Genomic DNA, 56,944 nt, shown 5'->3' on the forward strand with positions numbered 1-56,944 from the left:
CACCGAGATACCGGCCTCCAATGCCGTTGAGCGCCTGACCGATCCGCAGAACCGGGTGGGCAAGCTGGTAATCCCCGAGGGTCGTCAGCTCGACGACGTGCGCGACGTCAAGACCAACGCGGTCACCGACGGCATCCTGTCGCTGATCTCGCGTGCCACGTGCGTGGATCTCGACGGGGAACGTCGCTGCGTATCGGCAGAGGATCTGAAGAACATCGCGACCGCCGCCCCGCCTGCGGCGCTGTCGGTGCCGGACTGGGCAACCGATGCCGTCACCGCGCTGGGCCCGGACCACCGCCGGCTGGAGGGGCTGATCGCGCCCGGCATGTGGAACATCGACCCGTCGGCGTCCCCGGAAGGAATTTTGTCGACGCTGATCGCGGCCAGCGCAAACCAGTACGCCCAGGGCGGGCTGCTCGACACCGCGATGGCGATGAACATGTCGCCCTATCAGGTGCTCACCGTCGGGTCGTTGGTGCAACGCGAAGCCACCCCCGAGGACTTCGGCAAGGTCGCCCGCGTCATCTACAACCGGCTGGCCGTGAACCGCACGCTGGAGTTCGACTCGACGGTGAACTATCCGCTCGACCGCATCGAGGTGGCCACCACAGACGCCGACCGCGCCCAGCACACCGACTGGAACACCTATGTGCGGCCCGGTCTTCCGGCCACGCCTATCTGCTCACCGGGGCAGCCGGCGCTGACCGCTGCCGAGCGGCCCGAGGCGGGGGACTGGCTGTACTTCGTCACCATCGACATGCAGGGCACCACCCTGTTCACCCGCGACTACGAGCAGCACCTGGCGAACATCGAGCTGGCCATGGGCAATGGCGTCCTCGACTCCGCGAGGTAAGCGATTTGTGTGCGTTTAAGCGCGCTGAGCGCAACAAATCGCACACAAATCGCCGGAAAGCCGGCGTGCTGGGGTCGCCGATCAGCCATTCGCGGTCCCCGCAGCTGCACCTGGCCGCCTACCACGCGCTGGGGTTGGTCGGCTGGACGTATGAGCGTATCGAGTGCACGGCCGAGCAATTGCCTTCTGTGGTAGGCGGTTTCGGGCCGGAATGGGTCGGCGTGTCGGTGACGATGCCGGGCAAGTTCGCGGCGCTGCGCTTCGCCGACGAACGGACCCCGCGCGCCGAACTGGTCGGCTCGGCCAACACCTTGGTGCGGACTGCCGACGGCTGGCGCGCCGACAACACCGACGTCGAAGGTGTCGCCGGGGCGCTGGGCGCGGCGTCGGGCCGGGCGGCGGTGCTGGGCTCAGGGGGCACCGCACCGGCCGTCGTCGCCGGTCTGGCCAAACTCGGCGTGCAGGACATCACGATCGTGGCACGCAACCCCGACAAGGCCCGCCCATTGGTCGATTTGGGCACCCGGCTGGGCCTCGAGACCCGCTGGGCCGTACTGGGCACACAACTGACCGGGATCGATGTGGTGGTCAACACCATCCCCGCCGATGTCGCCGCGCGATACGCGGACACAGTCGCCGGTGTTGCCGTGCTGCTCGACGCGATCTATGACCCCTGGCCGACGCCGCTGGCCGCCGCGGTCTCCGCCGCCGGCGGCCGGGTGATCAGCGGTCTGGAGATGCTGCTGCATCAGGCGTTCGCTCAGGTCGAGCAGTTCACCGGAATGCCCGCGCCCAGGGAAGCGATGCGGGCCGCGCTCGACTCGCATTAGTGCGCCCATTTCTGCCGGAAGGCTGTGGCACGGGGCTAATCCACGACCCTGACGCAGAAATCGGCGCATAGGGTTACCCGCTGACCGCGTTAGCCTTCGCACGTGGGGGCGGTAACGTGCGTGGCGGTGCTGGCGTGGCTGGCGGCGCTGTGCATCTTCGACATCACCGAACGCCGGCTACCGAACTGGTTGACGGTGCCGGGCGCGGTAGCGATTCTCACGGGGGCGACACTGGCGGGACGGGGCCTTCCGGCGGCGACGGGCGCCGTCACGTTGTTCGCGCTGTATCTGACCGTGCACCTGCTGGCGCCGACGGCGACGGGCGCTGGAGATGTGAAGCTTGCGACCGGTGTCGGGGCGCTGACCGGAGCGTTCGGCGTCGATGTCTGGGCGCTGGCGGCACTGGGGGCACCGCTGCTGACCGCCGGATTGGCGATCGTCACGGCGGTTCGCTGTGGTGAAACCACTGTGCCGCACGGCCCTTCGATGTGCCTGGCCGCCGCGGCGGCGGTATCGCTCGCGGTGCTCTAGACCGCAGTTACCTACCCATGGTAGGTTAATACCTACTTAAAGTATGTAACTAAAGGAAACGGAGCCACCGTGGATCCCAAGGCCATCTCTGAGCGCTACTTCGCCGCATGGGCGGCACGCGACCCCGACGCGATCGTCGCGCTGCACACCGCCGACACCCGGTTCTGGACGCACATGGGCGGCGAGCCCGTCGTCGGACGCGAAAACGCCCGGACCGCCTTCGCTGAACTCTTCGAGCAGTTTCCGCAGTTCTCGTTCGAGGTCTACCGCGTCCTCTACGGCCAAGACCACTGGGTGCTGGACTGGGCGCTGATCTCCGGCGACATCCGGTTCGACTGCCTCGATATCGTCAACGTGTCATCCGATGGCCTGGTGGCCCGCAAGGACACCTTCATCGACGCGACGCAACTTCATGCGGCGCTGGAGAAGACGGCATGACCGCCGCGACGCCGGTCGAGCAGCTGCCGATGCTGACCGCGCTACCGGTGGAACACCTCTTCGACATGGGAGTCAATCTACAACCGGCACAGGCGATCCCGACACCGTTGGGCACCCGGTTGACCTTCGTCACCACCGGCGGCGTCATCGACGGCCCCCGGTTGCGCGGCGAGATCCTGCCCGGCGGCGGTGACTGGCTGATGGTCGGCAGCGACGGCGTCGGGCGGGTCGACGTGCGCGCGACGCTGCGCAGCCACGACGGCGCGCTCATCCACTACCGCGCCGGCGGTGTCATCAAGATCCCGGCGGACGGGATGGCCCGGCTGGCCGCGGGCGAGGTGCTCGGGTTCGACGAGACCTACGTGCGGACCACCCCGAGCTTCGAGACCGCCGACGAACGCTACGCCTGGCTCAGCGCGGTGGTGGCCGTCGGCTACAACATCTTGTCGCCCGACCATATCGACTACCGCGTCTACCGGGTGCGCTGACCACGATGCCCGACCACCAACGCCTTGCCCGCCAATCCAATCGGGTGGTGCGCCGGTGGCCGCGCGCCCAGCGCGCCATGTCGCGAATGCACGCCCACCTGTACCGGATCAGCGGGGGCCGCTTCCTGCCCCGCTGGTTCGCGGGCGCTCCGGTGCTGGTGCTGCAGACCGTCGGGCGCCGCACCGGTGCAAACCGAAGCACACCGGTGCTTTATCTGCGCGACGGCGACGCGCTGGTGGTGATGGCCGCCAACGCCGGCGCCGCGCGTACACCCGCGTGGTGGCTCAACCTCAAGGCGGCCGGCAGCGGCGAGGTGATCGTCGGCCGCCAGCGGCGCACGGTGCGGCCCCGCGAACTAAAGGGCGCCGAGTACGACCGGCTGCTGCGACGATTCGTGCAGATGTACCCGCAGGCCGAGCACTATGCCGCGTTCACCGACCGGCCGCTGCCGCTGATCGCCTTGGAACCGAATACGGGATGAGCCCGGGCTATCGTCATGCTGTGGCGACGAACACGGCACGACGCACCCAGGCGCAGCGCACCGAGGCGACCACCGCCGCGCTGGTCGACGCCGCACGCGCACTGTTCGCCCGGGACGGCTACGACGCGACGTCGCTGGACGCGGTCGCCGCCCGCGCCGAGGTGACCAAGGGCGCGGTTTATCACCACTTCAAAGGTAAGCGGCAGCTGTTCGAGGCCGTGTTCGCCCGTCAGGTCGAGCAGATCATGACGCCGGTGGCGACCGCCTACGGCCGCAAGAAGGATCCGTGGGACGCGTTCGCGGCCGGCTGCCGCGCATTTCTCGACGAGTGCCTCGATCCCGGGCTGCAGCGGATCATGCTGCTCGACGCGTCCGCGGCGATCGGCTGGGAACAGGTCCGCCGCCTGGAGGCTCCGCTGCTGCAGATGATGGAGCGCGGCATCGCCAACGCGATCGACGCCGGCCGCATCGCCCGGCGACCGACGGGTCCGCTGGCCAACTTCCTCTACGGCGCGCTGTGTGAGACCGCGATGATCGTCGCCCGCGCCGACGACCAGAAGGCCGCCCACCGCCAGGCCCTCGCCGAGATCGACCGCGTGCTGGCCGCGCTGGCGCTGCACTAGTGGCATGGGAAGCCCAGCAGATGCCTTGCATCGTGCACGAATTCGTGGATGACGGTGCTGGACCCGAACACTGACGTCGCACCCTGATCGAGCCCGACGAAATACAGCACCAACAACGCGACGAACGTGGTCGCGGTCAGCCAGCCGGCCGCGGCCAGACCGGCGATGCCGATCGACGTGCGGGCCAAGGGTGTGGTCTCAGCCATGGTCGTCTCCGTGGGCTCTCGCGGGCGCCGTCAGCAGTCGGTGATCGTCGATCACCTTCTCCAACGCGGCCACCCAGTGGTCGTAGTACTCCCAGTCGCCTCGGTCGGTCTCCGGCGCGTTCTCCCACCGGCCGATCGTCTCGATCAGGCTCTGCTGAAAGTCACTCCAGTCGAAGTGGCGGAACTCCGAGAGCGCCAACGCCAACCCGAACGCCCGGCGCTGCCACTCGTGATCGAACTGCGGCGCGGCCTGGTCGGTCCGGCAGGTCTCGTGCAGCATCACGCGGCCTTGCCCGCCAGCGCGACGCCCATCATGGACTCCGTCGTCACCAGCTCCATCAGCTCTTCGTCGGTGAAATTCTCGGTGCCCGAAGGACGCTCGGGGATGACAAACCAGCGTGAATGTCCGCTGCTGTCCCACACCTTGATCTCGGTATCAGCGGGCAGCTCCACCCCGATTTCGCTGAGCACCTTGCGCGGCTCGCGTGCCGCCCGTGACCGGAAGACCGGATCCTTGTACCAGTACGGCGGCAGGCCCAGCACCGGCCACGGAAAACACGAGCACAGCGTGCAGATGATCAGGTTGTGCACCCCGGGTGTGTTGGCGACGGCCTGCAGATGCTCACCCTCCGCGCCCGCCATGCCGTCGGGGAGATCGAGTTCGGCGATCGCCGCGGGCGTGTCGAGGACCACGCGGGCGGCGAACTCGGGGTCCGTCCACGCCTTGACCACGATCTTGCGTCCGTTCAGCGGTGTCATCTCCGACTCGAAGTAGGACAGCACCTTGTCCACGGTCTGGCCGGTGATCACCCCCTTCTCGATCAGAAGTGACTCAAGTGCAGCGACTTTAGCGGCGCTGGAGGATTCCCGGTCGTCCGGATAGTGGAACTGGTCGCTCATCGAACTCCTTCCAGATATGCCTCGAACAGTTCGGCGTAGATCGTCAGCGGGCCGTCTTCGGCGCGTTCTCCGAACAACTCCTCGGGCCCGAACGCGACGATGTAGATCGGCATCGGATCACCGATCCCGTCGCCGGTGTGGACGAAATAGCCGTAGTCGCCTTCGAAGATCCGCTCGATCGTGCCCTCGCGTGTGCGGAGGTAGCCGGGCAGCCGGGTGTGCGCTGCCGCGGGCACGTTGGTGACTCGGACCCGGTCGCCGACACTGAATTTCGGATGGGCGATATCGCGGCGTGGGCTGTCACCCTTGCGCAAATAGTCGATGACCTGATCATCGATGGCAGGGGCGGGGTCCGGCGACGATGGCACGCCCTCTGCGGCCAACTGCTCTTGGCGCGAATATAATTCGCCCTCGGTGACGTAGCCCTGGTCGATGAAGAACTGGGTGATTCCGCCCAACCACTTCTCGTAGTAACGAAACTTGAAGTAGTCGAACGGGTTCATCGCCTCGGCGCCGGTGCGCAGGCTGGCCCAGGTCCATTCGTCCTTGAACGCCGTCGGCACCTCGTCGATCGGATACTGCGCCAACGCCGAGCCGAGATGGTTGGACAATCCCATCATCGCGACGTGGATGCCGAAGATCCGCTTCTCCCACGGTTCGACGAACACCCGCTTCTCGAAGTTCAACGGCTCCGGCAGGCCCTCGAGGCCTCCGAGATAATGCTGCAGTTTCATTACGCCGGGCTGCCTTCCGCCGCGGGCTCACGAGTCAGTGCGTTGGCCACGAATTCGGACAGCAGCCCGAACGACGCGCCCAGCAGGCACGCCGTCGCGGCGACCAGCCCGGGATGCGACACCGACGTCACCGTGATGGTGTTGCCGGTGCCTGCCACCGTGGACACCGTGCTGGCGAACCCGACCACCACCGCCGGCGTCGTCGACAACAGCGGCACCCGGGACACCGCCACCATCAGCGCGCTGCCGACACCCACGGCGAACGCCGTCGCCCACAGGCTTGCGCCCATCAACTCCGCGGCATACAGGCTGGCCGAGGCGATCAGCACGCCGGCGAGGTTGCAGGACAGCGAGCGCACCCAGCCGGTGACCGCGCCACCGACGAAGAAGAACGACGCCCACGCCAAGAACACCACCCAGATCGGCACCGTGATGACCTCCGCGGTGACTACCACCGCCAGGCCACCGAGGACGCCGATGCTCAACGTCAATGCGGTTCGGGATTCCATGCGCAACACTGTGACGCGTACCTGTTTCGCTCGCGTGACGCCCGTGTTGCGATTTCGGCGCGCCAACGCCCCCTCAGCGACCGGAAACGCGCCGAAATCGCCATGAGAGAATGGCTGCGTGTTGCGATGGACCACTGCTGGTGAATCCCACGGCCGCGCGCTGGTGGCCGTGGTCGAAGGCATGGTTGCCGGGGTCGAGCTGACCACCGCGGACATCGCCGCGCAGCTGGCCCGCCGCCGGCTGGGCTACGGCCGCGGCGCCCGGATGAAGTTCGAGCAGGACCAGGTCACCATGCTGGCCGGGCTGCGACACGGCGTCACGCTGGGCGGCCCGATCGCGATCCAGATCGGCAACACCGAATGGCCGAAGTGGGAGACGGTGATGGCGCCCGACCCCGTCGACGCGGCCGAGCTGGAAGACTCCGCGCGCAACGCGCCGCTGACCCGGCCGCGGCCCGGGCACGCCGACTACGCCGGCATGCTCAAGTACGGCTTCGACGACGCTCGCCCGGTGCTCGAACGCGCCAGCGCCCGCGAGACGGCGGCCCGCGTCGCCGCAGGCACCGTCGCCAAGCAGTTCCTCAAGCAGGCCCTCGGCATCGACGTGCTGTCCCACATCATCTCCATCGGAGCATCGGACCCCTACGACGGTCCGCCGCCGCAGATGTCGGATCTGGCCGCCATCGACGCCAGCCCGGTGCGCGCGTATGCCGAGGAGGCGGAAAAGTCCATGATCGCCGAGATCGAGGCCGCCAAGCGCGACGGCGACACGCTCGGGGGCGTCGTCGAGGTGGTGGCGCACGGCCTACCGGTCGGTCTGGGCTCGTTCACCAGCGGCGACAGCCGGCTCGACAGCCAGTTGGCGGGCGCGGTGATGGGCATCCAGGCGATCAAGGGTGTCGAGATCGGCGACGGCTTCGAGACCGCGCGCCGCCGCGGCAGCGCCGCCCACGACGAGATCTATCCCGGCGCCGACGGCATCGTGCGCTCCACCAACCGGGCCGGCGGCCTGGAGGGCGGCATGACCAACGGCCAGCCACTGCGGGTGCGCGCGGCGATGAAGCCGATCTCCACCGTGCCGCGCGCGCTGGCGACCGTCGACATGGCCACCGGCGGCGAGGCCGTCGCCATCCACCAGCGTTCGGACGTTTGCGCGGTACCGGCCGCCGGGGTGGTCGTCGAGACCATGGTGGCCCTGGTGCTGGCGCGAGCGGCGCTGCAGAAGTTCGGCGGCGACTCGCTGACCGAGACGCGGGCCAACATCGACAACTACCTGCGCACGGTGCGGGACCGCGAACCGTCCGCGCCGCCGGTGCAGGCGTCGGGCTGATGGCTCCCAAAGCGGTGTTGGTCGGCCTGCCCGGCTCGGGTAAGTCGACCATCGGACGCCGGCTCGCCAAGGCGCTGGACCTCACGATGCTCGACACCGACGTCGCGATCGAGCAGAAGACCGGACGCACCATCGCCGACATCTTCGCCACTAACGGCGAGCAGGAATTCCGCCGCATCGAGGAAGAGGTCATCCGCGACGCGCTGCAGACCCACGACGGCATCCTGTCGCTGGGCGGCGGCGCGATCACCACCGCAGGGGTGCGCGACGCGCTCAACGGCCACATGGTCATCTACCTGGAGATCAGCGCCGCCGAGGGGGTGCGCCGCACCGGCGGCAGCACGGTGCGTCCGCTGCTGGCCGGCGGTGACCGCAGCGAGAAATTCAAAGCGCTGATGGCCCAACGTGTTCCGCTCTACCGGCGGGTGGCCACCATGCGCGTCAACACCAACCGGCGCAATCCCGGCGCGGTCGTGCGCTACATCGTGACCCGGCTGGAGGATCCCGACGCACCCCCTCCGCCGCGCCGACGGCGCCGCCCGCCGTGGCGACGCGGACCGTCGTCGCTGACCGCCGAACCGAGCACCGCCGCGCCGCCGTCGCCCGCGACGCTCGCCGCTCGCAACCCGAAGGCCAACCGTGACTGAACCCGTGACCGTAGATGTGCACGTCGATCCGCCGTATCCGGTGATCATCGGGACCGGTCTGCTCAACGAACTCGAGCAGACGATGCAGGGCAGGCACAAGGTTGCCATCCTGCACCAGCCGGTGCTGGCGCAGACCGCAGAGGCGATCCGAAGCATGCTGGCCGACAAGGGAATCGACGCGCACCGTATCGAAATCCCCGACGCCGAGAAGGGCAAGGACCTGCCGGTAGTCGGGTTCATCTGGGAAGTGCTCGGCCGCATCGGCATCGGCCGCAAGGACGCGATCGTCAGCCTCGGCGGGGGAGCGGCCACCGACGTCGCCGGGTTCGCCGCGGCCACCTGGCTGCGCGGCATCGACATCGTGCACGTGCCCACCACGCTGCTGGGCATGGTCGACGCCGCGGTCGGCGGCAAGGCCGGCATCAACACCGACGCCGGAAAAAACCTGGTGGGGGCGTTCCACCAGCCTGCCGCGGTGCTCGTCGACCTGGCCACCCTGGAAACGTTGCCGCGCAACGAGTTGGTGGCGGGCATGGCCGAGATCGTCAAGGCCGGTTTCATCGCCGACCCGGTGATTCTCGACTTGATCGAGGCCGATCCCGAGGCCGCGTTGGACCCGAAGGGCGCGGTGCTGGCGGAACTGGTCCGGCGGGCGATCGCGGTCAAGGCCGAGGTGGTGGCCGCCGACGAGAAAGAATCGCAACTGCGCGAGATCCTCAACTACGGCCACACGCTGGCGCATGCCATCGAACGCCGCGAGCGCTACCAGTGGCGCCACGGTGCCGCGGTATCGGTTGGGTTGGTGTTCGCCGCCGAACTGGGCCGGCTCGCCGGGCGTCTCGACGACGACACCGCCGATCGGCACCGGTCGATCCTGACCGCGTTGGGGCTGCCGGTCAGCTATGACCCCGATGCGCTGCCGCAGCTGTTGGAGCACATGGCCGGAGACAAGAAGACCCGCGCGGGTGTGTTGCGGTTCGTCGTGCTCGACGGGCTCGCAAAGCCGGGCCGCCTGGAGGGCCCGGATCCGTCGCTGCTGGCCGCGGCGTACTCGGAGATCGCGGAGGGAGCACGCCCATGACCACGGTCCTGGTCCTCAACGGACCCAACCTCGGCCGGCTGGGCCGTCGCGAACCCGACGTCTACGGCAGCACCACCTACCAGGATCTGGTGGCGCTGATCGAACGCGAGGCCGCGGAGCTCAATCTCAAAGCCGTTGTGCGGCAAAGCGACAGCGAGGCCGAGCTGCTGAACTTCATCCATGCCGCCGCCGACGCCGGTGATCCGGTGATCCTGAACGCCGGGGCGCTCACCCACACCTCGGTGGCGTTGCGCGACGCCTGCGCCGAGCTGCGCGCGCCGCTTATCGAGGTGCACATCTCCAATGTGCACAAACGCGAAGAGTTTCGGCACCACTCCTACCTCAGCGCGGTCGCGACCGGTGTGATCGTCGGCTTGGGCGTGCAGGGCTACGCGCTCGCCCTGCGGTACCTGGCCAGCCTGGATGCCGAAGGACCTTCGGCGGTGCTGGGCACCGAATAGCAGATCGCGGTCGAGATGATCGTCGGCAGCGCCAGCGTGAGCAGAAGCACGCACACGACGATCACGAAGCGTGGGGCCGTCAGCCAGTCGTCGGGAATGCGCGCCAAGCTGACCGCCAACCACGACCCGCCGATCGCGAGCACGACGGTCCCGACCGTCGCGAACTTGATCGAACGCAACTCGAGCAGCGTGGGTTCGGCGATGTTGGACAACGACTTCCGCAAGGCCCGGGTGCGCAGCGACACCAGCGCGAAATCGGCCACGATGAACACCGCGCACGCGACGATGATGGTGCCCTCGATCCACGGCGCGGGTCGGTGGCCCAACATGAACCGCAGATAGTCGATCGACGTTTCCGACACGATCAACGTCGCCGTCATCGCGGCCGCGAACGTCAGCCAACCGCCGAGTTCGGCCATGAAGCAATACGCGCGGACGTCGTCGGCGTCCTGGTCGGTGACCTTGTTGACGGCGTGGCTGGCCAGCATCCAGCCCAGTCCGCCGAACAACGCCACCGCGCCTGCGGCCAGCATCCCCGTCGACACCGCGCCCTGCGTCCATGCGATCGCACACGTGGCGCGTCGGGCGCCGTCGGGCACCTGGGTTCCGGTGATCAGGCTGAACAGGAAGCTGTCCAGCATCAACACCAGCACGGCGGAGGAGAACAACGCCAGCGTGTGCACGCCTTCGCGGGTGTTCTTGTCGAACAGCAGGGCGATGGCGGTGATCAGAAACCCGCCGAGCACCCCGGCGAGTTGGGAATTCGAGGCCGCCGACGACAGCACGCTCCACTGGTCGGACGTGCAGAACTCGTCCGGGTTCACAGCGGGCGGCGATCAGCCTCGCTCAGGGTTGGTCCTCACGGCGCACTTCGCTGGTCTGGACCCCGGAGGTGTCGTCGGCGCGGACGGCGGCGAACACGTCGGTGTCCGCGCGGTCGTCATCGCCGTGGCGCAGGTGCGGGGTCTGGTCGGCCTTGCGGTCGACGAGCCAACGCCCGAGCGCGACGCCGGCGATGGCCAGTACGAACACCAGCAGCGCGGTGAACGCCGCGAACGTGGTGACCTCGTTGATCAACGCTTCGACGTAGAGCGCCTGGTAGAAGAGCGAGATGAACCACGCCACCACCCCGCTCACCACGCCCGCGAACAGGCCGGCCAGCAGCCACGTCATCGCCAGGTCGCCGCGGCGGTCCGGATCGGGGTTGGCCTTCGCGTCGGCGCGGCCGTCGGCCACCCCCCACACGAACACCGCGATGGCGTACAGCACGACCAGCACGACGCTGATCAAACCGGCCTTGGTTTCCCACGCGTTGATCATCGCTCCCTGCAGCAATCGCACGATCACCATCAGGGCCGCGAACACCAGTCCGCGCAGCAACCACTTACTCATGGGGGTTCACCTTAGCGAGTAGCTTCATCAGCTGTGACTATTTCACAGCGCAGGGCCCGGTTGCGTGACCGGCTCGCCGCCGCAGACCTCGACGCCATGCTGATATCGAACCTGGTCAACGTGCGTTACCTGGCCGGCTTCACCGGATCCAACGCGGCGCTGCTGGTCCGGGTGGACAAAGAAGCGCCGGTGCTGGCCACCGACGGGCGCTACCGCACCCAAGCCGCCCAGCAGGTCCCCGACGCCGAAATCGTCATCGACCGGGCATGCGGACCGCACCTGGCGCGCCGCGCCGCCGCCGACGGGGTGCGCCGGCTGGGCTTCGAAAGCCACGTGGTGACCGTGGACGCGCACACCGCGCTGGCCGACGCGGCAGGCGACGACGTCGAACTGGTGCGGGCGGCGGGCACGGTGGAAGGGCTGCGCGAGGTGAAGGATGCCGGTGAGGTCGCGTTGTTGCGGCTGGCATGCGAGGCAGCCGACGCCGCACTGGCCGACCTCGTCGAGCGCGGCGGGCTGCGGCCGGGCCGCACGGAAAAGGAGGTGCGCCGCGAGCTGGAATCGCTGATGCTGGACCACGGCGCCGACGGCCCCTCGTTCGAGACCATCGTGGCTGCCGGGGCAAACTCGGCGATCCCGCATCACCGGCCCACCGACGCGGTGCTGGCGGCCGGCGACTTCGTCAAGATCGACTTCGGTGCCCTGGTCAGCGGCTACCACTCCGATATGACGCGCACCTTCGTGCTGGGGCCGATCGCGGACTGGCAGCGCGAGATCTACGACCTGGTCGCCGCGGCGCAGCGCGCCGGGCGCGAGGCCCTGGTCCCTGGCACGTCGCTGCGCGAGGTGGACGCGGCGTCGCGGCAGGTCATCGCCGACGCCGGCTATGCGGACAACTTCAGCCACGGCCTCGGCCACGGCGTCGGGTTGCAGATCCACGAAGCGCCGGGAATCGGTGCGGCGTCCGCCGGTACACTGCTTGCTGGTTCCGCGGTGACCGTGGAGCCCGGTGTCTATCTGCCCGACCGTGGCGGCGTCCGCATCGAGGACACGCTCGTCGTTGGCGAATCGGGCACACCCGACTTGCTCACCCGGTTCCCCAAGGAACTGGCCATCCTCTGAACAGGAGTACAACCGACTGTGGCAACGACCGCCGACTTCAAGAACGGCCTCGTCCTGGTGATCGACGGCCAACTGTGGCAGATCGTCGAGTTCCAGCACGTCAAGCCCGGCAAGGGCCCGGCTTTCGTGCGGACCAAGCTCAAGAACGTGGTGTCCGGTAAGACCGTCGACAAGACCTACAACGCCGGCGTCAAGGTCGAGACCGCGACCGTGGACCGCCGTGATGCGACCTACCTCTACCGCGACGGCTCCGACTTCGTGTTCATGGATTCCGAGGACTACGAACAGAATCCGCTGCCCGAGTCGATGGTCGGCGACGCCGCCGACTACCTGCTGGAAAGCATGCCGGTGCAGATCGCCTTCCACAACGGCACGCCGCTGTACCTGGAGATGCCGGTCTCGGTGGAACTCGAGGTCACCCACACCGAACCCGGGCTGCAGGGCGACCGCTCCAGCGCGGGCACCAAGCCGGCCACCGTCGAAACCGGCGCCGAGATCCAGGTGCCGTTGTTCATCAACACCGGCGACAAACTCAAGATCGACACCCGCGATGGCAGCTACCTCGGCAGGGTGAATGCCTGATCGGCCCGACGCCGGCCAGATTGGTCGGCCCGACTCCGGCCAGATTGGTCGACCCGACCGTGGGCGGCATCAGGCCCGCAAACGCGCCGTCGACCTGCTCTTCGAAGCCGAAGCGCGCAACATCACCCCGGCCGAGGCCGCCGATGCGCGCAATGCCTTGGCGGACAAGCAATCCGACGTCGCACCGCTGAACCCGTACACGGTGACGGTGACCCGCGGCGTCACCGAGCACGCCGCGCACATCGACGACCTGATCTCGGCGCACCTGCAGGGCTGGACCCTGGACCGGCTGCCCGCCGTCGACCGCGCGATCCTGCGGGTTGCGGTGTGGGAACTGCTCCACGCCGACGACGTGCCCGAACCGGTGGCCGTCGACGAAGCCGTCGAGCTCGCCAAACACCTGTCCACCGATGACTCACCGGGTTTCGTCAACGGCGTGCTGGGTCAGGTGATGCTCGTGACGCCGCAGATCCGGGCCGCCGCCCGAGCCGTGCGGGGCGACCGCGAGTAGCGCCCATCCGGCCTAGTGCCCATGGCCGTGGTCGGACGGTTGCTCGGGTGCGGGCAGGTTCAAGGTCGTGGTGGGTGCGGACGCCGGCGCGGGTGGTCGTGGCGAATAGCTGATGCCGTTGGGCTCGTGGCCGACCGGGATGGTCGCCGTCACCGACGCCTCGTCCAGGTCGATGGCCGACACCGTGTCGTCGAACGTGTTGGTCACCCAGGCCCGCGTCGCCGTGTCTTCGATGACGACACCGTGCGGCCCTGATCCGGCCTCGACGACCGCCCGCGGTGTCATGGTCTCGGTGTCGATCACCGAAACGGTACGGCCGGGCGTTTCGGCGGTTCCCTGGTTGGCGCTCAGCACCGCGTCTTCCTCGCCGCTCAAGTACACCTGCACCGGCGGTGTCGGAACGTCCGTGCTGCCGACCACCTTCTGCGTGGTCAGGTCGACCTTCACCACCTTCGGGGGCTCGCTGACGCTGCTGTAGACGTAGCGGCCGTCGGCGGAGACGCCGACCTGTGCCGGTTCGGTGCCCACCGGCACGGAGCCGGTGTGCGAATGGGTCGTCGGGTCGATCAGATCGAGCCGGCCTTCCATATTGGCGACGACGATCACCGAACCGTCGGCCGCCGCCCGAAGTCCGTGCGGCATACCGCCCACGTCGATGGTGGCCACGGGCGTCAACTCCGCACCCCGATAGACCGACACCGTGCCGTCTCCGGCGTTGGTCACATACACGTTGCCGTTCGGGGCCTCGATCACATGCGCGGGCGCAGGCCCGGTCGGGGCCACGGCCTTGACCGCATACGCCGCGGCGTCGATCGCGACCACCGTGTTGGTACTGCCGCTCACCGCATAGGCGATGTCCCCACCGGAACCCAGTTGAACGTTGTGGGGTGCCTTGACGCCCTCGATCGTCATCACGACCGCATCGGTGGCGGCGTCGACGACCGAGAGGCTGTCGGCGCCCTCGTTGGCGACCCACACCGAGCCGGACACCGCGGGCTGCGGTTGGCCCTGCTCGTTGGGTTCACCGGTCTGCTCGGCGCACGCCGCGAGCATTCCTGCGACCAGGAGGACAACCGACACGATGGCGACGCGAAACCGCACTGACATCATCTCCTTCAGCCAATGCCCAGCATGGCCCGCCGCGCGGCGCAACGCCAGTGGCCGCCGTTGCCGCGGTCGGCCCGGCAAGGTCGTTAGGCTCAGGTGCGCATGTCGAAACGGAGCTCGACACCGACGCAGCCGGAATCGGGTGTGCGCAAGGCCGTACGGACCTTGCACCCCGGCTATTTCGCGCTGGTCATGGCAACCGGGATCGTGTCGATCGCCATGCAGTACAAGGCCGCAGACGCCGTCTCGGTCGCCCTGCTGTGGCTCACCTGCATCGCCTACGCGATTCTCGTCGTATTGAGCTTGGCGCGCGTTCTGGCCTTCCGCACCGAGTTCAGCGCCGACCTCGCCGACCCGCGCCGCGGGTTCGGCATGTTCACGTTCGTCGCGGCCACCAACGTGCTCGGCGCCCGGCTGGCCCTCGACGCCCACTACCGGACCGCGCTGACGCTGTTAGTCGTCGCGGTGGTGGCTTGGGTGGTCCTCGGCTACGTCGTGCCGTGGACCGCGGTCCTCGGGCACCGGTTGCGCCCGACGTTGCACGTCGCCAACGGTGCGTGGTTCATCTGGGTGGTCGCCAGCCAGTCCGTCGCGGTGCTGGCCGCGGTGCTACAGCCCCAACTCGGTTCTGGCCAGCGGGAATTGGCGTTGATCGCCGTGTTCTCCTGGTCGGTGGGGGTGTTCCTGTACGCGGTGGTTGCCGTGCTCGTCATCGTCCGGGTGATGCTGTACCCGTTCCTGCCCGAAGATCTGACCCCGCCGTACTGGGTGGCCATGGGCGCCACCGCGATCACCGTGCTCGCCGGGGCTCGAATCGTCGAGATGGCCGATGCCCCAATGGTTGCTGCCACCCGCGGCCTCATCGCTGGCGCGTCGGTGACCTTCTGGGCCTTCGGCAGCTGGCTGATCCCGCCGCTGATCGCGGGGGGCATTTGGCGGCACTTCATCCACAAGATCCCGTTGCGCTACGACGCGACGATGTGGAGCGTCATCTTCCCGCTGGGCATGTACGGCGTGGGCTCGCTCTACCTCGGGCAGGCCGATCAGCTGCCGGTGGTGGCAGCGATCGGTGGTGTCGAGATCTGGATCGCGCTGGCAGCATGGGCTTGCACGTTCGCGGCGATGATGTACCACCTGCTCACCACCGTCCGGGTCCATGCGGTACGCGATAGCTAGGCGATCTTCTGATTCCTAGGGCCACATCGGTTTACGCCAAAACGGTACTGAGTTCAGCATTCGATGGTTGTCTGGGATGGTGAACACGGCGACCACGCCGAACGCCGGCGCACAACGCATCGTCAACCTGGCGTTGGCAACGTGGGTCTCCGCCATCAACTTCTGGGCCTGGAACATGATCGGCCCGCTGTCGACGTCATATGCCGGGGAGCTGTCGTTGAGCAGCACCGAGGCGTCCATGCTCGTGGCGACACCGATCCTGGTCGGATCGTTGGGCCGGATCGTCATCGGCTCGCTCACCGACCGGTTCGGCGGTCGCGTGATGTTCATCGCGATTTCGCTGGCGTCCATCGTTCCGGTGCTTGCGGTGGGCGCGGCGGGGGCCACCGGTTCCTACCCGGCGTTGCTGGTGTGCGGTTTCTTCCTCGGCATCGCCGGCACGATCTTCGCCGTCGGCATCCCGTTCGCCAACAACTGGTACGAGGCGTCGCGGCGCGGCTTCGCGACGGGCGTGTTCGGCATGGGCATGGTCGGCACCGCGCTATCGGCATTCTTCACTCCGCGGTTCGTCGGCTGGTTCGGGCTGTTTCCCACCCACGTCATCATCGCGGTGGCGTTGGCGCTGACCGCGGTGCTGTGCCTGGTGGCCATGCACGACTCGCCGACGTTCGTGCCGAACACCGACAAGGTGCTGCCGAAGCTGACGGCGGCCGCGAAGCTACGCGTCACGTGGGAGATGTCGTTCTTGTATGCGGTGGTTTTCGGCGGCTTCGTCGCGTTCAGCAATTACCTGCCCACGTATATCAAGACCATCTACGGTTTCTCGGCTGTCGACGCGGGCGCGCGCACGGCCGGCTTTGCGCTCGCCGCGGTGCTGGCCCGCCCCGTCGGCGGCGTGCTCGCCGACCGGTTCGGACCGAAATACGTGGTGCTGACGTCGTTCGCGGGGACCGCACTGCTGGCGTTCATCGCGATGTTCCAGCCGCCGCCGGACGTGTGGTCGGCGGCGACCTTCATCACGTTGGCGGTCTTCCTCGGTATCGGCACCGGCGGCGTGTTCGCCTGGGTCGCCCTGCGGGCGCCTGCGAAGTCGGTGGGCTCGGTCACCGGCGTCGTCGCCGCCGCAGGCGGTCTGGGCGGTTACTTCCCGCCGCTGGTGATGGGCGCCACTTACGACCACGTCGACAACGACTACTCGACAGGGCTGGTGCTGCTGGTGGCCACAGCGCTGGTCGCGTTCACCTACACCGCGCTTCGGCTACACGCGCACGAACCGACGGCAGCCCGCAAGGAGGCCACCCAATGACCACCACACCGCCGCGCACCGGCGGCCCGATTGAGGAACTCCTCGAACGCAGCGGCCGCTTCTTCACCCCCGGCGAGGTCTCCGCCGACGGGCGCACCATCACCCGCCGCGGTGGCCGTCAAGGCGACGTCTTCTACCGCGACCGCTGGAGCCACGACAAGATCGTTCGCTCCACCCACGGCGTCAACTGCACGGGTTCCTGCTCGTGGAAGGTCTACGTCAAGGACGGCATCATCACCTGGGAGACCCAGGAGACCGACTACCCCTCGGTCGGCCCGGACCGGCCCGAGTACGAGCCGCGCGGATGCCCACGCGGGGCGGCGTTCTCCTGGTACACCTATTCGCCGACCCGTGTGCGCTATCCCTACGCGCGCGGCGTGCTCGTCGAGATGTACCGGGAAGCCAAGGCGCGCCTGCGCGATCCGGTGCTGGCGTGGGCCGACATCCAGTCCGACCCCGAGCGGCGACGCCGATACCAACGGGCCCGCGGGATGGGCGGGCTGGTGCGGGTCAGCTGGGCCGAGGCGACCGAGATGATCGCCGCCGCCCACGTGCACACGATCAAGCAGTACGGCCCCGATCGGGTCGCCGGGTTCTCGCCGATCCCGGCGATGTCGATGGTGTCGTTTGCGGCCGGGTCGCGTTTCATCGAGTTGCTCGGCGGGGTGATGACGTCGTTCTACGACTGGTACGCCGACCTGCCGGTGGCCTCACCGCAGGTGTTCGGTGACCAGACCGACGTGCCGGAGTCCGGTGACTGGTGGGATGCGGCCTATCTGATGATGTGGGGCTCCAACGTCCCGGTGACCCGCACCCCGGACGCGCACTGGATGGCCGAGGTGCGCTACCGCGGCACCAAGGTCGTGGCGATCAGCCCCGACTACGCCGACAACACCAAGTTCGCCGACGAGTGGATGCCCTGCGTCGCCGGTACCGACGGTGCGCTGGCCATGGCGATGGGGCAGGTGATCCTCACCGAATGCTATGTGCGCAAACGTGTTCCGTTCTTCGTCGACTATGCGCAGAAGTTCACCGATCTGCCGTTCCTGGTCAAGCTCGAGGAGCGCGACGGCGCGCTGGTGCCCGGTAAGAACCTCACCGCCGCCGACCTGGGCGAAGGATTCTCCGACCGGGAAAACGCAGCGTTCAAACCGGTCGTGCTCGACGGTGTCACCGACACGGTCGTGGTGCCGCACGGTTCGCTCGGCTTCCGCTACGGCGACGACGGCGTGGGGAAGTGGAACCTCGATCTCGGTGAGGTGGCACCCGCGCTGACCGTCGCGCCCGAACCGGGTGAGCAGGGTGAGGTGGCCGAGGTGGTGCTGCCGCGCTTCGACAGCATCGACGGGCAGGCAGCCACGCTGACGCGTGGCGTGCCGGTGCGCAGGGTAGGGGAGCACCTGGTGTGCACGGTGTTCGACTTGATGCTGGCGCAGTACGGGGTGGCCAGGCCGGGGTTGCCGGGACAGTGGCCGTCCGGTTACGACGACTCCGCGCACCCCTACACCCCAGCGTGGCAGGAGTCGATCACCGGAGTGTCTGCGGCCCAGGCGATTCGGGTGGCCAAGGAGTTCGCCCGCAACGCCGAGGAGTCCGGCGGCCGGTCGATGATCATCATGGGCGCCGGGATCTGCCAGTGGTTCCACGGCGACGCGACCTACCGCGCGGTGCTGGCGATGCTGCTGCTGACCGGGTCGATGGGCCGCAACGGCGGCGGCTGGGCGCACTATGTCGGCCAGGAGAAGTGCCGGCCGGTCACCGGGTGGGCGACGATGGCGATGGCCACCGACTGGTCCCGCCCGCCGCGGCAGATGCCGGGCACGTCGTACTGGTATGTCCACACCGACCAGTGGCGTTATGACGGCTACCGCGCCGACGCGCTGGCCAGCCCGACCGGGCGCGGCAGGTTCAAAGATCGCCACACGATGGATGTGCTGGCGTCCGCGTCGGCGATGGGGTGGAGCCCGTTCTATCCGCAGTTCGACCGGTCCAGCCTGGATGTGGCCGACGATGCGCGCGAGGCCGGACAGGACATTGGCGACTACGTCGCACAACAACTGGCGTCGGGCGAACTCAAGCTGGCCGTCACCGACCCCGACAACCCGGGGAACTGGCCCCGGGTGCTCAGCGTCTGGCGTTCGAACCTGCTCGGCTCGTCGAGCAAGGGCAACGAGTACTTCCTGCGCCACCTGCTGGGCACCGACTCGAACCTGCAAGCCGATCCCGCGCCGGATAACTTGCGCCCCAACGGTGTTGCCTGGACCGAGGGCATCCCCGAAGGCAAGCTGGACATGCTGATGTCGATCGACTTCCGGATGACATCGACCACGTTGCTCTCGGATGTGGTGCTTCCCGCCGCCACCTGGTACGAAAAGTACGATCTGTCGAGCACCGACATGCATCCGTACGTGCATGCGTTCAACGCCGCCATCGACCCGCCGTGGGAGACCAGGTCCGACTACGAGGCGTTCGGGGCGATCGCGCGGACGTTCAGCGCGCTGGCGGCCAAACATCTCGGGAAGCGCACCGACGTCGTGATGGGCGCCATGCAACACGACACACCCGGTGCGATGGCCTATCCCGGTGGCACCGAACATGATTGGCGCGAAACCGGGGAGACCCCGGTGCCGGGCAAGACGATGGGTCCGTTGGCGGTGGTCGAGCGGGACTACCCCGCCGTCATCGACAAATGGCTGACGCTGGGGCCGCTCGTGGACCGACTCGGGTTGACCACCAAGGGCGTGACGTTCCACCCGGACAAGGAGGTCGACGAGCTCGCCGCCAAGTTCGGTGTGATGAACTCCGGTGTCGCCGAAGGACGGCCGGCGGTCACCTCCGCCGAGCGGATGGCCGAGGTGATCCTGGCGTTGTCGGGCACCACCAACGGTCGCCTCGCCGTGGACGGGTTCCGTGACCTGGAGCGACGTACTGGCCGTCGGCTGGCGCACCTGGCGGAGGGCAGCGAGGAGCGCCGAATCACCTTCGCCGACACACAGGCCCGCCCAGTGCCGGTGATCACCAGCCCGGAGTGGTCGGGCAGTGAAACCGGTGGCCGGCGATACGCGCCGTTCAGCGTCAATATCGAGGAACTCAAGCCGTTTCACACGCTGACCGGTCGGATGCACTTTTACCTCGACCACGACTGGTTGGAGGAACTCGGCGAACAGCTGCCGATCTACCGGCCGCCGCTGGACATGAACCGGCTGTTCGGCGAATCGCAGATCGGCTCGAAGGGGGTGGGCCTGACGGTGCGCTACCTCACGCCGCACTCCAAGTGGTCAATTCACTCCGAGTATCAGGACAACCTGTTGATGTTGTCGCTGTCGCGCGGTGGACCGACGATGTGGATGAGCCCCGGTGACGCCGCGAAAATCGGTGTGGCAGACAACGAATGGGTGGAGGCCGTCAACCGCAACGGCGTGCTGGTGTGTCGGGCGATCGTCAGCCATCGAATGCCCGACGGGGTGGTGTTCGTGTACCACGTCCAGGAGCGCACCATCGACGTGCCGCTGTCCGAGACGACCGGTAAGCGCGGGGGTATCCACAACTCGCTGACCCGGCTGCTGATCAAACCGAGTCACCTGGCAGGCGGCTACGCGCAGAACGCGTTTGCGTTCAACTATCTCGGACCGACCGGGAATCAGCGTGACGAAGTGACCGTCGTGAGGCGGCGAAGCCAGGAGGTGGTCTTCTAGTGCGCCAAGCGAAACGTGGAGAGCGAGGCATCAGATGAAGGTCATGGCGCAGATGGCCATGGTGATGAACCTGGACAAATGCATTGGGTGCCACACCTGTTCGGTGACGTGCAAACAGGCATGGACCAACCGTCCCGGCACCGAGTACGTCTGGTTCAACAACGTCGAGACCCGGCCCGGGCAGGGCTATCCGAGACAGTACGAAGACCAGGAACGCTGGCGGGGCGGGTGGATCCGCGACCGCAAGGGCAGGCTGCGGTTGCGTGATGGCGGGCGGCTGTCGAAACTGTTCCGGATCTTCGCCAACCCGAAGATGCCGAACATCTCGGACTATTACGAGCCGTGGACCTACGACTATGACAACCTGATGTCGGCGCCGCTGTCGGACCAGATGCCCGTCGCCCCACCGCGCAGCCTGATCAGCGGTGAACCGATGGACATCTCGTGGTCGGCCAACTGGGACGACGACCTCGGCGGATCACCGGAGATCGTGCCCGGCGACCCGGTGCTCAAACAGGTCAGCGAAGACATCAAGCTCGAACTCGAGCAGACGTTCATGTTCTTCCTGCCGCGCATCTGCGAACACTGTCTGAACCCGTCCTGCGTGGCGTCGTGCCCGTCGGGCGCAATGTACAAGCGCAGCGAGGACGGCATCGTGCTCGTCGACCAGGACCGCTGTCGCGGCTGGCGGATGTGTGTGTCCGGATGTCCTTACAAGAAGATGTATTTCAACCACAAGACCGGCAAAGCCGAGAAGTGCACGTTCTGCTATCCGCGTATCGAGGTCGGCCTGCCGACCGTCTGCTCGGAGACCTGCGTGGGCCGGCTGCGCTACCTCGGTGTGGTGCTCTACGACGTCGACCGGGTGCTGGAAGCCGCCACGGTGGAACACGACACCGACCTCTACGAGGCGCAGAAGTCGATCCTGTTGGACCCGCACGACCCCGAGGTGATCGCCGGGGCACACGCCGAAGGCATCTCCGACGAGTGGATCGAAGCCGCGCAACGTTCCCCGATATACGCCCTGATCCACAAGTATCAGGTGGCGCTGCCGCTGCACCCGGAGTACCGCACCATGCCGATGGTGTGGTACATCCCGCCGCTGTCGCCGGTGGTCGACGCGGTCGCCCGCGACGGCCACGACGGTGAGGAACTCGGCAACCTGTTCGGCGCGCTGGAGGCGCTGCGCATCCCGATGCAATACCTGGCGGGGCTGTTCACTGCCGGGGACACCGACATTGTGGAGGGTGTGCTGCGCCGGCTGGCCGCGATGCGCTCCTATATGCGCGACATCAACCTCGGCCGCGAAACCCAGCCGCATATCCCCGAATCGGTCGGGATGACCGAGGAACAGATGTACGAGATGTACCGGCTGCTGGCGCTGGCCAAATATGACGAGCGCTACGTCATCCCGACCGCCTACGCCGTCGACGAGCAGAACCCGCCCGAAGAGTCCGAACTCGGGTGCTCGCTGTCATTCGAAGGCGGCCCGGGCATGTATGAATCGGGCCCGTTCGGCGAGGCCAGCGGCGGGCCGGTACCGGTCGCGGTCGAGACCTTTCACGCCCTGCAGCACCGCCAGACCGCCGACGGTATGGCCGCCAACGCCGATCGACCCTCGCGGGTGAACCTGCTCAACTGGGACGGTCGCGGGGTGCCGTCGGGGCTGTTCCCCGGCGAAGGGGGCGGGGAATGAAGCTCCTGGGCCGCAAACCGGATTCGGCGACGTTGACCGACCGGCTGGTATGGCAGGCGGCGTCGTTGCTGCTGTGCTATCCCGACGACCGGTGCTTCGAGCGTCTGCACACCGTCGACGAACTGCTGGCGCACATCGGTGACCCGGCCGCGACGCTGCTCGGCCGCACCGCTGCGGCGCTGCGGCACACCGATGCGACCACCGCGGCCGCCCGTTACGTCGAAACCTTCGACATGCGGCGCTCTTCGACAATGTATCTGACCTATTGGACCGCCGGCGACACCCGCAACCGCGGCCAACACATGCTGGCGTTCAACACCGCGTACCGCGATGCTGGCGTAGCGCCGCCGGGCAAGGAAGCCCCCGACTACCTTCCGGTGGTGCTGGAGTTCGCCGCGACCGTCGACCCGGTGGGCGGGCGTCGTCTCCTGGTGGAGCACCGCGTCCCGATCGACGTGCTCTATACGTCGCTTCACGACACCGGTTCGCCGTACGCACCCGCCGTCGCCGCGGTGCGCACCACGCTGCCGCACCCCACCGACCGGGAGACCCAGCGCGCCCAGCGGCTAGCCGAGGCCGGTCCGCCCGCCGAAGCCGTTGGGCTGGAACCGTTCACGTTGACCGTGCCGCCCCGTCGGGCGGGTGTTGGCGGAAGCGCTACCGAAGGAGCTCGCTGACATGTCGGGTTGGGTGATCTTCTGGGACGTGGTGCCGTACGTGACGCTGGCCGTCGTCGCCATCGGGACATGGTGGCGGTACCGCTACGACAAGTTCGGCTGGACCACGCGATCGTCACAGCTCTACGAATCGCGACTGTTGCGCATCGGCAGCCCGATGTTTCACTTCGGCATCCTGGTGGTCATCGTCGGGCACATCATCGGCCTGGTGATCCCCGAGTCGTGGACTGACCTGGTGATGAGCGACCACGTCTACCATCTGCAGGCCATGGTGCTCGGCGCGATCGCCGGGATCACCACGCTGGGCGGCATCGCGCTGCTGGTGTACCGGCGGCGCACCACCGGCCCGGTGTTCTTGGCCACCACGGTCAACGACAAGGTGATGTACGCGGTGCTGGTGCTGGCCATCGTGGCGGGACTGGCCTGCACGCTGATCGGGGCCACACCCGTTGGCGCCGAACATGATTACCGCGAGTCGGTGTCACCGTGGTTCCGGTCCATCTGGATTCTGCAGCCCCGTGGGGATTTGATGGTCACCGCGCCGTTGTGGTTCCACATCCACGTGATGATCGCGCTGGTGCTGTTCTGCCTGTGGCCGTTCACCCGGCTCGTACACGTGTTCAGTGCACCCATCGCCTATCTGTTCCGCCCCTACATCGTGTACCGCAGCCGCGACGTGGCGGGTAAGGGCGAGTTGGTCGGATCGCATCCGCAACGCCGCGGCTGGTGACGCCACGGCCTCTGCCCGGCGAGTGTGGGGTTGTGCCACGCGCTGAGGCTCGACGGCGTCCCACAAACCCACATTCGAGCCCGGTTTCCCGGTGTTTCGTTGTTACGAGTAAACTTGGATAAACTTCCGGGCATGTCTGCCGGTCGTCGCGAAGATGTGCTCGCGACACTGCGCGCCACCGACGAGCCGATGAGCATCGTCGCGATCGCCGACAAGCTCGACGTGCACCCCAACACGGTCCGGTTTCACCTCGACACGCTGGTCGCCGACGGCCGCGCCGAACAGGTCGAATCCGAGCGGCGCGGGCCGGGCCGCCCGCCGTCGATGTTTCGCGCCGTGCACGGTATGGACCCCGGCGGTCCGCGGCGCTATCAGGTGCTCGCTGAAGTTCTGTTGCTCAGCCTGGCCGGCCAGCGCAACGCGGCGGACAAGGCGGCCGACGCCGGGCGTGCGTGGGCCCGCAGAATCAGCCAGCGCGACGGCCGCACCGTGGTCAGCGCGGACCAGTCGGCCCGCCGGCTCGTCAAGTTCCTCGATGAGCTCGGCTTTGCCCCGCGGTTACGCACGGTCGGCGGGAAGCGCCGGGTGGACCTGCGGCACTGCCCGTTCCTCGAATTGGCCGAGCACAGCACTGACGTCGTCTGCCCGGTGCACCTCGGGCTGATGCGCGGCGCGTTGGAGGCGTGGAACGCACCCGTCACGGTCGAGAAGCTCGAACCGTTCGTCGAACCCGATCTGTGCCTGGCGCAGCTGCGCGTCGAAAAAGTCCCCAGTCCGCAGTGACTTTGTTCCCTTGCCTACCTTTGCGGGCCGGGCGATGCTGGAGGCATGAGTACCCGCTTGCCGGATCATCGAACGATCCACACGGTCTTGTCGCTGGGCGTCAGGGCGCCGTCGATCCACAACACCCAGCCCTGGCGGTGGCGGGTCGGTGCCACGAGCTTGCATCTGTATGCCGACACCAGCCGGCACCTGCCGAACACCGACCCGGACAGCCGTGATTTGCTGCTGAGCTGCGGCGCGGCGCTGCATCACACGGTGATCGCGCTGGCCGCGCTGGGTTGGCAGGCGAAGGTCAACCGGCTGCCGGATCCGCTGCAGCCGGAACATCTGGCCAGCATCGAAGTGCAGCGGCACACCGCCACCGAACTCGATGTGGCGCTCGCGGCCGCGATACCGCGCAGGCGCACCGACCGTCGGCTCTACAGCTGGTGGCCGGTGCCGGCGGCCGATATCACGTTGATGGGTGCGCGGGCAGCCCGCGCGGGCGTGGTGTTGCGACAGGTCGAGGCATTGCCGAAGCTGCAGGGCGCCGTCGCGGAGGCGGCCTGGCGGCACGCGCTCGACCAGGATTACCTCACCGAGTTGGCCACCTGGAGTGGGCGTTACGCCGCCGTGTCCGGCGTCCCTGCGCGAAGCACGCCGCCGTCGGATCCGTTGTCGCCGATCCCCGGGCGCGTGTTCGCCGGGCCCGCTCTGGCCCAACCCGAAGACGCCGACCCGACCGACGACAGCGCGGTGGTGCTGGCTCTCGGCACGATGGACGACAGCAGCCTGTCGCGACTGCGCGCCGGTGAGGCCACCAGTTTGGTCCTGCTGACCGCGACCGCGCTGGGGCTCTCGAGTTGCCCGATCACCGAACCGCTGGAGTTTCCCGAAACGCGAGAAGCCGTGCGAAGCGACGTTTTCGGCGACAGCGCCTATCCGCAGATGTTGCTGCGGGTGGGATGGGCGCCGGTCAACGCCGACCCGCTACCGGCGACTCCTCGGCGCCCGCTGTCCGAAGTGGTCACCGGCCTCGACGGCTCGGTCTTCGAATAGTGCACGGGTAGCCGCGGCGTCATCGCACTCCGCCTATCCGCCCAGTTTCCTCAGGTCGATGACGACATGCATCACCGGACCGTCGAGGTGTCTGGTGCACGACAACCCGGATTCCGACATCATTTTCAGCATCAGGTGGTTTTCGGCCAGGACGTCGGCGATCAGATGGCGCACACCGGAGTCTTCGGCGATTTGCCCGAGTTGTCGAAGCAGTGCGGTACCGACTCCGCGCCGATGTTGGTTGTGCGCGACGACGATCGCAATCTCGGCATCGTCGGCGTCCTCGCACCGGATGTAGTTGGCCACGCCCAGGAGTGCAGCCTCATCGAAGGCGCCCAGCGCGTATCGGTTTTCGGACTGTTCGACGATGGACAGGGCGCAATCTGTCAAATGCGCTGGGTGGACTGTGAAGAAGCGGAAGTAGCACTCATCGTCGCTGAGCGTTGTGTAGAGGTTGATGACCGCGTCAGCATCACGGAACGTCAAGCGGCGGAGCACGATGCGCGTCCCGTCCAGAAGTGTGGCGTCCCAGTTTCGGTGCACCGGTGGGCCGTCCCTTGCAGACACGATCTACCGATCGGGTCGACCGCGCCGCAGTGCGGATACTTCGGATACTTCGGGCATATCGGACAGTATTGCGCTCAGGTCTTTCGGCCATCACGGAGGTGACCAATGGCCCCGGAATAAACGGGGGCTGCCCAATAACGTCTCATTTGAACTGATCGAACTCGCAGCATCCGGCAGGAGAGTGTGAAATGCCCACGAGGTCAAGGTATGACGGCATCGTCGTCGGTGTCGATGGATCACCGCCCGCGAAGGCAGCCGTCGAGTGGGCAGCGCGTGAAGCCGCGATGCGCAACCTCCCGCTGACCATCGTCCATGTGATCCAGTCGCCTGCGGTGCAGATGTGGCCCGAGGTGCCCACGCCGCCCGACCTGATGAGGCTACTGGAAGAGAACGGGCAGGTCATTCTGCGTGACGCCGATGAGATGGCCCAAGAAGCCGCCGGGGAGTCGACGGTCGACGTACAGACCGAGATGATCGTCGCCGGCGTGCTGTCCACCCTGATCGACGTATCCAAGGAAGCCACGATGGTCGTGGTGGGTTGCCGCGGACTCGGGGCGATCGGGCGACGTCTGCTGGGTTCGGTGAGCGCAGGCCTCATTCGCCACGGCGGCTGTCCGGTCGCGGTGATCCACGACGAGGACCCGCCGACACCGGAGCGCACAAATGCGCCCGTAGTCGTCGGTATCGATGGTTCGCCGGCCTCCGAGCTGGCCACGGCCATCGCATTCGATGCGGCGTCGCGCCGCGGCGTGCACCTTGTCGCGGTGCACGCCTGGAGCGATTTCGGGGTGGCCGAACTGCCCGGGGTCGAATGGTCCGACGTCCAAACCCAAGCCGAGGAGGCGCTCGCCGAGCGGCTGGCGGGCTGGCAGGAGCGCTATCCGGATGTCAAGGTGGAGCGAGTCGTCGTACTCGACCGGCCTGCACGTCAACTGCTCGAGCAGGCTGAGAAGGCGCAACTAACTGCGGTCGGGAGCCACGGTCGCGGTGGCTTCGCCAGAATGCTCCTCGGCTCGGTCAGTACGGCGGTCGCAGAGTCCGCCCGTACGCCGGTGATCGTCGCACGCCCGTCCTGACCAGGCTCAAGCTACTTGTGGGTATCTGACGATCGATCCAGTTTTGAAACGAAGACCGCCGCTTGGGTGCGACGTTGCATGCCGAGCTTGGCTAGCAGCCGCGACACATAGTTCTTGACCGTCTTCTCGGCTAGAAACATCCGCGCAGCGATCTGTTTGTTGGTCAATCCCTCGCCGAGCAGGTTCAGCAGCACGCGTTCCTGCTCGCTGAGATCCGCGAGTGGATCGGCCAGTTGGGCGGCCCCGCGCAATTTGGCCATCAACGCCGCCGCCGCCCGGTTGTCGAGCAGGGAACGGCCGGCGCCGACATCTTTGACGGCTTGGGCCAGTTCCATGCCCTTGATGTCCTTGACGACGTACCCGCTGGCGCCGGCCAGGATCGCATCCAGCATCGCTTCGTCGGAGGTGAACGATGTCAGCATGAGGCAGCGCAAATTGGGCAGGCGCGACAAGAGATCCCGGCATAGTTCGATGCCGTTACCGTCGGGCAACCGCACATCAAGCACCGCAACATCGGGTTGTAACGCGGGTATGCGGGCCATCGCTTGTGCAACCGATCCGGCCTCGCCGACGACCTCGAGGTCGGGATCGGAGTCGAGCAGATCGATCAGGCCCCGGCGCACAACCTCATGGTCGTCCACGAGAAAGACCTTCACCATGTGACGCCCTCCGAACTAGCGCTGAACAAGGAACGTTGCTCTCACAATACGTTCCGCGATTTGCTGATAAGTGGAGAACAACAGGCATTCGGTGCGGCTGTCCGGTTATCGTGGCTGGTCGCGGATCTCGAGCACCTCGTCGATCGGCCGCCGCGGTGTCGGCGGAGGCGGGTCCTCGTGCGCCGGGGCCACGCCGACGCGGACCAGAATCTGCGGGGTGGTGGTCTGGCCGATCAGGCTCGAGACTATGTCGCGGCTCGCCCACAGTTCGGTGATGTGGGTGAGTGGGCATGTCGCCAAGCTTTGCATCGTGGCCTCGAGCAGGACGGCCGAAAGCATCTCGCCGCACTCGAGGACGCTGGTGCGGTCGTTGGCGTGCGTAGATAATACGAGGATCTTGGACTGGTCATACCCGAACTCCAACCGCCTGGCTTCGTGGGGTACGCGCGGGAAGTCACGTCCGATATCCACGCGTTCGGCTTCGGAAGCGGACACCAGTGTGCTGTGTGGTACACCGTCGATGGACTCGAACGGCCCTGTCCACCAGGAGAGTTCGGAATGATACGAGGTGTCGTAGAGACGTAATGATTCGGTGAGTCGCGAGGCGTGCGCGAGCTCCGGACGTAGTTCGTCGGCGATGACATCCAGTCGTACAGCCCTGGACGTCACAGATCTGTGTAGCTGCGCCTGAACCAAATCCCAGTCCGGCGGGGCCGTGAGGGGCAGCCGGTCGGTCCGCCGGCGCAGTATCGCGTCTGCGCGGCGACGGTGCCCCTCGGTGATCAGCTCCATCGGCCGGAAGTCGATCGAAGCCAGATGTAGGGGATTGTTCGGGTTGGGAAGTCTGTCGACATTGGCCTGCCAGCCCGCCGCGGCCGAGGCCACCCGTAAGTGGTCCAGTGCGGCGCCACAGCCCAGGAGCGCCTCGCGACCCGAGTGGTCTGTCGAGTAGAGGACGCGGTCCTTGTCGAGAAACAGTTGAAGCGTGTCGGCCTCGGCAACCCATCGCCACGGCTGACTATTGAACAGCGACGGGGCGCGGCACGCCAACTGCACGACGTCCTTGATCACGTCTTGTTCCACCCGGGTGCGACCCATGCTTCCAGGTTGATACACCCCACCCCGGCAATGCCAGGGTCTATGGTCCCTAAGCGCGGAACTAAGGGCCCTGGGCGACCAGTTCGCGCAGGCGAGCCTGATCGTCAAGCCGTCCATCTCTTTCAGATGCCGCCCTGGACTGTCTCACCGTATCGCGGCCGGTCATCGTCGGGCACGTACCGAATGGCGAGGAGGTCCTCGTCCTCTTCGGTACGGGACCTCTGGCCCTTCCATCGCCTCCTTCGCGGGCGCAAGAGTTGACACATGGAGCACCTGAGCACTCTTGACGCGGGCTTTCTCGAAGCCGAAGATTCTGATCCGCACGTCAGCCTTGCGGTCGGCGGTCTGTCGGTCATCGAAGGGCCCATGCCCGACTACGATTCGCTTGTTGCCGGCATCGGGCAACGCGTACTCGCGGTTCCCCGGTTCCGACAACGTCTGCACACTCACCGTCTTGATCTCGAGGCCCCGGAATGGGTGGAAGACCCCGACCTCGATCTGACCCGCCACGTCCACCGCGCCGCGCTGCCACATCCGGGCGATGACACGGCGTTGTTCCGGTTTGTCGCCGACGTCATGGAACGGCGGTTAGACCGGGAGAGACCTCTGTGGGAATGTTGGATTATCGAGGGCCTGGCCGGTGACCGGTGGGCGACCTTGATCAAGATCCACCACTGCATCGCCGACGGGATTGCGACGATGCAGATGCTCTCAAGCCTCAGCGACGAGGGTGAGAGCGACACGTTCGCATCCAAGATTCGGGCGGCCCACGAGCCGCACCAGCAACCCAACCTCGTGCCCCGGCTGAGCCTCAATCCGCTTGATTGGGCCAGCGGGGCCTGGCACGCCGCGAGCACGGTCACCAGAGCAGCGGGTCTTGTATTGGAAGGGGCGGTTGAGATCACCTCGAGCCTCTTGCGTCCGGCAGCGCCGTCGCCCTTCGTCGGCCCGCTGACCACGATGCGACGGTACAGCGCGGTGCGCGTGTCACTGGCTGATGTGGCCAAGATCCGAGCGACATTTGATGTGACACTCAATGATGTTGTGCTGGCCGCTATTACGGATAGTTTCCGGCTAGGTCTTATTCGTCGTGGCGTGGAGCCCAGACGCAATTCACTGCCGACACTGGTGCCGGTGTCGGTGCGTTCGAACGAGGCGATGAGCGAGGCCGACAATCGGATTTCGGTGATGCTTCCGTACCTTCCCGTCGATAAATCAAACCCTGTCGAGCAACTGCGAGCGGTGCACGATCGGCTGACCACCGTAAAGAGCAGTGGTCAGCGGCAGGCATCGTCGGTGTTTGTCGCCGCGACGAACGTCGTTCCTTTTCCCTTGACGGCCTGGGCTGTTCGAGCGTTGACCCGATTACCGCAGCGCGGTGTCGTAACAGTCGCGACCAACGTGCCCGGGCCTCGTCACCAGATGCACGTCATGGGGCGAAAAGTGCTGGGGGTATATCCGATTCCGCCAATTGCCGTTCAGTTGCGAACCGTCATCGCGATCTTGAGCTATGCCGAAGAACTGGTCGTCGGCATCACCGCAGACTACGATGCCACACCGGACGTCGATGAACTGGCGCGGGGCATTGAACAGGGCATCGCGCGGTTGGCCGCGTTGAGTCAGGACACCGAGGAGCTGGCCTAGCGCTTAGTGGCTGGTCAGCGCCTTGGGGGCGCAGATCGCTTTGACGAACCGCGCGATCTCATGCTCGGGAAGCTGCCGCGCAACGTCGGCCTCGCTGACGATACCGACCAGTCGATGATTCTCGATCACCGGGAGACGACGCACCTGATGCTCTTCCATCATCAGCAGCATCTCTTGAATGTCGGCTCCCACATCGACGTGATAGGCGCTGCCCTGCGCTAGTTCCCCGGCAGTCATGATATTCGGATCATGACCAGCGGCAACACATTTGATGACGATGTCACGATCGGTGATCATGCCGTGCAGGCGGTCGTCGTCTCCGCAGATCGGCAGCGCGCCGACACCAAGATCACGCATGTGCTGAGCCGCTGCGGCGAGGGTTTCGTGTTCGCCGATACAAGTGGCGCCGGCGTGCATGACGTCGCGAGCCGTAGTCATGGTGGTCCTCCTTGCTCGTCGGGGCGAGACCGGTTGGTACCGCCTGAGACGACTTTATGGCCGAAGGGTCGCCTTGATTAGGGTCTTAAGACCTGTCACGCCGGACAATTGGCCTGGGTGGGCCCGAGGGGTCGACCTTCACCGCCGTAATTTTGTACTCCGGGGTGTGGGTCGTGCGATCGCGCCCTGGCCCGGTGATTGTATTCACGGGTACGGCTGGGTCGTGGAAGCTGGCGAACACCGTTCCCGTTTGCATGCGGTCGCTGATGCGGCACGGCAGTACGAGCGTGCCGTACCTGCTCTGTACAGAGACTTCCGCGCCATCGCTGACGCCCAGTCGCTGCGCATCCTCCGGTGAAATTTCGAGCGCGGCACCTAGGGTCAACGCGGCGGTGGCCGCCCGCCCGGTCATCGTGCCTGCGTTGAACGCGTACAGCTCACGGCCGGTGATCAGCACCAGCGGGTAGCCGTCGCTCGGTTGTTCGGCACTCGGCCGGTGATCGATGCGTCGCAACATGGCACGCGCCCCGATCCCCGGGAACGTGTCGCGGTGCAGCAGCGACGTCCCCGGGTGGTCCTCGTCGAGGCAGGGCCACTGCAGGCCGCCGGGCCTGTCGAGCCGGTGATAGGTGATCCCCGCACCGGCGGGCCAGAGGCGCCGGATCTCATCCCAAATGTCGTGTGCACCCCGGTAGGAGAAGTGGCCGCCCCATCCGAAGGCGGCGGCGGCCTCGCACAACATGTCGGTGTCGGTCTTGACGACGCCCGGCGGGGGAACCGCGCGGCGGATCCGCTGAATCCGGCGCTCGGAGTTCATGAACGTGCCGTCTTTCTCGAACGACGATGCGGCCGGGAGGAAGACCGTTGCGAAGCGCCGCGCCGTCTCGGTGAGAAAGAGATCCTGAACCACGAGCACCTCGAGCGCGGCGAGTGCCCGTTCGACCGACGCGGTCTGCGGCTGCGTGAGCAGGATGTCCCAGCCGACAACCCATAACGCGTCGAGCCGGCCGTCCTCGGCGGCGTCGAGCATCTCCATCGCATCGAGCCCGCGCACCTCGGGCACGGGCGCGCCCCATACCGCGGCGGCGCGCTCACGGCCATCGGCCAGGGCGATCATGCCGGTCAGATGGTGTGGCTCACATCCCATGTGGGCCGAGCCCTGCACATTGTTCTGTCCGCGAAGCGGATTGCACCCGGAGCCGGGCTTGCCGATGTTTCCGCTGAGCAGGGCCAGGTTGGCGAGACACATCACGGCGTCGGTGCCCTGGACATGCTCGGTGACCCCGAGACCGTGGAAGAGCATGGATGGGCCTGGTCCGGCATAGAGCCGGGCGGCGCGTCGCACATCGGCGGGATCCAACCCGGTGGTCGACGAAACCCGTTCGGGTACATAGGCGGTAGCGAAATCGCGGAACGCGGGGAAGTCGTCCACCCGCCGAGCCACGAACGCCTCGTCGACAAGGCCTTCGTCGATGATCGCGGCCGCGATCGAATTGAGCACCGCCACATTCGTTCCCGGGCGGGGCCGCAGGTGCACGTCGGCGTAGTCGGCGAGTTCGATCCGGCGCGGGTCGATGACGACGAGGTTGGTGCCGCGCAGCGCGGCCTGCTTGATGCGGGCGCCGACGATCGGGTGGGCCTCCGTGGTGTTGGACCCGCACACCACAATGGTATTTGCGATTTCGATGTCGTCGAATGAGTTGGTGGCCGCGCCGGTACCGAATACTGCCTTGAGGCCCGCAGCCGACGGTGCATGGCAGACCCGGGCGCAGCAATCCACATTATTGGTGCCGAGCACGACGCGCGCGAACTTCTGGGTGAGGTAGTTCTCCTCGTTGGTGGCGCGCGCCGAGCCCAGGACGCCGACCGCCGTCGGCCCGGCACGCTCGATGACGCGACGAAAGCCGCGTACCGCGACCTCGATGGCTTCGTCCCAGCCAACCGGCATCCATTCCCCCGACGAACTGCGCAGCATCGGGGTGGTGATCCGGTCGGCTGAGGCGGAAAAGCCGAAGCCGTACCTGCCCTTCACGCACAGGTGGCCGCGGTTGACCGGGGCATCATGAGCGGGAACGGCTTCCACGATCCGCCCGTTGCGGCTGCCGACCATCATTTCGCATCCGACGCCGCAGTACGGGCATGTGGTTCGAGCCCATTCGGTGGCCGACTCGGCTTGAACAGCGTGCACGTCGGTCAGGGCATTGGTCGGGCACGTGTCGACGCACGCGCCGCACGATACGCAGGTGCTGTCGGCCAGCGTACCGCCCGAGTCCGGGATGACGTGGGAGTCGGTGCCGCGACCGGTTATGCGCCAGGTGAATTGGCCCTGCACCTCGTCGCAGATCCGCACGCAACGCCAGCACGAGATACAATGGTTGAGGTCGACGCGGATGTTGGGGTGCGACGAATCCACCCGGCACGGGTCCGGTGTTCCCGTCGCCGACACCCCGTGGTCTGCGAGCATGCGATGCAACGGAAGTTCTGGATCGACGGCAACAGAATTGGCGGGGTAACGCCGAGTAAGCATGGACAGCAGGGCTTTTCGCAACTCGCGCAGCTCACCTGTCGTCGTTTGGACCACCATGCCCTCGGTCACCGGCGTGGTGCAGGCGGGCTTGGGGCGATCGGCGTCGTCGATCGTCACCACACACAACCGACAGGCTCCGGCCGGGGCGAGGCGCGGGTCGTGGCACAACGCCGGGATGTCGATCCCGGCGCTTGCCGCCGCCTCGAGCACCGAAACGCCGGGCGCACAGGAGACGGTGGCGCCGTCAATGATCAAGCGCGGCACGAGTCGAGGTCCTCCCCGTAATGGGTCATCACGCTGCGGGCGAACGCCGCCAACCCGCTGCCATGACCGCACAGGCTCGTCGCCGCCAGTGCCCGCACCGTGGACCGCCACTCGGCGTCACCAGCCTCGTCCAAGACCCCCGAGAACAGCTGCTCGATCCGGGCGGCGCCGACGCGGCACGGTGTGCAGGCGCCGCAGGATTCGTAGGCGCCGAACCGAAAGACGTGATGCACGAGTTCACCGACCGGTGTGGTGTCGTCGAACCCGATGATTCCCCCGTGGCCGACCTCGGCTCCGATGCCGCGCAAGTCGTCGAAGGTGAACGCAACGTCGAGCAGCGTGGGCGGGACGATTCCGGCCAGCGGGCCGCCGACGATCACACCCCTCAGGTCATCGTCGACGAGCCCGCCGCCGAGCCCTTCGACTATCTCTCGCAGCGGGATACCGAACTCGACTTCATAGAGCCCCGGCCTGCGGAACAGCGAGTTCAACGACACCACCTTCGTGCCTGTGCTGGTGCCTGACCCGAGTCGGGCATATGCGGTGCCGCCGTGACGAAGAATCCATGGCACAGCGGCGAGCGTCTCGACGTTGTTCACCACGGTCGGCACACCATGCAGACCGGACTGCGCGGGATAAGGTGGGCGCGCGCGCACCATCGGACGCCGTCCCTCGAGGGCATTGAGCAGCGCAGTCTCCTCGCCGCAGACGTAGCTGCCCTTGCCCTCCACCACGCTGACCGTCAACGGGGGTCCGTGCCCGAGAAGTGCGTCGCCGAGAATTCCCGCGGCTTCGGCCTCGGCCACGGCGGCGCGAACCGTGGCCAGCGCCCGCGGATACTCGCGGCGCACGTAGATACATGCCCGCTGCGCACCGATGGCGACCGCCGCGATCGCCATCCCTTCGAGCACGGCGTGCGGGTCGCCTTCCAAGAGATACCGGTCGATGTACGCACCAGGATCGCCTTCGTCCGCGTTGACGACGAGAACGCGTGCGCCTTCGGATTGCGCTCGGGCAGCGCGCCATTTGCGGGCGGTCGGAATGCCTGCCCCACCACGGCCGCGGAGCCCGGACCTGTCGACTTCGGCCAGCGTTGCCTCGGGTTTCGAGGACAAAGCGCGGGCAAGACCCACGTACCCCGCGTCGGCGCGGTAGTCACTCAGCTGCGGAGAAGAACCCCGGCTGATTCTGGCGAGTATCACTGCGGTGTCACAAGCGACTTCGACCGCGGGACCAGACAGATCGCCTGCGGCAGCAGGACCCGCGAAGCAGCGCCCCAGGCAATAGACGCGAGGATCGGACGCATCGGCCTCGGCCCAGCGCGCCGGGTTCCGTTGTCGGGCCACAAAGCACGCCGTGCCCTGACAACACTGTGTGCCAATCGTGACATCGGCAAGGTGGTAGAAGGACGCGTCCTGTGCTGGTCGCCGTTCGTCATGCCGTTGGCGTGGCATGCAGCCAGTCTTGACCGCGACCGACCGGCGCCACAGGGCCGAAAGTCCCGGATGGCTCAGGGAGAATGACTCTGGCGGCCCCGTCCGCTTCGGGCAGCATTGAGGCCGCAGTGAAGGAGCGGATAGCCGTGTCCACCAAGGCGAAAACGAGAACCTGGCCGACAGAAGTCCGACGCCGGGACGGAACCGTGGTGCCGTTCGACGTCACGCGGATCGAAGCCGCGGTGGCTGGGGCGGCCCGTGAGGTGGCGAACGACGACCCGGACATGGCGATAACGGTGGCCAGGGCGGTTGCCGACGCGCTGGGGCCTGGCGTGGCGCCGGTCGAAGAGATACAGGACTACGTCGAGGCGCGGCTGGGCGAAGCCGGTCTCGACGACGTCGCCCGCGCATACATCGTCTACCGACGGCGCCGCGCCGAGCTGCGCACCGCCAAGGAGATGCTCGGGGTGGCCGACGAGCTGAAGCTGAGCCTGGCGGCGGTGACGGTACTGCGCGAGCGGTATCTGCTGCGCGACGACAAGGGGCGCCCGACCGAGTCGACCGGCGAGATGATGGACCGGGCCGCGCACTGCGTCGCCGCGGCAGAGGATGGGTACCGGCCAGGTTCGTCGACGCGCTGGGCCGAGCGGTATGCGAAGCTGCTACGCAGCCTTGAATTCCTGCCGAACTCGCCCACGTTGATGAACGCCGGGACCGATATCGGCCTGCTGTCTGCCTGCGTTGTCCTGCCCGTCGACGATTCACTGCGTTCGATCTTCGCGACCCTCGGCCAGGCCGCGGAGGTTCAGCGGTCCGGCGGTGGCACCGGCTTCTCGTTCAGCCGGTTGCGTCCCTCGGGCGACCCGGTGACCATCACGGCAGGCACCGCGAGCGGTCCGATGCCATTTCTGGAGCTGTACGACACTGCCGCCGAGGTGGTTTCCATGGGCGGTCGTCGACGCGGCGCCTGCATGGCCGTGCTCGACGCGTCGCATCCCGACATCGTCGACTTCATCACGACCAAAGCCCGCTCACAGAACGCGCTGACACATTTCAATCTGTCGGTCGGCGTCAGCGATCGGTTCATGCGTGCGGTGGAACGAGGCGATAATCATCGGCTGGTCAACCCGCGGACCGGCAGGACCGTTGCCCAGGTGCCCGCCGCAACGCTGTTCGACAGGATCTGTGCGGCAGCGCACGAATGCGGAGACCCGGGTCTGGTATTCCTCGACGCCATCAACAGGGCCAACCCGATACCGCGCCGTGGCCGGATCGAGGCGACCAACCCGTGCGGCGAGGTTCCGCTGCTGCCGTATGAGTCCTGCAATCTCGGCTCGATCAACTTGGCCCGAATGGTTGTCGACGGGCGCATCGATTGGGACCGGCTCAACGAGGTCGTCGCGCTCGCCGTGCGATTCCTCGACGACGTCATCGACGTGAGCCGGTACCCGTATCCCGAGTTGGAAGAAGCCGCCCGGGCCACCCGCAAGATCGGCTTGGGCGTGATGGGGTTGGCGGAATTACTTGCCACCCTGTCCATTCCGTATGACAGCGAGGAGGGGGTGGGGCTGGCCGAACAGCTCATGAGGCGGATACAGCGAGAGGCGCACATCGCCTCGAAGCGGTTGGCCGAAGAGCGGGGCTCGTTTCCGGCGTTCGCCGACAGCCGGTTCGCGCGCTCGGACCCGCGTCGCAACGCGCAGGTCACCTCCGTGGCACCGACGGGAACCATCTCGCTCATCGCCGGTACCACCGCCGGAATCGAGCCGATGTTCGCGATCGCTTTCACGCGTTCGGTTCTCGGCAGGCAGCTGCTGGAGGTCAACCCGTGTTTTGACCGGCTGGCCCGCGGTCAGGGTTTCTACAGTGACGAGTTGATCAGCGAGATCGCGCAGCGCGGGGGAGTGCGTGGGTGCCCACAGTTGTCGGCTTCGGTGCGTGGCGCGTTTCCCACCGCGGCCGAGATCGCGCCCGACTGGCACCTGCGGATGCAGTCCGCGGTGCAGCGCCACGTCGATGCGGCCGTTTCCAAGACGGTCAACCTGCCGGCAACCGCGACGGTCGACGACGTTCGCGACATCTACCTGGCCGCCTGGAAGGCAAAGGTCAAGGGGATCACGGTCTACCGGTACGGCAGCCGCGAAGGACAGGTGTTGTCGTATGCCGCACCCGACGCGCTCGCCCAGGCCGACACGGTGTACAGCGGGGGCTGCATCGCCCGGTCCTGCGACTGCTGACCGAATCGCTACTGGTCCGGTTCGCATTCCGGCACCGCCCCGGTGAGCAGCCCCGATTGCACCAGCGCACAGTCGATGAACTGCTGGACGGGCCGCGACTGGAAGAACCCGGTGTGGCCGCCGGGATACCACAGGATCTCTGGCCTGCCCCAGTGCTCCCACAGCTTGACGATCTGCTCGCGCGGATGCACGAGACGGTCGGCGATGCCCGCGTAGATCAACCGGCCGCGCATCGGCACCTTGGGCGCCAAGGACAGTGGCGAGGTCATCCGCCCGATGGGCGCGGCCATGGTCACCGTCTGACGGCGTGGATCGTCGTCGCTCAAGCCGGCGTGGCTGCCAAGCAGGTCGATCAGATCGACCACCGGCACCCCGAGGATCGCGCAGGTGAGCCCGGTATCGAGGCTCGCGACCAGGGACGAGACGTAACCGCCGAGGGACAGACCGTACAACCCGATCGGTGCATCGGGTTGCTGTGAGCGGATCCAGGCCAGCAACCGCCGGATGTCCCACACACCCTGGGCGGTCGCATGCACGTTGTCCATCACGTCCGCGCCCGGAAACACCGCACCTTTGGGCAGGCCTCGACCCCGCGGGCCGTGCATCGGCAGGACCGGCAGGACCACGTTGAGGCCGAGATCACGGTGCAGGTGCCACGCCCGGAACAACGCCAGGTCGAGCCCCGCGCGGCCCATCTCCGTTCCGTGCACGCACACCAGCCAGGGCCGATCTTCCCTGTGACGCAGCAGCAATGCGTACCCACGGTGATTGGCGGTATAGCCGAGCCAGCGTTGTCTACCGGGTTCGTCCGCGCGTGGTGTGTAGCCGCTGTCGAACACCATGCGCTCATACGACCGGCCGAACGCCTCCACCGGGTGGACGGCGACTTCAGCGAGTGCCCGGGGTTTGGCGAAGTAGCGTGCCGGTTGCTCCAACCAGCCGTGCTGCTCGTAGCAGGCCAGCGCCGCAACGACTTCGGTGTTGATGCGCTCGAATTCGGCCATATCGCTGATCGGCCGACGCATGCGCAATCCCATGAGCACGATCTCATCGCGCAGCGCATGCGCGGCAAGCGCCGGCGTCGGCCGAGCGATCGGAAGCTCGCGCGGCTTGCGATTCAGATAGTCGCGCCACGCGTGCGCGTAGTAGCTACCGGTTCTCGCGAACGGTCCCAACACAGAGTCCAACGCGCCCGTGCCGAACGACGGAACGCGAGGACTCGCTCGCCGCTCGTCCGCATCGTCGCGGTCAGGTGCCGCCATGTGTGCCGACATTACGATCCAGCCACGTACTGCCGTAGTGGCTTCGTTCACACGATCAGGTGACGATCGGCCGTAGCGGGGTGGGACCTAAGCCCGTCGCGCTGCCCGACAGTTGACTCCTACCATCCCAGATGGTCATCGATCGGCGGGAGGACCTCACGTGTCACATCACGGAGTCGTCGTGGGCACCGACGGGTCCGCGTCCGCACATGTGGCGGTGCGGTGGGCGGCGCGGGAGGCCGCGATGCACCGCGTCCCGCTCACGGTCGTGCACGCCCTCGCCCCGTTTCGGGTAGCGGCGTCGACGGCGCTGTGGCCGTTCGGTCGGGTGCCGGAGGAAGTGCTCGAGAGCCAGGAGGACGACGCTCGCAACACCATCGCCCACGCGGTCCAGGTCGCTGAAGAAAGCTTGGCCGGCGCGGATCGCCCAGATATCTGCAGTGAGTTGTACTTCGGGCAGTCGGTGGCGGCTCTGGTCGAGACCTCCACGACGGCCAAGCTGGTGGTGGTCGGACGGCAGGGGCAAAGTGCACGGTCTCGCCGCATGCTCGGGTCGGTGACCACTGCGGTCGTGCACCACGCCCACTGTCCGGTCGCGGTGATCCACGACGACGCAACACCGGGGCGGAAACCGGTGCTGGTGGGCATCGACGGTTCGCAAGCATCGGCGTTGGCGACGGCAGTCGCTTTCGACGAAGCCTCGCGCCGAGGGGCGGATCTGGTTGCGCTGCATGTCTGGAGCGACGCCGATGTTCCCGACACGTACCGCATGCAGTGGTCATCGCTGCAGGCGACGGCCGAGAAGACGCTCGCCGAAAGCCTGGCCGGCTGGGGAGAGCGCTACCCCGACGTCGTCGTCCACCGCGTGGTGGAGCTGGACCAACCGGCTCGCCAGCTGCTCGACCGATCAGAAGAGGCTCAGCTTGTCGTGGTCGGAAGCCGCGGCCGCGGCGGATTCGTGGGGATGTTGCTCGGTTCGGCGAGCAACACGGTGGTCCAGGCCGCCCGGGTCCCGGTGATCGTCGCGCGGCAGCAATCAACCCGCCGTCAATAGAACCTTCAGCGCACCCGAACGGGTCGCATCGCCGAAAACTCCATAGGCCGTTTCGAATTCGGCCATCGCAAACCGGTGGGTGATCATCTCCGCGGTAACGAGCTGACGGCTTGCGACCAGCTCGATCAACGTAGGGGTGGAGTAGGTGTCGACCAAGCCCGTCGTGATGGTCAGGTTCTTGATCCAGATCTGTTCGAGGTGCAGTGTCGCAGGGGCGCCGTGCACACCGAGGTTCGCCACGTGTCCGCCGGGACGAACCAACCTGACCGACTCTTCGAACGTCTCGGGAAGACCGACCGCCTCCATTGCCACATCGGCGCCCAAGCCGGCGGTCAGGTCGTCGATGACCTCACGGGCGCTCTGATTCGTGGAGTTGACAACGACGTCTGCCCCGAGTTTGCGGGCGGCGTCCAGGCGGGCGTCGGTGACGTCTACCGCCACGATGTGCTTCGGGCTGTACAGCTTCGCGGTGAGAACGGCGGCCAGGCCGATCGGCCCTGCGCCGACGATCGCCACCACATCACCCGGGCGGACGGTCCCCGCGAGGACACCGACTTCATAGGATGTCGGCAGGATGTCAGCCAGCAAGATCATCTGCTCATCGCCGACACCGGCAGGCACCTTGTGCGTGGAGTTATCGGCGAAGGGCACCCTGACGTACTCGGCTTGTGTCCCGTCGATGAGATGTCCCAGAATCCATCCGCCACCGCCCAGGCACTGGCCATAATGACCTTCCCTGCAGTACCGGCACGCCCCGCATGCGCTGATGCACGAGATCAACACCCGGTCTCCCGGCGACAGCGTCTGCACTGCCGATCCCACCTCCGTCACCGTGCCGACGGCTTCGTGACCCAGCACCCGCCCCGGTTCGACCTCGGGCACATCGCCTTTGAGGATGTGTAGATCGGTTCCGCAGATCGTCACCGCCTCGACCCGCACGATCGCATCGGTGGGGCGCTGGATGCCGGGATCCGGCACCGACCGCCAGGAGACGCGTCCCGGACCGTCGTAGACCATTGCTTTCATATGTGCTTCCCTCGAAGGTCTCTACGGGTGGGTCCCGTGTGTCTCGATGTGACCGGCGAACGGATCAGGCCTTGGCGCCGCGCCGGCCCGAGGTTCGACAGAACCTGTTGCAGCAGCGCGTCGCACGCTCCTCCGTCGTGGGCGATCGCGGTCAGTCCGCGATGCACGAGGAAGGCGTTCAGGCGCCGGTCGATGGGCCAACTGCGGTAGGCCGCTCCGGTGAACTCGGAACGCAGGAAGGCCCATGCGATCGTGTCCAGTTCCCCGCGTTTCGGTTCGATGCTGGTCTTCACCCTCGCGTCCCTTCGACCGGTCCATCGTCACTCCGGTGGGTCGAGTCCGTATAGAGAAGAAAGTCACTCGCTGTCCGGGCCGGACCGCCCGTGTCTGGATCAGTGACTTTCGGCCCTGCCGACGTCTTCCGTTGCGGCGAACAATAGGTCTAAGATACGTGTAACTGGAGGTTACGGCTATGGCGACGCTCACCGGTTTTGATGCGAAGTTGCTGCAGGTGGAGGAGACCGACCCGAATGCGAATTTCGCGGTCGCTGCGCTGGCCGTGATGGCGGGGCCCCTTCCCGATCGCGACGCGTTGCACGGGGCGCTGGCCCAGCGTCTCGCCACCGATCGTCGGTTCAGACAGGTCGTGCGCCGATACCCGTTCGACCTCGCCAGGCCGCGAGCGGTCGTCGTCGACGAGGACTTCGCCGAGCATGTGCACCACATCGCGGTCCCGCGTCCAGGAGACGATCAGGCGTTGTTCGCGCTGGTCTCCGACGTGATGAGCTGGCGCCTCCATCACGGCGATCCGTTGTGGGAATGCTGGGTTCTCGAGGGCCTTTCGGAGAACCGCTGGGCGATTCTGCTCAAGACCCACTCGAGCATCGCCGACGAAGCTGAGGTGATGCGGATGCTCACCCGGTTGACCGACGACGAGGAGGCGGATCCGCAGATCCAGCGCGACGACAACCACGTCATGCGCACGCTGAACCCGCTGAGATGGGCGGGGGGAGCGTGGCGGACATCCGCGGCTTTGACGGCTGCGGCGGCACGCGTCATCGCCGACACCGTCGGGGGGACCAGGGGTGGTGAACGTCCTGCGGAGTGCCCGCTGACCGGACACGTCACGAGCCTGCGACGTTATGCCTCAGTGGAATTAAGCCTCGCGGATGTCGCAAAGGTGTGTGACGCCTTCGACGTCACGGCCAAGGACATCGCCCTTGCCGCGATGAGCGGAAGCTACCGCAACCTGCTGATGCGCCATGGTCGGCCAACCCACTGCGGTTCGCTTCGCGCCCTGGTGCCGACATCGACGCACGCCCGTGCCGCTGTCGCACTGCCGGTCGATGAGTCCGACCCCGTTCGGCAACTGCGCAAGGCACACACCCGGTTGACTCGTACCGACGGGCCCAGTGGTGCGGGAGTCATTCATCCATTCGCGTCGCCGGCGGGGCAGGACGGCCACGCGCTACCGTGGCTGCCGCAGCGAGGAGCTGTGGCGCTGACGCCGATCGACTCAGGTCCCGCTGAGCGGCTTCGGTTCATCGGACAGGACATCGTGCGATTGCTGCCGATTCCGGCGATCGGACCGGGTACGCGAGCAGGGCTGGCGATGGTGAGCTACGCCGGCAGACTCGTCGTCGGCGTCACCTCCGATGATGAAGCGCGTCCTGAGGTCGGCGAACTGGCGCGCGGCATCGAGCAGACGCTGGCTCGGCTCAGCACCATCAGTGCGTCGGCGCGGCGGTCCAACAAGAAGACGATTCTGTACCTGCTGCCGGGAGAACCCACAGCCACCCCGGCGCGGGGACGGCGGGACAAGCGCGCCACGAATTCCTAACGCGGACACCAGGATCAGCGCAAATGGAATCGTTGCGAAACGGGGTGCGTACCTTCAACAAGCATGTCCTCAACCCGATGATGCTGCGTGTGGCCGGGCGCAAACACTGGTACGCCGCGGTGATATGGCACACGGGGCGACGGTCCGGAAAGCGCTACGCCACACCTGTGGTGGCCGCCCGGGTCCCGGAAGGGTTCATAGTTCCGCTGCCATACGGAACGAATGTCGATTGGCTCCGCAACGTGTTGGCCGCCGGGCGTGCGGTGATCACCGAGAGCGGGGAGACCTACGACGTCGTCGAACCCACGGTCATCGATGCGGCATCAGCCACGCCCCCGCTCTCGGCGCGTCGGCGAGAAACCTGGCGGCGGTTCGGCATCGAGCGTTTCCTCAAGGTCAAGATCGTGTCGTGATCCTGCTCGCCCGAGGCCGCGCCGCCGCTGATACCGACATCGTCGGCGATCAGCCGGATCCGGTTCTTCCGCTGCGAGGATCCGATCGGTGTCTCGCAGCGAACCAGAAGTGCCCCGCCACGGCCGCTCGGGCGGCGAGTAGCCCTCGTCGAGGAGATCCTCGGTGCAGCGCTCGAGCAGGGTGTCCTCCGCCGACAGTTGATCTTCGTCGTCGCCGCCGTGGGGTTCTGCTGCCGGGCCTGTGTCATGTGAGCGTGGGATGCGCGACGAATGCCCCCTGGCGCCAGGACTTTGGACTCTATGACAGGTGTCGGGTCAGGTGGTCGGATATCCACTATGGCGCCAGAGGGTTCCAACGGGAGGTAACGCGATGAGCACTCGACAGCAGTCCGAGGCCAGAACACGCATGTTTTCCCGCGTGCTCGGACCTTACCTGGCGATTCTCGCCGTGCTGGCCTTGGTGAGGGCATCGGAGATGCCGGCACTTCTGTCTGAGTTCAGTACAAACACGGTGTGGCCGTGGGTAACTGGCGCATTTGTTCTGTTGGCCGGTCTCATTGTGGTCGCCCTGCACCCGTACTGGCGGGGTGTCCCGAAGGCCATCGTGTCGGCGCTCGGTTGGCTGACGGCCCTCAAGGGCGCACTTCTGCTGGCGATTCCCCAGACCTACCTCTCTGCCGCCGACTCCATGGTGGATGCCGGCAGCCGGTGGATGGCGATCGAGGTGGTGGTGGCGGCCGTCGGGCTGTACCTGACCTACGTGGGGTGGGCCCCGGAGCGCCACCGGCCGACCGCCCGCTCGGAAGGGGCCTCGCCCAACCTGCCTAGGGCTGCTTGACAGTGGCCGAGATCCTCAGCAACAGCGACGCCTTCATGTGGCGGAACGAGCGCGATCCCCGGCTGCGGTCGACGATCGTCACGCTGATCCTGCTCGACCGGTGCCCGGACTGGCATCAGCTGGTCGAACGGTTCGATCGGCTGAGCCGGACGGTGCCCAGGTTTCGGCAGCGGGTGATACCTTCGACGCCTTTCGTCCCGCCGCGTTGGGATTTCGTCTCCGACTTTGATCTCGGCTTCCACCTGCGCCGCGTCACCGCTCCCGAGCCTGGGAACATCGACGCGCTTCTGGAACTGGCCCGGGTGGCGGCGATGGCCGACTTCGACCGGGCCCGTCCGCTGTGGGAGGCCACGTTGGTCGACGGCCTGTCCGATGGCGGCGCCGCGGTGCTGGTCAAGTTCAACCATGCGCTCACCGACGGCGTCGGCGCGGTCGAGCTGGCCAGGATCCTGTATGACCCCATCGACCGTCCTGCACGTGAACCGAAGATGCCGGAGCCGACCGGGCAGAGTCGATTAGGCGCACTCCGTGCCGTCGTCGAGTACCAGAGCGGTCTCATCGGCACGGCGATCTCGACCCCGATCAAGGCGACGCCGGCCGTGGTGCGCGCCATTCGCCGACCCGTCGACGCCGTTGCGGGTGGCTGGTCGACGGCAGCGTCTATCCTGCGCACCGCCCGTCCCATCGCCAAACCCGGGTCGCCGATCATGGTCGACCGCAGCCTCGTCCGTCAGGTTTACGTCCACGAAGTGCCGAAATCGGCGCTGCGCCAGGCCGGTCACCTCGCCGGCGGTTCGTTGAACGACGCGTTCGTCGCCGCGGTCGCCGGCGGACTTCGCGCCTATCACGTGAAACACAACGCACCCGTGGACGAGCTGATCCTGTCGATGCCGATCAACCTCCGCACCGAAGCGGACCCCATGGGCGGAAACCGGGCAACACTGATCCGGTTCGACATCCCGGTGGGCATCGCCGATCCCGTCGAACGCATCCGCGTCGTGCGTGACCGTACCGACAACGCGCGCAACGAGGAATCGCTTGCCCATACCGAGTTGATCGCCGGCGCACTCAACTTGATGCCGCGTTCATACGTCGGTTCGGTGCTTCGCAACGTCGACCTCATCGCCAGCAACGTTCCCGGCTTTCCCGTGCCCGTGGCTTTTGCAGGCGCGCCGGTGCGGGCGCAGTACGCATTCTCCCCGACACTTGGTGCGGCGCTGAACGTCACGCTGCTCTCGCACGTCGACACCTGCGACATCGGAATCAACGTCGACGGCGCAGCGGTGCCCGATCACGACGTGCTCTTGGACTGCCTCACCGCGGGATTCGCCGAAGTGCTCGCTCTCGCACGCTGACCGCGCTACTCATGCACGTTGGTCGCGTGCCGCCTCCAAAATGATCCGCCGCTCGGCCGCCGCGATCACCTTTCGTGCCGCATCCGCCGCGTCGGGGTTGACCGACACCGAGGTGATACCCATCCGCACGAGATGTTCGGCGAAGGCCGGATTCGTCGACGGTGCCTGACCGCACAGCGACGACGTGATGCCGAACCTGCGTGCGGTGCTGATGATCTGGCCGATCGCATCGAGAACGGCCGGGTCGGATTCGTCGAACAACTCGGCGCAGATGTCGGAGTCACGGTCCACGCCGAGCACCAGCTGGGTCAGATCGTTGCTGCCGATCGACACCCCGTCGACACCCATGCCGATGTATTCCGGAAGCCAATGCAGCACCGACGGCACCTCGGCCATCACCCAGCGATGCAAACCGCGCTGACGGCCCAGCGGGCTGGCGTCGATGAGCGACAGACACTCATCGAGCTCCCATCGGGTGCGCACGAACGGGATCATCACGTGCACGTTGGGGGACTGCTCCCGAACCCGGGCCAGGGCCTCCAGTTCCAGCGCGAACAGATCGGGTTCCTTGATGTAGCGGTAGCAGCCTCGGTACCCGATCATCGGGTTGTGCTCGACGGGCTCGTATGACTCGCCACCGCTGAGGCCGCGGAACTCGTTGCTGCGGAAATCGGTGGTGCGGTAGATGACTGGGCGGGGGGCGAACGCCGCTCCGATGCGGCCGACCGACGCGACCATCGCATCGACCATGCTGGCCTGCTCCCCGCGCGCGATGAGGTCGCGCGGGTGCCGACCCGACAGCGCCTCGGTCAGCATGAATTCCGCCCGTAACAGGCCGACGCCGTCGACGTGTTGTGCCGCAACCGATTCGGCGGAGTCGGGCATGGCAAGGTTCACGTAGATCTTCGTGGCGGTCACCTCGGTCCCCGGTGCGGACGCGGCCGGCCGGTCCGCGACGGTGGGCGCGGCGGGTTGGATGCGTCCTGACAGGACGCGGCCTTGGTCTCCATCGACGGTGACGATGGTGCCTTCGTGCAAATCACGTGTGGCGGTCCGGGTTCCGACCACACACGGGACTCTCAGCTCGCGCGCGACAATCGCGGCGTGACAGGTCATCCCCCCGGTGTCGGTGACCAGCGCGGCGGCCCGGCGGATGGTGGGTAGCCAGTCCGGATTTGTCATCTGGGCGACGAGGATCTCCCCGTCCTCCAGCCGGTGACCCTCGTCGGGGGTCTCGAGCACGCGGACGGCGCCCGACGCCATTCCGGGCGCTGCGGGCAGGCCACGAGCGAGCACGGCAGGCTGCTCGGACGTCGCCGCCGGTTGGTCCAGCGTCGTGATCGGCCGCGCCTGCACCAGGTACGCCTGATCGCCTTCGATCGCCCACTCGGTGTCCTGCGGGCAGCCGTTGTGCCGCTCGATCGCGACCGCCAGCTCGGTGATGCGCTGCAGCTCGGCGTCGTCGAGCACCCGGGCCGCCGCTTCTGCTTCGGTCAGCTGCACTTCGGTGTCTCGACCGTGCTGCCCGCGGACGATCTTGAAAGCCTTGTGACCCAGCCGCACATCGAGGACGCGCAGCGTCTCCTTGGCGACCACATAGGTGTCGGGCTCCACCGACCCGGACACCACGACCTCGCCGAGCCCGAAGGCTCCTTCGATGACGACCCGATCCCGTGCGCCGGTACTGGGGTCGGCGGTGAAGGCGACGCCGGCCTTGTCGGAGTTGATCATCTTCTGGACCACCACCGCCATCGCCGGGTCGGCGGTGATACCGCGGCTGGCCCGGTACGTGATGACCCGTGGGGAGAACAAGGACATCCAGCACTTCTGCACGGCGTCGATTAGCCCGCTTTCACCCCAAACGTTGGTGATGGTCCGGTTCATGCCGGCGAACGAGGCGTCGCGACTGTCCTCCCCGGTCGCCGAGGACCGCACCGCCACCAGGGTGTCGGCGCCCAGCTCGCGGTACGCGGCGAGAATCGAGTCGCGAACGTCCTCGGCCACACCGGCCTTCTGGACCAGCGCTTGCAGACGCTCGCACAGCTCCGACAAACGGACGGTGTCGGTATGGGTGTCCAACGCCTCCAGGTGCAGGGCGCTGAGCTCGGCATCGACGCCGCCCGCCCGCATCGCATCGAGATAGCTGGCCCGCATGATCACGAACCCCGGCGGAACGGGCAGGTTGGCCGCGACCAGTTCGCCCATATTGGCCCCTTTGCCGCCCGCATCCTCGGCGTCGGCAATCCTGAGTGCGGAGATATTACGGACGTAGGTTCTGTTCGGCATGACCTCTATCGTGTTCGCAGGTGCTACCTCGGTAAAGCGTCTGAGGGCCATTGGCCGAAGGACGTTGGTCACCTGGGCGGTGGCCCAAGGGCCCTTGCCGGTCACGCGGACCGTTCCGCAACCTCTTCACAGGCACACCGAAGGGACGGCACCTGGATGAACACGCCGGTGACCATCGACCCGCGTCGCCACGATGCGGTCATCTTTGATCTCGACAGCGTGGTCACCGACGCCGCCTCCACGCACACCGCGGCATGGAAGACCGTGCTGGACGACTTTCTGGCCCGGCGACCGGCAAGCGATTACGAGGACCACTCGCCGTTCACCGACGACGAGTACCGCCGCCTCCTCGACGGTAAGCCACGCCTCGATGGCGTCACCGATTTCCTGGCGTCGCGCGGCATCTCACTGCCCGAAGGCAGCCGCTCCGCCGCGGACGACGGCACGGTGTGGGGACTCGTGCACCGCACAGAGCAGACCCTGCCCGAGCAGCTCGACGTCGGTGTGCGCGCGTTCGATTCGACGGTCCGGCTCGTTCGACGACTGTCCGCCGCCGGTGTGAAGACCGTGATCTGTTCGTCCAGCCGCAACTGCGAACACGTTCTCGAGTCGGCCGGACTGAGCGACCTTTTCACCGTTCGCGTCGATGGCGTGCTCGCCGACGAACTCGGACTTGCTGGCAAGCCCGACCCCGCCATGCTCCTGGAAGCAACGCGGCGGGGCGGCGCCGAGGCAGAGCGCACCGTCGTGATCGATCACACCGAGGCCGGTGTGCGGGCGGCCCGCGCGGGCGGGTTCGCGCTCGTCGTCGCGGTCGACAGAGACGGTCACGTCGACGGGCTGATGAGATTGGAGGCCGACGCCGTGGTCGCCGACCTGGCCGAGGTCGAGCTGCGCGACGGGGACGCGCGCATGTCGACGTTGCCCAACGCGTTGAACTCCTACGGCCAGCTGATCGGTGTCCTGAGCGGCCGGCGTCCGATCGTCTACCTCGACGTCGATGGAACATTGTCCGAGATCGTCTCGGACCACGACACCGCCTCCCTCGTCGACGGAGCGGTCAAGACCCTGGTGCAATTGGCTGCGCACTGTCCGGTGGCCATCCTGACTGATCGCGATCTGGACGACATCCGAGAGCGCGTCGGCGTCCCCGGACTCTGGTACGCCGGTAGCCGCGGATTCGAACTGCTAGGTCCCGATGGCGATCGGTACCAGAACGACGCGGCGGTCGCGGCCGTGCCTGTTTTGACAAAGGTCGTCGCCGAACTTCGCGCCGAATTCGACGGCATCCCGGGCGTGCGCGTCGAGCACAAGCGCTTCTCGGTCGCCGTGCACCACCGCGACGTGGCGCCGGAGCAGGTGACCGATGTCATCGCGGCGACACATCGATGCGGCCGGCAGCATGGCCTTCGGGTGGCCTGTGGTCGGAAGGTGGCGGAGTTGCGGCCCAACGTCGACTGGGACAAAGGCACCGCGATCGCCTGGGTTGCTGAGCGCATCAACCAATCCGGTCGGGTGGTGCCGATCTACCTGGGCGATGACCCCACTGACGAGGACGCATTCGACGCGATGCGCTTCGACGGCATCGGGATCGTGGTACGACACGAAGAGGACAGCGACCGTCCGTCCGCCGCGCAGTTCACGCTCAACGGTGTCGCAGAGGTTCGCGAGTTCCTGCAGCATGGCGCGAACTGGCTGGCCTACGCGCAGCGGAGCTCCGACGAAGCCTGGACGTACACGTTCGACGGCTACGAACCGCATGCGGAAAAGCTCCGTGAGGCGTTGTGCACCGTCGGCAACGGCTATTTCGCCACCAGGGGCGCTGCCCCGGAGTCGAAAGCCGGCCAGGTGCACTACCCGGCCACCTACGCCGCCGGCGTGTACAACCGTCTCGAGGATCTCGTCGGGGGAACCGGAATCGACAACGAAAGCCTGGTGAACCTACCCAATTGGCTGCCTTTGACGTTTCGTATCGACGACGGTGAATGGTTCGATATCGACGCGGTCGATGTGCTGACGTACCGCCAAACCCTGAACCTTCGCGAAGCGGTGCTGACCCGTGAGGTGCGCTTCTGCGACGACGCCGGGCGGACCACCCGGCTGACCCAGCACCGGTTTGTGGCGATGCACGCCGCGAACGTCGCGGCGTTGCAGAGCAAAATCGTGGCCGAGGACTGGTCGGGGATAGTGCAGCTTCGGTCCACGATCGACGGCAACGTCCGCAACGAAGGGGTTGAGCGGTATCGCGGCTTGGCCAGCACCCACGTGAGCTCGCCGACCAAGCGTGGCCTGTCCGAGGATTCAGTGCTGATGACCGTCGAAACGACCCAGTCGCACACTTCGGTGGCGTTGGCCGCCCGGACCACGGTTTGGCACGGCGAGAACCCTGCCCCGGCCACCTACCGGCTCGTCGACGAGGAGCTCGAGATCGGGCACGACGTTTTCACCGACCTCAAGCAGGGCCAGGAGCTGACGGTGGAGAAGATCGTCAGCCTGGTGACCGCACGTGACACCGACATCTCGGAGCCGGCCACTGGGGCCGAACGGCGGCTGGAACGCCAGGAGCGGTTCGCGACGATACGAAATGCTCATGTGCTCGCGTGGGCCCACCTTTGGGAGCGCCTCTCGATCGAATTCGAAGATCACTTCGACGAGCTACGCATCCTGCGGCTGCATCTGCTGCACTTGCTGCAGACCGTGTCCTACCACAGCCAGGATCTCGATGTCGGCGTACCGGCCCGTGGACTGCACGGTGAGGCGTACCGCGGCCACGTGTTCTGGGATGAGCTGTTCATCTTCCCGGTGCTGAACCTGCGGTGTCCGACGATCACCCGAGCGTTGCTTCAATACCGCTATCGACGGCTGCCGGAAGCGCGCCGCGCCGCGAGGCTGGCCGGTTACTGCGGTGCGATGTTCCCGTGGCAATCCGGCAGCGATGGTCGTGAGGAAAGCCAGGCCATGCATCTCAATCCCAGGTCGGGGCGGTGGAATCCCGATGCCAGCCACCGCGCACACCACATCGGTATCGCGATCGCATACAACGTGTGGCAGTACTACCAGGTCAGCGGCGACCTGGCCTACCTGATCGACTACGGCAGCGAGTTGTTGGTGGAGATAGCTCGATTCTGGGTCAGCAGAACGACATACGACGAGAAGCGCGATCGCTTCGGCATCTCCGGCATCATCGGGCCCGACGAGTTTCACTCCGGTTATCCGGACCGTCCGTATGACGGAATCGACAACAACGCATACACAAACGTGATGGCCGTGTGGGTCATCTTGCGGGCGATCGAGGCGCTGGAGCTGATGCCGCTGCCGAACAGGTTGGACCTGCGCGAAAAGCTGACGCTGACCACCGAGGAACTCAAGCGCTGGGAGCACGTCAGCCGACGGATGTTCGTTCCGTTTCACGACGGAATCCTCAGCCAGTTCGAGGGATATGAAGAACTGGCCGAACTGGACTGGAATGTGTACCGCAACCGGTACGGCGACATCCGACGGCTGGACCGCATCCTGGAGGCCGAGAACGATGACGTCAACCACTACAAGGCATCGAAGCAGGCTGACGCGTTGATGTTGCTCTATCTGTTGTCCTCCGACGAACTGCGCCGGTTGCTGACGCGCCTCGGCTACCGCTTGACCCCCGAGCAGATCCCGAAGATGGTCGACTACTACCTGAGCCGGACGTCGCACGGATCGACCCTCAGTGCCCTCGTCCACACCTGGGTACTAGCCCGCGCGAATCGCGACCACGCGATGGAGTTCTTCGAGCAGGTCCTCAAGTCCGATGTCGCCGACATTCAGGGCGGGACCACCTCTGAGGGAATCCATCTGGCTGCGATGGCCGGCAGCGTGGACCTCATCCAGCGGTGCTTCACCGGGCTTGAGACCCGCGACGACCGTCTGATCCTCGCGCCGAACTGGCCGGAGTCACTTGGTGCACTTGGCTTTCCGCTCCACTACCGCGGCCATCACCTACACGTACGCGTCAGCGGGAAGGGCGCAGAGGTCAGTGTCGACCCGCGAGATGTGCCGCCGGTGATGATCGAGTGCCGAGGCCGGATCGAACATTTGGCCCCGGGCCGCACCATCCGGTTTCCCAGGCGTCCTTAGCGCTCACAGGTGAGGATCGCGACCTTCTCAGACCGCCCGCTCCATATCAACAGCCTGCATCGAATCCAGTGCAAGATTCTTGATCGTCAGCAAGGTTCGGCGCGCGAACAGTGCGATCAGGGGCCCGGCCAGCTCGGTGAGCAGCAGGTCGCCGGGATGGTGTAGTTGGGCACGGGTCCGGATCAGCAAGCGGCAGCGGTCCTCCCAACGGGGCTCGACATGAAACGACCACACCGATTCGAACGGGCACCCCGGGGGGCTGCCGCACAACACTATGGCTTCGTCGTCGAGCACCTGACCAACGGTCATGGTGAACCCGTCGCGCAGGCCCATCCAACCCTTTGGCGCCAGGCGCACCACGTCGCCTGGCTCGAGCCGCTGCCGCTCGGGACGGCTTCGCTCAGTGCGCCGACGGCCGATCTGAAGCAGCGCCGGCCAAACCGCCGATTCCGGCGCGTCAATCCACACCCCGGTCGTCGACCAGACGCAAGGCCGGTGCACCAATTCGTCCCCCGGCAGCCACCGTCGGTACTCCTCCTTGGTGGTGCCCCAGTTGCGGTAGTACCGGCGCGCCGCGTAGAGCAGCGTCGCGACCGCCCCGAGCCGCACGGCCGTTCGCAAGGTGTTGCCAGCCATAGGTCAACCTTGGCGGGCTGGTCGCCGTTCGGACAGGGTCGGAAGTCCCCGATATAGCCGGTGCTTCGGGACTTTCGGCCACTTTCTCCGGCCTCGGCGCGGCGTAATCTTGCGGTCATGGCAACCCAGCTCGAACCTGTCTCAATCCTCTCGGAGACCGAATGCTGGAATCTTCTCTCCAGCGTCTCGCTCGGTCGGCTCGTAACCAGCGTCGACGGACAACCGGAGATCTTTCCGGTCAACTTCGTTGTCCAACATCGCACGGTTTTGTTCCGCACAGCCGAGGGTACGAAGCTGATCAGTTCGGCGATCAACGACCGCGTTTTGTTCGAGGCCGACGGCTACCACCCGGGCGAGGGCTGGAGTGTGATCGTGAAGGGCTCGGCACGCATACTTCGTTCCGACGAGGAGCTCGAGGAGGCGGAGCGGGCACAGTTGCGTCCCTGGACGGGAACGGTGAAACGGCATTACGTGCGCATTCGCCCACTGGGCGTCACCGGTCGCCGATTTGCCTTTGGGGCCGAAACCAACTGCTGAATCCCCGTCGCAGTGGCAATTGGCGCCACCGACGAAAGGCTCTAGCGGACCGGGACTTCGGTCCCTAGCGACAGGCTCGGGCGCAATGGTCGGATTGAAACCGTGAGAAGCGGGTCGCGGTGGAGGCCAAGGAGTAATCCATCCGGTGGTCCCGGGGTATCCGTTACCTCGGGACCGCCACGTCGACGGAGATAACGAGATGAGTAGCGACCATTCGAATCACATACGGAAGAACTGGACCGTCGAGGTGTCGATCGATCAGCATGAAGGGCTTACCCGAGCGAAGGCGCGGTTGCACTTTCGGACGAGGGAAGAGGTCGGCATCGGTTGGGCCAGACTCGATCCAGCCGACCGGAATGTCCCCGAGATCGGCGACGAACTAGCCGTCGCCCGTGCCCTCTCCGACTTGGGAAAGCGGATGATGGGGCTGGCTGTCGAGGACATCGAAGCCGTTACCCGTCAGCCGGCGAAATTCGTGTGCTGACGGCGGTCGTCGAGTGAAGGAGAAGACGATGACGCGAGCAACCGAACCGTTGCGGAGCGCGCCCGGCCGGGTTTTCCGTAACCGCCGCGAAGCGGGCCGGATACTGGCCCAACTGCTTGGCGCCTATCGGGGCCGTAAGGACGTCGTGGTGTTGGGGTTGGCTCGCGGCGGCGTGCCCGTGGCTTGGGAGGTGGCGGCGGCACTCGGTGTCCCGCTCGATGCGTTCATCGTTCGCAAGCTGGGCGCGCCGGGCCACGAAGAGTTCGCCATGGGTGCGCTGGCCAGCGGCGGTCGGGTCGTCGTCAACGACGACGTGCTGCGGGCGTTGCGCGTCACGCCCCAGCAGCTGCGTGACGTCGCCGAATCCGAAGGCCGAGAACTGATCCGACGCGAAGCCGCCTACCGGGGTGGTCGGCCGCCGCTGGAGTTGGCCGGCAAGACGGTGATCCTGGTCGACGACGGCCTCGCGACCGGCTCGAGCATGCTCGCCGCGGTGCAGGCGCTGAGGGAGCAGAACCCGAAGGAGATTGTGGTCGCGGTTCCGGCAGCGCCGGAGTCGACTTGCCGACAGTTCGCCGGAATGGTCGACGACGCTGTCTGCGCGACGATGCCCACGCCGTTCCGCGCAGTAGGCGAGTCGTACTGGGATTTCCGTCAGGTCAGCGACCAGGAGGTCCGCGACCTCCTGGCCACTCCGACCACGGGGTCGGCGATCTCCGAGATCGAGACGCCGACGTCAGCAGCAGAGATCATCCGCCGCGCTGCGGTGCCCGCCCCCGTCGGCCTGCCTCCTACGGAAGCGCTCGAGGAGATCATCGGCGACGCGCGGGTGGTCCTCATCGGTGAGAGTTCGCATGGCACACACGAGTTCTACGCGGCACGGGCCGAGATCACGAAATGGCTGATCGAAAAGAAGGGCTTCTGCGCCGTCGCGGCCGAGGCGGATTGGCCCGACGCCTACCGCGTCAACCGCTACGTGCGGGGGCTGGGTTCCGACGCATCGGCCGAGGAAGCGCTTCGTGGCTTCGAGCGGTTTCCGGCGTGGATGTGGCGCAACGTGGTGGTCGAGGAGTTCGTGAACTGGTTGCATGCCCACAACCAACGGCGCCGATCGAACGGGGATCGACAGACCGGGTTCTACGGGTTGGACCTGTACAGCCTGCATCGGTCCATGCAGGAGGTAATCGGCTATCTGGACAATGTCGACCCCCGCGCGGCCGCGCGGGCGCGCGATCGGTACGCATGCTTCGACCACACCTCGGCCGACGACGGCCAAGCCTACGGTTTCGCCGCCGCCTTCGGTGCCGGCTTGTCGTGCGAAACGCAAGCGGTAGACCAGTTGGTCGAGATGCAGCGCAACGCCATCGACTACGCACGCCGCGACGGACTAATCGCCGAAGACGAGGCGTTCTACGCACAGCAGAACGCGCAAACGGTCCGCAACGCCGAGGCTTACTACCGCGCGATGTTCAGCGGGCGAGTCACCTCGTGGAACCTTCGTGATCAGCACATGGCTCAGACCTTGCACGCGTTGCTGGGCCACCTGGATCGTCATAACGAAGAAGAGCCGGCACGGATCGTGGCCTGGGCGCACAACTCGCACGTCGGCGACGCACGAGCAACCGAGGTAGCCGGCGATGGCCAGCTCACATTGGGGCAATTGGCCCGAGAGCAGTACGGAAGCGACTGCCGACTGATCGGCTTCACGACCTACACGGGCACCGTCACGGCCGCTAGCGGCTGGGGCGGAAGCGCCGACCGAAAAGTCGTCAGGCGCGCCCTGAACGGCAGCGTGGAGGAACTGTTCCATGAGACCGGCACACCCGAATTCCTGATTTCGGCGATGATCAGCCGGTCGGCCGCCGAACCACTGGATGTCGTGCGGTTGGGCCGTGCCATCGGCGTGATCTACCTTCCCGAAACCGAACGGCAGAGCCACTACTACCACGTGCGGCCCTCCGAACAGTTCGACGCCATCATCCACATCGAGAACACACGTGCACTCGAACCGCTCGAAGTGTCCAGCCGCTGGATGGCCGGGGAAACGCCGGAGACGTATCCCACTGGGCTGTAACCGAGAACGGAGCGACGCTGCATGAACCCCGCACGGATCGTCACGTTGACGATGAACCCTGCACTCGACATCACCACAACCACTGACGAGATACACCCGACGTCCAAGATCCGTTGCGGCGACGCTCGTTACGACCCAGGCGGTGGCGGGATCAACGTGGCCCGTGTCGCACATGTACTCGGAGCGTCGGTGTCTGCGGTATTTCCAGTCGGCGGCCCCACCGGCGGTCGGGTGGCACGGCTCGTCGAAGCAGCCGGTGTGCCCTATCGTAAAGTCGACCTCAGCGAATCGACCCGGGAAAACTTCACGGTCAACGAACGCACCAGCGGTGAGCAATACCGATTTGTGCTACCGGGCCCGCGCGTGACACTCCGGGAACGCGCCCGGTGCCTCGACGCACTACGGCAGAGTGCGGCCGAGGCCGAGTACGTGGTGGCCAGCGGCAGTCTTCCGCCCGACGTTGCGCCCGAGTTCTATCAGCACGTTGCCGACATCTGTCGCGAACTCGGCGCGTTGCTGATCTTGGACGCGTCCGGAGCGGCACTGACCTCCGTCACCTCTGGCGTGTTTCTGCTGAAACCGAGCCTGCGCGAATTGCGCGAGTGCGCCGGCCGTGAACTCCACAGCGAAGCCGAACGGGTAGCGGCTGCACACGAGCTCATAGATCGGGGCATCACCCAGGCAGTCGTCGTATCCCTCGGGTCCCAGGGCGCGTTTCTGGTCACGGCACAGCACAGCCAACATTTTCCGCCGATTCCGGTTCGGTCGGTGGTCAGCAGTGTTGGCGCCGGTGATGCCATGGTCGGCGCGATCACCGTGGGTCTGACCAGGTGCTGGCCGCTCAGCGAGGCAGTGCGGTTCGGCGTCGCGGCGGGCACCGCCATGCTCATGACACCAGGAACGGAAGTCCCGACGCGTGCGGACGTGGAACGTTTGTTCGGTATGGTGGCACAGCCGACGAACCTCGAAACCGTCTGCGACTAAGCCGGTTTCCGGTAGACCGCGGCCGCAGCGGTTATCCCCGCGGCCGCGGCGACGAGCAGAGCACAGGCTCCGCCCGCAAGCTGCTCGGTGCCCTTAGCGAACGCCGCAGCCAACGACGCGGTATGTGCTTGTTCATCGTCTGCGACGACGACGGTGTCCTCGGGTATC

The 56,944-nt window shown here is 66.6% G+C and carries 55 protein-coding genes (2 of these 55 running past the window's edge); 35 read left to right on the top strand and 20 right to left on the bottom strand.

The window, feature by feature from the left end; all coding sequences use genetic code 11:
- From ABQF13_RS03190 to ABQF13_RS03220, 7 genes are all read left to right on the top strand, one after another.
- On the top strand, positions 1 to 853 hold the 3' portion of the coding sequence (locus ABQF13_RS03190) for an endolytic transglycosylase MltG (RefSeq protein WP_448391236.1). Its footprint begins 392 nt before the window's first position; the window shows 853 of its 1,245 coding nt (coding positions 393–1,245); its start codon lies beyond the left edge, outside the window; its stop codon occupies positions 851 to 853.
- 5 nt (positions 854 to 858) lie between these two features.
- Positions 859 to 1,683: a shikimate dehydrogenase gene (locus ABQF13_RS03195; RefSeq protein WP_448391237.1), complete on the top strand. Its 825-nt coding sequence runs from the start codon at positions 859 to 861 to the stop codon at positions 1,681 to 1,683.
- 102 nt (positions 1,684 to 1,785) lie between these two features.
- Complete coding sequence (locus ABQF13_RS03200; protein ID WP_448391238.1) at positions 1,786 to 2,214, top strand: prepilin peptidase; 429 nt, start codon at positions 1,786 to 1,788, stop codon at positions 2,212 to 2,214.
- A gap of 69 nt (positions 2,215 to 2,283) precedes the next feature.
- On the top strand, positions 2,284 to 2,652 hold the full coding sequence (locus ABQF13_RS03205) for a nuclear transport factor 2 family protein (RefSeq protein ID WP_448391239.1): 369 nt from the start codon (positions 2,284 to 2,286) through the stop codon (positions 2,650 to 2,652).
- On the top strand, positions 2,649 to 3,140 hold the full coding sequence (locus ABQF13_RS03210) for a DUF3237 domain-containing protein (protein WP_448391240.1): 492 nt from the start codon (positions 2,649 to 2,651) through the stop codon (positions 3,138 to 3,140). Before ABQF13_RS03205 ends, ABQF13_RS03210 begins: the two co-directional genes overlap by 4 nt.
- A gap of 5 nt (positions 3,141 to 3,145) precedes the next feature.
- The gene (locus ABQF13_RS03215; RefSeq protein ID WP_448391241.1) at positions 3,146 to 3,622 is read left to right on the top strand and encodes a nitroreductase/quinone reductase family protein; all 477 of its coding nucleotides are present in this window, start codon (positions 3,146 to 3,148) and stop codon (positions 3,620 to 3,622) included.
- Positions 3,623 to 3,642: 20 nt separating this feature from the next.
- Positions 3,643 to 4,245 carry a TetR/AcrR family transcriptional regulator gene (locus ABQF13_RS03220; RefSeq protein WP_448391242.1) on the top strand — a complete coding sequence of 201 codons (603 nt, stop codon included), beginning with the start codon at positions 3,643 to 3,645 and terminating at the stop codon, positions 4,243 to 4,245.
- Here ABQF13_RS03220 and ABQF13_RS03225 read toward each other — a convergent pair.
- From ABQF13_RS03225 to ABQF13_RS03245, 5 genes are read right to left on the bottom strand one after another with little or no spacing between them, the layout of a single operon-like run.
- Positions 4,242 to 4,451, bottom strand: a complete 210-nt coding sequence (locus ABQF13_RS03225; protein WP_448391243.1) for a CbtB domain-containing protein — start codon at positions 4,449 to 4,451, stop codon at positions 4,242 to 4,244. The genes ABQF13_RS03220 and ABQF13_RS03225 overlap by 4 nt on opposite strands.
- Positions 4,444 to 4,734 (bottom strand): nitrile hydratase accessory protein, encoded by a 291-nt coding sequence (locus tag ABQF13_RS03230; RefSeq protein WP_448391244.1) that lies wholly within the window; start codon positions 4,732 to 4,734, stop codon positions 4,444 to 4,446. Before ABQF13_RS03230 ends, ABQF13_RS03225 begins: the two co-directional genes overlap by 8 nt.
- Positions 4,731 to 5,351 carry a nitrile hydratase subunit alpha gene (gene nthA / locus ABQF13_RS03235; protein WP_448391245.1) on the bottom strand — a complete coding sequence of 207 codons (621 nt, stop codon included), beginning with the start codon at positions 5,349 to 5,351 and terminating at the stop codon, positions 4,731 to 4,733. Before nthA ends, ABQF13_RS03230 begins: the two co-directional genes overlap by 4 nt.
- Positions 5,348 to 6,085: a nitrile hydratase subunit beta gene (gene nthB / locus ABQF13_RS03240; RefSeq protein ID WP_448391246.1), complete on the bottom strand. Its 738-nt coding sequence runs from the start codon at positions 6,083 to 6,085 to the stop codon at positions 5,348 to 5,350. Before nthB ends, nthA begins: the two co-directional genes overlap by 4 nt.
- Positions 6,085 to 6,594: a DUF1097 domain-containing protein gene (locus ABQF13_RS03245; protein ID WP_448391247.1), complete on the bottom strand. Its 510-nt coding sequence runs from the start codon at positions 6,592 to 6,594 to the stop codon at positions 6,085 to 6,087. The genes nthB and ABQF13_RS03245 overlap by 1 nt, the downstream gene beginning before the upstream one ends.
- A gap of 118 nt (positions 6,595 to 6,712) precedes the next feature.
- Between ABQF13_RS03245 and aroC the strand changes: the two genes are divergently transcribed.
- The 4 genes from aroC to aroQ are packed head-to-tail and all read left to right on the top strand — an operon-like array spanning position 6,713 to position 10,113.
- Positions 6,713 to 7,924, top strand: coding sequence for a chorismate synthase (gene aroC / locus ABQF13_RS03250; RefSeq protein ID WP_448391248.1), 1,212 nt, complete (start codon positions 6,713 to 6,715; stop codon positions 7,922 to 7,924).
- A complete protein-coding gene (locus ABQF13_RS03255) occupies positions 7,924 to 8,571 on the top strand; it encodes a shikimate kinase (protein ID WP_448391249.1) in 648 nt (215 codons plus the stop codon). Before aroC ends, ABQF13_RS03255 begins: the two co-directional genes overlap by 1 nt.
- Entirely contained in the window at positions 8,564 to 9,652 is a 1,089-nt protein-coding gene (aroB, locus tag ABQF13_RS03260; RefSeq protein ID WP_448391250.1) for a 3-dehydroquinate synthase, read from the top strand. Before ABQF13_RS03255 ends, aroB begins: the two co-directional genes overlap by 8 nt.
- On the top strand, positions 9,649 to 10,113 hold the full coding sequence (gene aroQ / locus ABQF13_RS03265; RefSeq protein WP_448391251.1) for a type II 3-dehydroquinate dehydratase: 465 nt from the start codon (positions 9,649 to 9,651) through the stop codon (positions 10,111 to 10,113). The genes aroB and aroQ overlap by 4 nt, the downstream gene beginning before the upstream one ends.
- Here the strand turns inward: aroQ and ABQF13_RS03270 are convergent.
- A complete protein-coding gene (locus ABQF13_RS03270; protein ID WP_448391252.1) occupies positions 10,041 to 10,937 on the bottom strand; it encodes a hypothetical protein in 897 nt (298 codons plus the stop codon). The genes aroQ and ABQF13_RS03270 overlap by 73 nt on opposite strands.
- A gap of 22 nt (positions 10,938 to 10,959) precedes the next feature.
- A complete protein-coding gene (locus tag ABQF13_RS03275; RefSeq protein WP_448391253.1) occupies positions 10,960 to 11,505 on the bottom strand; it encodes a B-4DMT family transporter in 546 nt (181 codons plus the stop codon).
- Positions 11,506 to 11,538: 33 nt separating this feature from the next.
- Between ABQF13_RS03275 and ABQF13_RS03280 the strand changes: the two genes are divergently transcribed.
- The 3 genes from ABQF13_RS03280 to nusB are packed head-to-tail and all read left to right on the top strand — an operon-like array spanning position 11,539 to position 13,720.
- The gene (locus ABQF13_RS03280) at positions 11,539 to 12,627 is read left to right on the top strand and encodes an aminopeptidase P family protein (protein WP_448391254.1); all 1,089 of its coding nucleotides are present in this window, start codon (positions 11,539 to 11,541) and stop codon (positions 12,625 to 12,627) included.
- 18 nt (positions 12,628 to 12,645) lie between these two features.
- Positions 12,646 to 13,209: an elongation factor P gene (gene efp, locus ABQF13_RS03285; protein WP_448391255.1), complete on the top strand. Its 564-nt coding sequence runs from the start codon at positions 12,646 to 12,648 to the stop codon at positions 13,207 to 13,209.
- On the top strand, positions 13,202 to 13,720 hold the full coding sequence (gene nusB, locus ABQF13_RS03290; RefSeq protein ID WP_448391256.1) for a transcription antitermination factor NusB: 519 nt from the start codon (positions 13,202 to 13,204) through the stop codon (positions 13,718 to 13,720). Before efp ends, nusB begins: the two co-directional genes overlap by 8 nt.
- A 12-nt stretch (positions 13,721 to 13,732) precedes the next feature.
- Here nusB and ABQF13_RS03295 read toward each other — a convergent pair whose 3' ends face one another.
- Complete coding sequence (locus tag ABQF13_RS03295; protein ID WP_448391257.1) at positions 13,733 to 14,827, bottom strand: YVTN family beta-propeller repeat protein; 1,095 nt, start codon at positions 14,825 to 14,827, stop codon at positions 13,733 to 13,735.
- Between the two features lie 102 nt (positions 14,828 to 14,929).
- Here ABQF13_RS03295 and ABQF13_RS03300 point away from each other — a divergent pair, with 102 nt between their 5' ends.
- The 8 genes from ABQF13_RS03300 (at position 14,930) to ABQF13_RS03335 (ending at position 25,928) form a co-directional block, all read left to right on the top strand.
- The gene (locus tag ABQF13_RS03300) at positions 14,930 to 16,003 is read left to right on the top strand and encodes a tellurite resistance/C4-dicarboxylate transporter family protein (RefSeq protein WP_448391258.1); all 1,074 of its coding nucleotides are present in this window, start codon (positions 14,930 to 14,932) and stop codon (positions 16,001 to 16,003) included.
- A gap of 79 nt (positions 16,004 to 16,082) precedes the next feature.
- On the top strand, positions 16,083 to 17,309 hold the full coding sequence (locus ABQF13_RS03305) for a nitrate/nitrite transporter (protein WP_448391390.1): 1,227 nt from the start codon (positions 16,083 to 16,085) through the stop codon (positions 17,307 to 17,309).
- Positions 17,306 to 21,004: a nitrate reductase subunit alpha gene (locus ABQF13_RS03310; RefSeq protein WP_448391259.1), complete on the top strand. Its 3,699-nt coding sequence runs from the start codon at positions 17,306 to 17,308 to the stop codon at positions 21,002 to 21,004. The genes ABQF13_RS03305 and ABQF13_RS03310 overlap by 4 nt, the downstream gene beginning before the upstream one ends.
- 34 nt (positions 21,005 to 21,038) lie before the next feature.
- Complete coding sequence (gene narH, locus ABQF13_RS03315; protein ID WP_448391260.1) at positions 21,039 to 22,700, top strand: nitrate reductase subunit beta; 1,662 nt, start codon at positions 21,039 to 21,041, stop codon at positions 22,698 to 22,700.
- Positions 22,697 to 23,377, top strand: coding sequence for a nitrate reductase molybdenum cofactor assembly chaperone (gene narJ / locus ABQF13_RS03320; protein WP_448391261.1), 681 nt, complete (start codon positions 22,697 to 22,699; stop codon positions 23,375 to 23,377). The genes narH and narJ overlap by 4 nt, the downstream gene beginning before the upstream one ends.
- A 1-nt stretch (position 23,378) precedes the next feature.
- Entirely contained in the window at positions 23,379 to 24,107 is a 729-nt protein-coding gene (gene narI / locus ABQF13_RS03325) for a respiratory nitrate reductase subunit gamma (protein WP_448391262.1), read from the top strand.
- A gap of 132 nt (positions 24,108 to 24,239) precedes the next feature.
- The gene (locus tag ABQF13_RS03330; RefSeq protein WP_448391264.1) at positions 24,240 to 24,890 is read left to right on the top strand and encodes a helix-turn-helix transcriptional regulator; all 651 of its coding nucleotides are present in this window, start codon (positions 24,240 to 24,242) and stop codon (positions 24,888 to 24,890) included.
- A gap of 45 nt (positions 24,891 to 24,935) precedes the next feature.
- Positions 24,936 to 25,928, top strand: a complete 993-nt coding sequence (locus ABQF13_RS03335; protein ID WP_448391265.1) for an Acg family FMN-binding oxidoreductase — start codon at positions 24,936 to 24,938, stop codon at positions 25,926 to 25,928.
- A gap of 33 nt (positions 25,929 to 25,961) precedes the next feature.
- Here ABQF13_RS03335 and ABQF13_RS03340 read toward each other — a convergent pair whose 3' ends face one another.
- Positions 25,962 to 26,495: a GNAT family N-acetyltransferase gene (locus ABQF13_RS03340; RefSeq protein ID WP_448391266.1), complete on the bottom strand. Its 534-nt coding sequence runs from the start codon at positions 26,493 to 26,495 to the stop codon at positions 25,962 to 25,964.
- Positions 26,496 to 26,683: 188 nt separating this feature from the next.
- Between ABQF13_RS03340 and ABQF13_RS03345 the strand changes: the two genes are divergently transcribed.
- Positions 26,684 to 27,571, top strand: a complete 888-nt coding sequence (locus ABQF13_RS03345; protein WP_448391267.1) for a universal stress protein — start codon at positions 26,684 to 26,686, stop codon at positions 27,569 to 27,571.
- Between the two features lie 11 nt (positions 27,572 to 27,582).
- Here the strand turns inward: ABQF13_RS03345 and dosR are convergent, their stop codons facing one another.
- Together dosR and ABQF13_RS03355 are read right to left on the bottom strand one after the other, a co-directional pair.
- Positions 27,583 to 28,230 (bottom strand): hypoxia response regulator transcription factor DosR/DevR, encoded by a 648-nt coding sequence (dosR, locus tag ABQF13_RS03350; protein ID WP_448391268.1) that lies wholly within the window; start codon positions 28,228 to 28,230, stop codon positions 27,583 to 27,585.
- 105 nt (positions 28,231 to 28,335) lie between these two features.
- Positions 28,336 to 29,328, bottom strand: a complete 993-nt coding sequence (locus ABQF13_RS03355; RefSeq protein WP_448391269.1) for an Acg family FMN-binding oxidoreductase — start codon at positions 29,326 to 29,328, stop codon at positions 28,336 to 28,338.
- A 264-nt stretch (positions 29,329 to 29,592) separates the two neighbouring features.
- Between ABQF13_RS03355 and ABQF13_RS03360 the strand changes: the two genes are divergently transcribed.
- Complete coding sequence (locus tag ABQF13_RS03360; protein ID WP_448391270.1) at positions 29,593 to 30,972, top strand: WS/DGAT/MGAT family O-acyltransferase; 1,380 nt, start codon at positions 29,593 to 29,595, stop codon at positions 30,970 to 30,972.
- 3 nt (positions 30,973 to 30,975) lie between these two features.
- Here the strand turns inward: ABQF13_RS03360 and ABQF13_RS03365 are convergent, their stop codons facing one another.
- From ABQF13_RS03365 to ABQF13_RS03375, 3 genes are all read right to left on the bottom strand, one after another.
- Positions 30,976 to 31,410 carry a CBS domain-containing protein gene (locus ABQF13_RS03365; RefSeq protein ID WP_448391271.1) on the bottom strand — a complete coding sequence of 145 codons (435 nt, stop codon included), beginning with the start codon at positions 31,408 to 31,410 and terminating at the stop codon, positions 30,976 to 30,978.
- An 85-nt stretch (positions 31,411 to 31,495) separates the two neighbouring features.
- Positions 31,496 to 34,201 carry a formate dehydrogenase subunit alpha gene (gene fdhF, locus ABQF13_RS03370; RefSeq protein ID WP_448391272.1) on the bottom strand — a complete coding sequence of 902 codons (2,706 nt, stop codon included), beginning with the start codon at positions 34,199 to 34,201 and terminating at the stop codon, positions 31,496 to 31,498.
- Positions 34,189 to 35,316 (bottom strand): complex I 51 kDa subunit family protein, encoded by a 1,128-nt coding sequence (locus tag ABQF13_RS03375; protein WP_448391274.1) that lies wholly within the window; start codon positions 35,314 to 35,316, stop codon positions 34,189 to 34,191. Before ABQF13_RS03375 ends, fdhF begins: the two co-directional genes overlap by 13 nt.
- A gap of 467 nt (positions 35,317 to 35,783) precedes the next feature.
- Between ABQF13_RS03375 and ABQF13_RS03380 the strand changes: the two genes are divergently transcribed.
- Entirely contained in the window at positions 35,784 to 37,874 is a 2,091-nt protein-coding gene (locus tag ABQF13_RS03380) for an adenosylcobalamin-dependent ribonucleoside-diphosphate reductase (protein WP_448391275.1), read from the top strand.
- Positions 37,875 to 37,882: 8 nt separating this feature from the next.
- Here ABQF13_RS03380 and ABQF13_RS03385 read toward each other — a convergent pair whose 3' ends face one another.
- On the bottom strand, positions 37,883 to 39,136 hold the full coding sequence (locus tag ABQF13_RS03385) for an alpha/beta hydrolase family protein (protein ID WP_448391276.1): 1,254 nt from the start codon (positions 39,134 to 39,136) through the stop codon (positions 37,883 to 37,885).
- A 160-nt stretch (positions 39,137 to 39,296) separates the two neighbouring features.
- Between ABQF13_RS03385 and ABQF13_RS03390 the strand changes: the two genes are divergently transcribed.
- The gene (locus tag ABQF13_RS03390) at positions 39,297 to 40,190 is read left to right on the top strand and encodes a universal stress protein (RefSeq protein WP_448391277.1); all 894 of its coding nucleotides are present in this window, start codon (positions 39,297 to 39,299) and stop codon (positions 40,188 to 40,190) included.
- On the opposite strand, the gene ABQF13_RS03395 is transcribed toward ABQF13_RS03390, so the two are convergent.
- Positions 40,173 to 41,216: a zinc-dependent alcohol dehydrogenase family protein gene (locus tag ABQF13_RS03395; protein ID WP_448391278.1), complete on the bottom strand. Its 1,044-nt coding sequence runs from the start codon at positions 41,214 to 41,216 to the stop codon at positions 40,173 to 40,175. The two genes, ABQF13_RS03390 and ABQF13_RS03395, sit on opposite strands and share 18 nt — an antisense overlap.
- On the bottom strand, positions 41,213 to 41,509 hold the full coding sequence (locus ABQF13_RS03400; protein WP_448391280.1) for a hypothetical protein: 297 nt from the start codon (positions 41,507 to 41,509) through the stop codon (positions 41,213 to 41,215). The genes ABQF13_RS03395 and ABQF13_RS03400 overlap by 4 nt, the downstream gene beginning before the upstream one ends.
- A gap of 179 nt (positions 41,510 to 41,688) precedes the next feature.
- On the opposite strand from ABQF13_RS03400, the gene ABQF13_RS03405 reads away from it, so the two are divergent.
- The 4 genes from ABQF13_RS03405 (at position 41,689) to ABQF13_RS03420 (ending at position 45,662) form a co-directional block, all read left to right on the top strand.
- The gene (locus ABQF13_RS03405; protein ID WP_448391281.1) at positions 41,689 to 43,056 is read left to right on the top strand and encodes a wax ester/triacylglycerol synthase domain-containing protein; all 1,368 of its coding nucleotides are present in this window, start codon (positions 41,689 to 41,691) and stop codon (positions 43,054 to 43,056) included.
- A gap of 23 nt (positions 43,057 to 43,079) precedes the next feature.
- The gene (locus ABQF13_RS03410; protein WP_448391282.1) at positions 43,080 to 43,469 is read left to right on the top strand and encodes a PNPOx family protein; all 390 of its coding nucleotides are present in this window, start codon (positions 43,080 to 43,082) and stop codon (positions 43,467 to 43,469) included.
- A 544-nt stretch (positions 43,470 to 44,013) separates the two neighbouring features.
- Positions 44,014 to 44,307, top strand: coding sequence for a hypothetical protein (locus tag ABQF13_RS03415; protein ID WP_448391283.1), 294 nt, complete (start codon positions 44,014 to 44,016; stop codon positions 44,305 to 44,307).
- A 2-nt stretch (positions 44,308 to 44,309) separates the two neighbouring features.
- The gene (locus tag ABQF13_RS03420; protein WP_448391284.1) at positions 44,310 to 45,662 is read left to right on the top strand and encodes a wax ester/triacylglycerol synthase domain-containing protein; all 1,353 of its coding nucleotides are present in this window, start codon (positions 44,310 to 44,312) and stop codon (positions 45,660 to 45,662) included.
- Positions 45,663 to 45,671: 9 nt separating this feature from the next.
- Here ABQF13_RS03420 and ppsA read toward each other — a convergent pair whose 3' ends face one another.
- Positions 45,672 to 47,948 (bottom strand): phosphoenolpyruvate synthase, encoded by a 2,277-nt coding sequence (ppsA, locus tag ABQF13_RS03425; protein WP_448391285.1) that lies wholly within the window; start codon positions 47,946 to 47,948, stop codon positions 45,672 to 45,674.
- Between the two features lie 156 nt (positions 47,949 to 48,104).
- Between ppsA and otsB the strand changes: the two genes are divergently transcribed.
- Entirely contained in the window at positions 48,105 to 52,061 is a 3,957-nt protein-coding gene (otsB, locus tag ABQF13_RS03430) for a trehalose-phosphatase (protein ID WP_448391287.1), read from the top strand.
- A gap of 27 nt (positions 52,062 to 52,088) precedes the next feature.
- Here the strand turns inward: otsB and ABQF13_RS03435 are convergent, their stop codons facing one another.
- Positions 52,089 to 52,697 (bottom strand): SRPBCC family protein, encoded by a 609-nt coding sequence (locus ABQF13_RS03435; protein WP_448391288.1) that lies wholly within the window; start codon positions 52,695 to 52,697, stop codon positions 52,089 to 52,091.
- A gap of 117 nt (positions 52,698 to 52,814) precedes the next feature.
- Here ABQF13_RS03435 and ABQF13_RS03440 point away from each other — a divergent pair, with 117 nt between their 5' ends.
- The 4 genes from ABQF13_RS03440 (at position 52,815) to ABQF13_RS03455 (ending at position 56,776) form a co-directional block, all read left to right on the top strand.
- On the top strand, positions 52,815 to 53,234 hold the full coding sequence (locus ABQF13_RS03440) for a pyridoxamine 5'-phosphate oxidase family protein (RefSeq protein ID WP_448391289.1): 420 nt from the start codon (positions 52,815 to 52,817) through the stop codon (positions 53,232 to 53,234).
- Between the two features lie 199 nt (positions 53,235 to 53,433).
- Entirely contained in the window at positions 53,434 to 53,718 is a 285-nt protein-coding gene (locus ABQF13_RS03445; RefSeq protein ID WP_448391291.1) for a DUF1876 domain-containing protein, read from the top strand.
- 28 nt (positions 53,719 to 53,746) lie between these two features.
- A complete protein-coding gene (locus tag ABQF13_RS03450) occupies positions 53,747 to 55,792 on the top strand; it encodes an erythromycin esterase family protein (RefSeq protein ID WP_448391292.1) in 2,046 nt (681 codons plus the stop codon).
- A gap of 21 nt (positions 55,793 to 55,813) precedes the next feature.
- A complete protein-coding gene (locus tag ABQF13_RS03455) occupies positions 55,814 to 56,776 on the top strand; it encodes a 1-phosphofructokinase family hexose kinase (protein ID WP_448391293.1) in 963 nt (320 codons plus the stop codon).
- On the opposite strand, the gene ABQF13_RS03460 is transcribed toward ABQF13_RS03455, so the two are convergent.
- Positions 56,773 to 56,944 carry the final stretch of a 3-oxoacyl-[acyl-carrier-protein] synthase III C-terminal domain-containing protein gene (locus tag ABQF13_RS03460; protein ID WP_448391294.1) on the bottom strand. Its footprint extends 704 nt past the window's final position, so the window shows 172 of its 876 coding nt (coding positions 705–876); its start codon lies beyond the right edge, outside the window; it ends in the stop codon at positions 56,773 to 56,775. The two genes, ABQF13_RS03455 and ABQF13_RS03460, sit on opposite strands and share 4 nt — an antisense overlap.

It is taken from the genome of Mycolicibacterium sp. XJ879 (assembly GCF_053483935.1).

Excerpts from the sequence above, each read along its gene's own strand:
- ABQF13_RS03210 (WP_448391240.1), top strand. The coding sequence starts at position 2,649 with ATGACCGCCGCGACGCCGGTCGAGCAGCTGCCGATGCTGACCGCGCTA.
- ABQF13_RS03215 (WP_448391241.1), top strand. The coding sequence starts at position 3,146 with ATGCCCGACCACCAACGCCTTGCCCGCCAATCCAATCGGGTGGTGCGC.
- ABQF13_RS03225 (WP_448391243.1), bottom strand. The coding sequence starts at position 4,451 with ATGGCTGAGACCACACCCTTGGCCCGCACGTCGATCGGCATCGCCGGT.
- nthA (WP_448391245.1), bottom strand. The coding sequence starts at position 5,351 with ATGAGCGACCAGTTCCACTATCCGGACGACCGGGAATCCTCCAGCGCC.
- nthB (WP_448391246.1), bottom strand. The coding sequence starts at position 6,085 with ATGAAACTGCAGCATTATCTCGGAGGCCTCGAGGGCCTGCCGGAGCCG.
- ABQF13_RS03245 (WP_448391247.1), bottom strand. The coding sequence starts at position 6,594 with ATGGAATCCCGAACCGCATTGACGTTGAGCATCGGCGTCCTCGGTGGC.
- ABQF13_RS03255 (WP_448391249.1), top strand. The coding sequence starts at position 7,924 with ATGGCTCCCAAAGCGGTGTTGGTCGGCCTGCCCGGCTCGGGTAAGTCG.
- aroQ (WP_448391251.1), top strand. The coding sequence starts at position 9,649 with ATGACCACGGTCCTGGTCCTCAACGGACCCAACCTCGGCCGGCTGGGC.
- ABQF13_RS03275 (WP_448391253.1), bottom strand. The coding sequence starts at position 11,505 with ATGAGTAAGTGGTTGCTGCGCGGACTGGTGTTCGCGGCCCTGATGGTG.
- nusB (WP_448391256.1), top strand. The coding sequence starts at position 13,202 with ATGCCTGATCGGCCCGACGCCGGCCAGATTGGTCGGCCCGACTCCGGC.
- ABQF13_RS03295 (WP_448391257.1), bottom strand. The coding sequence starts at position 14,827 with ATGTCAGTGCGGTTTCGCGTCGCCATCGTGTCGGTTGTCCTCCTGGTC.
- ABQF13_RS03300 (WP_448391258.1), top strand. The coding sequence starts at position 14,930 with ATGTCGAAACGGAGCTCGACACCGACGCAGCCGGAATCGGGTGTGCGC.
- ABQF13_RS03310 (WP_448391259.1), top strand. The coding sequence starts at position 17,306 with ATGACCACCACACCGCCGCGCACCGGCGGCCCGATTGAGGAACTCCTC.
- narH (WP_448391260.1), top strand. The coding sequence starts at position 21,039 with ATGAAGGTCATGGCGCAGATGGCCATGGTGATGAACCTGGACAAATGC.
- narJ (WP_448391261.1), top strand. The coding sequence starts at position 22,697 with ATGAAGCTCCTGGGCCGCAAACCGGATTCGGCGACGTTGACCGACCGG.
- narI (WP_448391262.1), top strand. The coding sequence starts at position 23,379 with ATGTCGGGTTGGGTGATCTTCTGGGACGTGGTGCCGTACGTGACGCTG.
- ABQF13_RS03330 (WP_448391264.1), top strand. The coding sequence starts at position 24,240 with ATGTCTGCCGGTCGTCGCGAAGATGTGCTCGCGACACTGCGCGCCACC.
- ABQF13_RS03335 (WP_448391265.1), top strand. The coding sequence starts at position 24,936 with ATGAGTACCCGCTTGCCGGATCATCGAACGATCCACACGGTCTTGTCG.
- ABQF13_RS03345 (WP_448391267.1), top strand. The coding sequence starts at position 26,684 with ATGCCCACGAGGTCAAGGTATGACGGCATCGTCGTCGGTGTCGATGGA.
- dosR (WP_448391268.1), bottom strand. The coding sequence starts at position 28,230 with ATGGTGAAGGTCTTTCTCGTGGACGACCATGAGGTTGTGCGCCGGGGC.
- ABQF13_RS03355 (WP_448391269.1), bottom strand. The coding sequence starts at position 29,328 with ATGGGTCGCACCCGGGTGGAACAAGACGTGATCAAGGACGTCGTGCAG.
- ABQF13_RS03360 (WP_448391270.1), top strand. The coding sequence starts at position 29,593 with ATGGAGCACCTGAGCACTCTTGACGCGGGCTTTCTCGAAGCCGAAGAT.
- ABQF13_RS03365 (WP_448391271.1), bottom strand. The coding sequence starts at position 31,410 with ATGACTACGGCTCGCGACGTCATGCACGCCGGCGCCACTTGTATCGGC.
- ABQF13_RS03385 (WP_448391276.1), bottom strand. The coding sequence starts at position 39,136 with ATGGCGGCACCTGACCGCGACGATGCGGACGAGCGGCGAGCGAGTCCT.
- ABQF13_RS03395 (WP_448391278.1), bottom strand. The coding sequence starts at position 41,216 with ATGAAAGCAATGGTCTACGACGGTCCGGGACGCGTCTCCTGGCGGTCG.
- ABQF13_RS03405 (WP_448391281.1), top strand. The coding sequence starts at position 41,689 with ATGGCGACGCTCACCGGTTTTGATGCGAAGTTGCTGCAGGTGGAGGAG.
- ABQF13_RS03410 (WP_448391282.1), top strand. The coding sequence starts at position 43,080 with ATGGAATCGTTGCGAAACGGGGTGCGTACCTTCAACAAGCATGTCCTC.
- ppsA (WP_448391285.1), bottom strand. The coding sequence starts at position 47,948 with ATGCCGAACAGAACCTACGTCCGTAATATCTCCGCACTCAGGATTGCC.
- otsB (WP_448391287.1), top strand. The coding sequence starts at position 48,105 with ATGAACACGCCGGTGACCATCGACCCGCGTCGCCACGATGCGGTCATC.
- ABQF13_RS03435 (WP_448391288.1), bottom strand. The coding sequence starts at position 52,697 with ATGGCTGGCAACACCTTGCGAACGGCCGTGCGGCTCGGGGCGGTCGCG.
- ABQF13_RS03440 (WP_448391289.1), top strand. The coding sequence starts at position 52,815 with ATGGCAACCCAGCTCGAACCTGTCTCAATCCTCTCGGAGACCGAATGC.
- ABQF13_RS03445 (WP_448391291.1), top strand. The coding sequence starts at position 53,434 with ATGAGTAGCGACCATTCGAATCACATACGGAAGAACTGGACCGTCGAG.
- ABQF13_RS03450 (WP_448391292.1), top strand. The coding sequence starts at position 53,747 with ATGACGCGAGCAACCGAACCGTTGCGGAGCGCGCCCGGCCGGGTTTTC.
- ABQF13_RS03455 (WP_448391293.1), top strand. The coding sequence starts at position 55,814 with ATGAACCCCGCACGGATCGTCACGTTGACGATGAACCCTGCACTCGAC.